We start from the raw sequence: 43,392 nt of genomic DNA, 5'->3' as shown, positions 1-43,392 counted from the left end.
AGGTACAACAGAGGTAACATATATCTACAAAAAAATCGAAGCCGAACCCGAAGAAAAATTCGGTAGTTTAGTGGTTCGTCACATAACAGAAGATGGCAAAGAGTTAGCGCCGATTGTAGGTACGACAGAAAAAGTCGGAACAGCTTACAGTACTGAAAACCAATCATTCGACGGCTATGAATTCGTCAAAGTATCAGATGATAGTGGAAAACCAGCTGGCGAGTATGTCGAAGGAACAACTAATGTGACTTATATTTACAAAAAAATAGAAGTAGAACCCGAAGAGAAATTCGGAAGTTTAGTGGTTCGTTACATAACAGAAAACGGCAAAGAGTTAGCACCGATTACTGGGACAACAGAGAAAGTCGGAACACGTTATGAAACGAAAGAAGAAAAATTCGACGGTTATGAATTCGTCAAACTATCAGACGATAGTGGAAAACCAACTGGGGAATATGTTGAAGGCACAACAGAGGTAACATATATCTACAAAGCAATTGAAGTAGAACCTGAAGAAAAATTCGGAAGCTTAGTGGTTCGTCACATAACAGAAGATGGCAAAGAATTAGCGCCGATTGTAGGTAAGACAGAAAAAGTCGGAACAGCTTACAGTACTGAAAACCAATCATTTGACGGCTATGAATTCGTCAAAGTATCAGATGATAGTGGAAAATCAGCTGGCGAATATGTAGAGGGCACAACAGAAGTAACATACATCTACAAAGCAATCGAAGCCGAACCTGAAGAGAAATTTGGTAGTTTAGTAGTTCGTCATATAACAGAAGATGGCAAAGAATTAGCGCCGATTGTCGGTACGACAGAAAAAGTTGGAACAGCTTACAGTACTGAAAACCAATCATTCGACGGTTATGAATTCGTAAAACTATCAGACGATAGTGGAAAACCAACTGGGGAATATGTTGAAGGCACAATAGAAGTTACTTATATCTACAAAAAAATCGAAGCCGAACCCGAAGAGAAATTCGGTAGTTTAGTGGTTCGTTACATAACAGAAGATGGTAAAGAATTAGCACCCATCGTGGGTACGACACAAAAAGTTGGAACAGCTTATGAAACGAAAGAAGAGAAATTTGATGGTTATAAATTTGTTAAACTATCAGATAATAGTGGGAAACCATCAGGCGAATATGTCGAAGGAACAACTAATGTGACTTATATTTACAAAAAAATAGAAGTAGAACCTGAAGAAAAATTCGGAAGCTTAGTGGTTCGTCACATAACAGAAGATGGCAAAGAATTAGCACCGATTGTCGGTACGACAGAAAAAGTCGGTACGACCTATGAAACGAAAGAAGAGAAATTCGACGGATATGAATTTGTCAAACTATCAGACGCTAGTGGAAAAGCAGCTGGTGAATATGCAGAAGGTACAACAAATGTGACTTACATCTATAAAGCACTTGAAGTAGAATCTGAAGAAAAATTCGGAAGCTTAGTGGTTCGTTACATAACAGAAGATGGCAAAGAATTAGCGCCGATTGTGGGTACAACAGAAAAAGTTGGAACAGCCTATGAAACGAAAGAAGAGAAATTTGATGGTTATAAATTCGTCAAACTATCAGAGGATAGCGCGAAAGTATCTGGTGAGTATGTCGAAGGAATAACTAAAGTAACCTATATTTATAAAGCGATTAATGACGTGTCTAAGGAAGAGCCAAAAGAAAAATACGGCAACTTAATCGTTCGTCACATAACAGAAGATGGCAAAGAGTTGGGCTTTATTAAAATCGAGAATAAAAAAATCGGAACGCCATATGAAACAGCTAAAAAAACGTTTAAAGATTATACATTCCTAAAACTAGATGAAAGCAGTTCGAAGATTAAAGGAGAATATAAAGAGGGAACAACAGAAGTTATCTATATTTATAAAAAAATAGCTGAAAAAGTACCTTCAAATAAGATTGGGTCTTTGGTTATTACTCATATGACAAAAGATGGAAAACTTTTAAAAGAATCAAGTAGTCAAAAAAATATAGAAGGAACACCTTATATTACGAATTTTGAAAAGATAAAAGGTTATAAATTCGTAGGACTTTCAGAAAAAAGTGCACCAAGAACTGGTAACTACTCAAGTGGTATTACTGAAGTTATCTTTGTATATGAACCAATTAAAAATATTAGATTACCTCATGACACCTTAGAGAAGGTTAATAAAAATAACACCAATTTAAAAGGATTAACTAACGTAACAACACCTTTATACAAAAAAAATTCTAGTTATGATAACTTAGACAAAAAACATGCAAAGGATAGTTCTATTAAACGTTTGCCTCAAACAAGCGAAGTCAGAACAAAAAACCATGTTTTTGTAGGAATAGCCCTATTAATGAGCGTTGTAAGTCTGGTTATATTCAGAAGGAATAAATAAATTGTTTGCAAAGCAATTATACTCATTTGATTGGGTATAATTGCTTTTTTGATTACTATTTATTTTTTTGCGTATGCATACGTAAATGTTGATTATGTTTATATTAATGAGGGTTATATGATAAAAAGGAATAAGTTGTCATATAGGGGGATTTTTAGCTATGAAAAAAGGCTCGAAAAAAATAATTGTTGGATTAATAGGTATTATGGTAGTGGGTATTATGATTATAGGTATCGAGTTGTCTCAACCAATTCATTCAAATGCACAAGAAAATCAATTTAAGACTAAAAAAACGAAAGCCATTTTAGATCCTAATGCAACAAAGGGAAAATTAAAAGTTAGCTATTTATCTGTAAATAAAAATGGGAAAGAATTAAAACCTAGTATGACAATAAAAAAAGAAATTGGTAGCCCATACCAAGTTAATAGGGAAGATATAAAAGGATATGAGTTTGTAGGGTTATCTGAAGGAAGTGCTCCTACAGCAGGTTTTTTTATTAATGGAACACAAAAAGTGACCTACATGTATAAGGCAAAAGAAAAGACAGCATCTAAAAAAGGGAATTTGAAAGTTCGTTATGTAGATACTAATGGAGTGGATATCATTGCTCCGAGAGCAACGACAGAAAAAATAAGCACACATTATAAAGTTAGCAAAGTTAAGTTTAGAGGCTACACATATAAAGGATTGTCGGAAAACAGTGCTCCTGCAACAGGAAAGTATAAAGAGCATGAGCAAGAGGTATGTTTTGAATACCAACAGGATGATTTTAATACCGTTTCGGAAAATGGATTAAGAAAATTAATTGTTCGTTATGTTGACATGAAAGGCAACGTGATAAGAAAAGAAACAGAATCAACAGGAGAGATAGGTTCTTCTTATGAAGTAAAACAGATTCCTGTCTATGGTTATGATTTTATCCAGCTAGCTGATTCAAGTGCGCCAATCACAGGGCAGTATTCTAAAGAAACAACAATTGTAACTTATGTGTACGATAAAAAAGTGTAAAGTAAAAAGGTAAGCCAATAAAATTGGCTTACCTTTTTTGTTAGTCTCAATACACATCAACTATTCACGCGTAAAAAAATTTTTGCTCTTTCGGTAGCTTCAATTTGAGATGAATCGAAAGTACCTATTTATCTCAAATTCCTAGTTACTCAGAGCAGAACGAATTTTTTTACAGCTCTAGAAATAGTCACTGAAGTAGGCGCTTTGGTTGGGGATGATGCGTTCTAGGGATCTTAGTGTTTTTCTGTCTGTTGTGAGTCTGTCGATTTGTGACAGGTAGGTTGGGCGTTTGTAGCTCATTAGCATGGTTGCTAGGGTTTGGATGTCTAATGTCACGGGTTGGCCGATGGCTTCGCGTGTGACGGTGACGTTTTCGTCTTCGTCCCATGTTAGGGAGAAGGTTCCGTTATTCCATTCGGCTACTGGGTCTTCGATAACAAAGTGGAAAGGTTCGACACTACTATCAAAAGGATAGTGAGTTAAGAAGTTTTCCACGTCTACGATACGTGCCATAAAGAATGGGGCAATCGTTTCTTTTATGTCGCTATCATCAAATAGGAACGCAATCGGTTCGTTTTTATAAGTTGACCCTTCGACGTAATTAATCATCGAGAAGTGGGCTGAGATAAAGTTCCACAAGCCTTTTCTTGCTTCTTGATTAAGGTAAATCATTTCTTTGATATGAAAGACTTCTTCGGCTATCCAGTAGAAACAAAAGCCAGTAGGGCGGTCGTTTTCGTCGTAATAAACGGCAGCTGTACGTTCGCCTTCGTTTTCCCAACGCCAGTATTCGTCCCAGTTTAGCTCGCTTCTAACCATAGCGCCGTGGGTTTGTTTAGCGAACTCGTCGTAAACTTTAATTACATCGGGATCGTCAAAAGCTAAGCGTTCAACTGATCCAGGTGTTGCGGCTTGTTTTGGCAGTTGGCTGTCTTTGATTTTAAAGGTCATGTGGTCAGACATGATTTCCCAGCCTTTACGACGGTAGTACGGAATATTGTAAGGGTACAGGTAAGAAATCCACTGTCCGCGTTCGCGCATATTCGTTAGGGCTAGTGTAATTAAATCTTTCATCAAGCCTAAGCTTGCGTATTCGGGATAAGTTCCCACACCTGTCACGCCACCCATATCGTAAATATTGCCGTGAATGTTGACTTGGCAAGGGTAGACAGCGATTTGTGACAGTAATTTATCATCTTCGTCAAACCAACCTAAAACATCGGCTGATTTTAAGACGGGACGTTTGGCTTTCGTAATCTCGCTTTCATCTTCATAGCCACCTTCTTCAATATCTGAGTCTGTGACTTGGAAAACGTAGCGTAATAATTCGTTAAATTGTTTTAAATGTTTTAGTTCAACGGGCTTGATCTCAAGTTTTTCCCGTATCTCTTCTCGATTCATGTTATAACCTCTCTCTAGTTGTTAGGTTCATTATACCAAATATTCTGAAATTCGGTTAAAAATGTGCTATTGTTAAGAAGAGTACGCTTTGACAAGCGAAAAGTCTTTTAATCCCTGTCCAAGCTTGCTATAATTAAGGGTGCTGAAGAAATAGAAAGTAGGAGTATATAGATGACGATAGAAGAGATGAAAAAACGCCAGGAAAAGATCCGTAACTTTTCGATTATCGCCCATATTGACCACGGAAAATCAACATTAGCTGACCGTATTTTACAACAAACGGAAACAGTATCAGACCGTGAAATGCAAAATCAATTACTAGATTCAATGGATCTAGAACGTGAACGTGGGATTACAATCAAACTAAACGCGGTTGAATTAACATACACGGCTAAAGATGGAGAAGATTACATCTTCCATTTGATTGATACACCGGGACACGTGGATTTCACTTATGAAGTATCACGTAGTTTGGCTGCCTGTGAAGGGGCTATCTTGGTTGTCGATGCAGCCCAAGGGATTGAAGCCCAAACATTAGCTAACGTGTATTTAGCGTTAGATAATGACTTAGAGATTTTACCTGTTATTAATAAAATTGACTTACCTGCGGCTGATCCAGAGCGCGTGCGTGGTGAGATTGAAGATGTAGTCGGTATTGATGCCAGTGAAGCAGTTCTTGCTAGTGCGAAAGCTGGTATCGGAATTGAAGAAATCTTAGAGCAAATCGTGGAATACGTGCCAGCGCCAACAGGTGACTTAAACGCACCACTTAAGGCCCTAATTTTTGACTCAGTTTACGACAGTTACCGTGGGGTTATCCTGAATGTCCGTGTAACGGATGGAATGGTTAAACCTGGCGACGAAATTATGCTGATGCAAAATGGTAAAAAGTTTGAAGTTATCGATGTTGGTATCTTCTCACCAAAACCAATTAGTCGTGATTTCTTAATGGTTGGAGATGTTGGGTATATTACTGCCGGTATCAAGACTGTTAAAGATACACAAGTAGGGGATACCGTTACCCTTGCTAACAATCCAGCTGAAGAAGCACTTGATGGTTACCGTAAGATGACACCGATGGTTTACTGTGGTCTTTACCCAATCGACACAGCCCGTTACAATGACTTACGTGAAGCATTAGAAAAATTACAATTAAACGATTCAGCCCTTGATTTTGAACCTGAAACATCACAAGCCCTAGGGTTTGGTTTCCGTTGTGGTTTCTTAGGGTTACTACACATGGACGTGGTTCAAGAACGTCTTGAGCGTGAATTTAACTTAGAATTAATCACAACAGCACCGTCAGTTATCTATCATGTTAACCAAACAGACGGCACGCAAATCGTGGTGGATAACCCATCAGATTTCCCAGAGCCTGTGAAGATTGATTCAGTAGAAGAACCTTATGTTAAAGCTTCTATCATGGTACCAAACGAATATGTTGGGGCTGTTATGGAATTATCACAACGTAAACGTGGCGACTTCTTAACAATGGATTACTTAGATGATTACCGTGTAAACGTGGTCTATGAGTTACCATTATCAGAAATCGTATTCGACTTCTTTGATAAATTAAAATCAAGTACAAAAGGCTATGCCTCTCTTGATTATGAGATTATCGGATACAAAACAAGCCGCCTAGTGAAGATGGATATCTTATTAAATGGTGAAAACGTCGATGCGTTAAGCTTCATCGTTCACAGAGACTTTGCTTTTGAACGTGGTAAAGCAATCGTTGAGAAACTGAAAAAACTAATTCCTCGTCAACAATTTGAGGTGCCAATCCAAGCTGCCATCGGTCAAAAAATCGTGGCGCGTAGTGACATCAAAGCCTTGCGTAAAAACGTATTGGCAAAATGTTACGGTGGCGATATTTCACGTAAACGTAAATTACTTGAGAAACAAAAAGATGGTAAAAAACGTATGAAACAAATCGGATCAGTAGAAGTCCCACAAGATGCCTTCATGGCCGTTCTGAAGATGGATGAAGACGAACCGAAGAAATAGAAAGATACAAAAAGCCTTACATAACATATGTGAGGCTTTTTGGTTATTTTAGACGTCAGATTAGGAGATGAAAAGTAATGTTTGATAAAAATATGAAAAAAATACTTCTTGGTTCATTAATTTTTGGGATAATTGGATTTCTTGGCTTTTTATCACCATATGGGGATGAGAAATGGAATTTTATTTTTGAAAATTTAATTTGGATTCCCATAGAAGTAATCGTTTTAGGAATTGTTGTGACAAAATTACTGACAAATTCTGAAGAGGTTCAAAATAAAAAAATTCAAGATAAGCGTTATAAAAAATTAGCAGGAAAAAGTCAAAAAGAGTGTATGAAAACAATATATTTTCAATTAATTGATTTGATGACTGGTATGCATACGATTGAAAATTATTCAGAAGTATATAAAAAAGAGTATTCAAAAATAAATGAATTATTTACTTCTGAGAAGTTAAAGCACGGGTATGACAAGCTATATGCAGGAGAAAATGTAATTAATGATTTTATGGATGGAAATCTGAAATTTATTAATGTGAGCCATTATCATGTTTCAGGACAAGTTGGATTCCATATAAAGAATAAGATTGAGATATTTATTGAACGATATAAGAATTATATTCCTGATGAAATAGCGCTTGAATTTTTTGAAATACTATATTTAATAGATAGTAGTATCTTATTTTCCACTAATGAAAATTTGGTATTTTCTAGAGAACAAATAATAAAACTATATTATGAAAAAAGTATTCCTGAAGAGGAAATAAAAAAAATGGCGAATTATTATATTGATTTTTTTAACAATATTAATTCAAAAATTGAACAATTAGAAAGATTAACTGAAAATATTGAATTAGATTAACTATGATTTTATTAAGTTATGGTAGGAGATGAATATCTATGGTGAGTGAAGATAAAGTACTTTTAATTATAGGAAATGGATTTGATATTGCCGCAGGGTTAAAATCAAGTTTTCAAGATTTTTTTAATCAAAGAATAACGACAGATTTTGTAGAAATAATGGAGAGACATAGTGGAGAGTTTAAACGTAAAAATAGGATATTTAGAATTGGAACGTTAGATTCAGATTATACAGTTTGGGATTTTTATTTTTATTCTAAACATTTAAATGCTAATGAGGTGAATTGGTGCGATGTTGAAGGAAATATAAAAAATGGTTTGGTTTCAAAGAATCGTAAGAATTTATTATATGATTTTATAAAAAGAAAAACAGGTTATGTATCTGAAGGTCAAAGTAATTTGCCAGCTTCACTTTTAGGTAGTTTGGCAAGAGCTTATATTTTTAAAGATGAAAAAATATTTAATAATGAACGAGAAGTCTATCAATTTTTAAAAGAAGAATTAAAAAAACTTGAGGAAGCATTTATTATTTATTTAAAAAAACAAGTTAGTGAAAACTCTAAGTATCAATATAATGCATTGAGACAGCTTAGGTATTTAGCGGGAAAAAAAGAGTATCATTTATTAAGTTTTAATTATACAAATCCTATAGAATATAAAAGTGATACTGTTGTAATAGAGCAAGTTCATGGTTCATTAATTGATAATGATATAATATTTGGAATTGATCAAGAACAAATTGATATTGAGGAAAATATCGAAATTTATAAATTTAGTAAAACATATCGAAAATTATCACAACTAAAAAAACATACTGAAATATTGAATCCTGACATAACGCATATAAAATTTTATGGTCATTCATTAAGTGAAATGGATTATTCATATTTTCAATCGATTTTTGATTACTATGATTTATATAATTCAAATGTGGAGTTGATATTTTATTATTCAGTTTATGACAAGAAAAAAGAGAGTGAGATTGTAGAAACACAATTTGAAGCTGTGAGTAAATTAATAGATACATATGGTAAGAGTATGACTAATATAAATCATGGGAAAAATTTAATGCATAAATTAATTTTAACGAATCGTTTAAGTATCTTACCATTCGATGTAGATAGAGAGGAAATTAGACAGACGTATGGTGACTAATCATATTTTTATTGACTATCCTTATGATATAGGATTATAATCACCGTAGATAGAAATAAATCAAAATAAAAAAGGCACTCACCAGTCGGACGGCAATCCTTCTGATGAGCCTTGAATTAGACAGACGTCAGACATACTGTCAATCAAGTTGCCATAGTTTATGCTACCACCATCTCTAAGGATTGTAAATATACTCGTGACTTTTTATAAAGTTTTTTTGAGTTATCCTTAGAGATGAGGTGTACCTTATTTAACTATGTCAAAGAGGTTGGACGATACTGTCCAGCCTCTTTTTTTATGCGTATTATCGTGTAAGCAAGTCGGATTTATTTCTATCATTGTTGTTGAAGTCAGTTGTTTGTTAATTAATAAGATGTAATCGTTTTCTTTAAAAGAAAGGATGATGTTGAGTGGAAAATACGAGTAATGAATTAGCAGCAATGACCTTGATTGCTAATGCAGGAGATGGACGAAGTTGTGCCTTTTTAGGATTGGCAAAGGCTAAAGAAGGTAAATTTGATGAAGCTGATTTATTATTAAAAAAATCTGATGATGCGATTAGGGTGGCTCATAATGCGCAAACGGAACTATTAGTCGCAGAGGCATCAGGAACAAAACAAGAAGTTGGGCTATTGATGGTTCATGCTCAAGATCATTTTATGACCAGTTTATTAGCAAATGAGTTAATTAAAGAGATGATTGTACTATACAAACACAGTTGGGAGCAAAAATAATGAAAATACTATTAGTCTGTGCAGGTGGAATGTCTACAAGTATCCTAATGCAAAAAATGGAAAAGTACTGGAAAGAACAAGGAATTGAGTTAAACATTAAAGCAGTTGGATTAGGAGAATATACTGAAGTATTTGAAGAATATGACATCGTTATGGTTGGACCACAAGTTTCTTATCGTTTGAAAGAGGTAAAGGAAAAAACTGGAAAACCGTGTGAAACGATTGGCTCATTTGAATATGCAATAGGGGATTGTCCAAAAATTATGGCATTGGCTGAGAGTTTATATAGTCAAGTTAATGAAGAAGGTTAGGAGCTCATATGGATAAATTATTTGAAAGTGCGTTTATGAAAAAACTTCAAACATTTGGACAAAAATTAGGTAGTAATTTATTTCTAACATCTTTACAAGCTGCGATGATGTCGCTAATGGGTATTATTATGGTCGGAGCGATTTTTCAAATTATGGTTTCAGTAATTGGTCCAGATATGTTTAATTTGATTGAAAGAGAGAGTATGATTTATAACTTACTCTATTTGCCCTATCAATTTACGATGAATAGCTTATCTTTGTGGGTAGTAATATTTTTTGCCTATAATTATTCTAAAAATTTAAAAATGAAGTCACCCCTGATGCATGCTGTAGATGCGTTAGTATGTTTCTTAGTTGTAGCTGGTTTACTTATCACAGCAGAAACGGGAGCAGTAAGTATTAGTATGTCATATTTAGGTGCACAAGGTATGTTTATTGGATTTATTGTAGTGTATATTTCAGTTCATATTGAGAAATATTGTATTGATCATAATATTAGAATTAAAATGCCGAGTGTTGTACCACCGTTCTTACAAGATGGTTTTTCAGCTATTGTGCCCTTATTTTTTAGCGTGACATTCTTTATTATTATTAATGGTCTTGTTTTAAGCGTTTCACATGGTGCTTTAAATGTTTGTTCTGGCTTTATGCTTTTACTGTCGGCACCATTAGGAGCATTGACATCTATTCCAGGTATGTTTATCTTAGGTATTTTTGCTACGTTATTATGGTGTTTTGGTATTCATGGAACAATGATTGTTGGGACAGTATTAACACCGATGTTATTACAATCGATTGCAGAAAATGGTGCGAATCATGCTGCAGGTGAACCGTTAGTTTTTTATCCTGTTATTCTATGGGGAGCTATAGCAGCTGTAGGTGGTACTGGAAATACATTACCGTTAGCTATATTGGGATTGCGATCAAAATCGAAACAAATTAATGCAATTGCAAAAGTTTCTGCAGGACCTGGTTGGTTTGGGATTAATGAACCGCTGGCATTTGGTATGCCAATTATGTATAACCCGATTTTATGTATTCCTTATGTATTAAGCGTTCCAATTATTATGATATTAATGTTAATAGCGTTTAAAGTAGGATTTTTACAACCGGGATGGATTGCTGTTATGGCATTATTGCCTATGGGATTTTCAGGTTATTTATCAACCCTAAGATGGCAAAATGCAATATGGGATTATTTAATGATTATTCCTGCATTTATTATTTACTATCCATTCTTCAAAATATACGAAAAACAGTTAATTGCAAAAGAAAAATCAGAAGAAGCAGCGAAAGAACTGGCTACTTCATAAATAAAGAAGGAGGAAACAGTAATGGTATTTCCAAAAACATTTTTATGGGGCGGTGCAACAGCTGCCAATCAATTTGAAGGTGGTTATTTAGACGGTGGTAAGGGATTAAGTACAGCTGATGTGATGACGTCTGGCTCACATACCGAACCTCGAAGAATAACATGGTTAAATCCTGAAACCAAAGAAACCGGTTCAGGCACGATGCAGTTTGGTTCAAACACAACGATTCCTGAAGGGACAATTCCAGCAGTATTAGAAGGAGAGTATTATCCAAGTCATCAAGCGACTGATTTTTATCATCATTATGAAGAGGATATCGCACTGATGGGTGAGATGGGTTTTAAAACCTTTCGCATGAGCTTGAACTGGGCTCGTATTTTTCCAAATGGTGATGATGCAGAACCAAATGAAGAAGGTCTTGCTTTTTATGACAAAGTGTTTGATGAGTGCTTAAAGTATGGGATCGAACCTTTAGTGACGCTATCTCATTATGAAACACCTTTAAATCTTGTGATTAAATACGGTGGGTGGACGAATCGTAAGTGTATTGACTTCTTTGAAACCTATGCCAAAACCGTCATTAAACGTTACGAAGGAAAAGTTAAGTATTGGCTAACATTTAATGAAATTAATTGTATGGAGTTCGGCCCCTTTATGGCAGGCGGGATTAGTAATGGGACACCTCAAAATAAAGCGCAAGGGGCACACAATCAATTTGTCGCAAGTGCTAAAGTTGTAAAATATGCCCATGAGTTATCTCAAGATATTCAAGTGGGTCAGATGTTAGCTTATCAACCAATGTATGCTTATAGTTGTGACCCTAAAGACCAACTGTTTGTTATGGAATCAATGCAAGCCATGTTATTTTATTCCGATGTTCAAACAGGTGGGAAGTATCCTGAATACAGAATAAAAAAATATGAACGTGAAGGTATCGTATTAGAAGATTGTCCTGAGGATTATGATTTATTGAAAAACTATTCAGCAGATTTTTTAAGTTTTTCATGCTATGGCTCAAGCACTCTCACAACACATGAAGATGTGCTAGAAGCGAGTGGTAATTTATTAATGGGAATTAAAAATCCTTACTTAAAAACAAATGCATGGGGCTGGGCGACAGATCCTGCTTGTTTACGCTTAGCAATGAATACCCTTTATGATCGTTATCATAAGCCACTTTGGGTTGTTGAAAATGGGATTGGCTGGGCAGATGAACTAACTAAAGAAGGAAAAGTTCATGATGATTATCGTATTGAGTATTTACGACAAAATTTTAAATCAATGGATGAAGGTATTAATCAAGATGGGATAGAGTTACTTGGCTATACGATGTGGGGCTGTATAGATTTGATTAGTGCAGGTACCGGTGAGATGAAGAAACGTTATGGCTTTGTCTACGTGGATAGAGATGACGAAGGAAACGGCTCGCTAAACCGTATCAGAAAAGATAGTTTCCATTGGTATAAAAAAGTAATAGAGACTGCAGGAGAAGAGTTAGGCGATTAGTATATTATTAAAAAACGTAAAAGTTATGTACGATTTAACATGACTTTTACGTTTTTTAGTTATACTTTTTATTGGAAAAATAAGAGTAAAATAAAGTAAGGAAAAACACTCATGTTCGCTTTTATATCTTACTTATTAAGACTACAATGAGCGAGTAAAGAAGTTGTGATGGTGGCTATCTGGAAGTGGAGGTGATGCTTATGAAAGTAAGTATCGAAATCTATGAAAGGAGAGGCCTTTTGTCTGTTGCGAGTTGCTTACAATTGATGTTGGCATTTGGAAGTTTTGTACTTCTGCTTGTTACCACGATTGTAGCGCTTATAAAAAAAGACGAAAAAAAAAATAACCCTCATAATCATTCACCGGATTAGGGTTACTTTTTAAATTTAAGAAGTCGCCATCATTCTGGCTTTACGACTAGAGAATCATGTTGACGCATGGTTCTCTTTTCAATTCGGATTATACGCTTAGTTTTAGTGTTTCGCAATAGGTAAGTTTTATTCTCTTATACTCGTTTAGTTTTAACTTGATGATTTAAAATAAACTTAGAAATATCTGTTGTGGTGAGTGTATCCGTTTCAATTTTAATACCAGGAATATCGTGACTTAGGGCTTTCACACAGTCGGCCATCATTTGACGTGCAAATGTTTCATCACTTTGTTCCTCACGTTCACGTTTCTTAAGACGATTTTCTATTGTTTCTGTGGAAGCGATTAGGATATAATGTTCGACTGGAATAGTTTGATGTATCATTTTACCAATAATCTCTTCATAGTAGTCCTTATTACAAAGAGTCATAGGAACGATAATCGTCCCTTTATAGAATTTATTTAGTGTGGCAAGTACGTGATAAGTCAAAAAACGCCAACTAGGTAGATCCTGAAAATTGCCAGTTTGAAAGTTCTTGGGAATGATAGTTGATAAGATGCCTCCGATTGTCTCAGGGTCAAAGAGGAAACTCTTTTTTATGTCAGCTTTAAGTTGAGTGGCTAAGGTTGTTTTCCCAGAGCCAAAAGTTCCATTAATCCAAATGATTTTCTGCATGGTTATCTCCTTCTAAATTACTCTGTCATAGTTGTTAATTATAGCGTGTCTCAATGATTTAGACAAAGTAATAACTAAAAAAGGTTTCTTATTTGGATTAACTTTAGAATGCGCTTTCATTTTAGTTATAGTATGTTATACTTTAATTGACAATTTACCGCATGTTTTTAATCACTTTTACAACAGTCAATAAGATTCATATGTATTTTCTTTTATAAAATGAAAGAGGGGTTTATATGAAAAAAGTTAAAAAAATAGGGGTATTGGTATCGGTAGTAGCAATGAGTATGATGGCTTTAACAGCGTGTGGAAAAGCTGAAAATAAGCCTGCTGAAAAGGCGAAAGGTTCAGAACCTGTTACGATTTATTTAACACGACATGGTGAAACATTGTTTAATTTAACGTCAAAAGTCCAAGGTTGGTCTGATACACCTCTGACTGAAAAAGGTGAAGAAGTCGCAGATGCTTTAGGTAAAGGCTTAAAAGCAGAAAAAATAACATTCGATTCAGCTTATTCTAGTGACTTGAAACGAGCTTACGATACAGCCTCTCACGTCTTAGCAAACACAGGTCAAAAAGACCTTAAAGTAACTTATGACGAGGGACTTAGAGAAGCGTCTTATGGTTCGTTTGAGGGCGATAGAATTGCCGAATCAAGTGTTAAACTAGCTGAAAAAAATGGCTATAAAGATGGCGAAGAGTTTGAAGCGAAAACAGGTAAAATGTATTGGAACAAATTAGCTGATACGTATAAAGAGCTAGATGAAATAGGGATTGCTGAAGATTCTAATATGATTATCGACCGAATGACAAAAACACTTGAAAAAATCGGTAAAACTGAAAGTGAAGCAGGCAATAAAAATGTGCTGGTTGTTAGTCATGGTATGGCAATTAATGTGATGTTATCAAGTTTGTCGGACAAGTATGAAGGCAAACCACTTAAAAATGTAAGTGTAACAAAAATTGTATATGACGATGGCAAGCTAACAGTAGAAACCATTGGTGATAATCATTACTTTGAAGAAGGTTTAAAGCTATAAAGGCTAACTAACAAAGGATGAGGTGTTAGACTGTTACTCGTAAAGGTGAGAAACTGTATAAAGGAAATTGTCAGATTAAATTCATTTAAAAGTTAGAGGTATATAGAGTAAAAAAATGCAAAAGTCATGTTAAATCAAACATGACTTTTGCATTTTTTTGTTTGAGATAGTTTTGGTACACTATATTTTTCGTAGAGTGATTTGGTTATACTAATCGTCATGCTAAGTAGGATTAAGCTGATGATAGTCCCTTCTCTAACATATATGTCAGATTGCGTCATTAGAGAGATGACAAGTGAGGTGCCAACCGAGAAGATGTCTACGCCATAACGTACTTTTGAAAATGGGATAGCTCGTTGACTAGAAATAATCTGACAGACACTTTCAATTGGAAAGGCAAGGACTTTTAGATTTAGAACCATACCTGTTCCGAAACCACCGATAAGTGAAGCAAGGATAAAAAGTAAAAGTCTCGTTGGGTAGTCTGTAAGTGTGATTGAACCTAAAAGCTGATAGGTGAAGAAGTTAATGACAAATCCCAAGCTAAAGACTGACAAGGCTTGTATCAGATAGGTTTTAAGTAACTTTCCTTTCGTTAAAATAATGTAGAGGATGAGGAACAAGCTGTTAACAAGTGCGGTAATTGTCCCTATTTTTAGAGAGAACAATTCTGCCAAACTTAAGTTCATTGCATTTAGGCTACTTACCCCAATCCCAGCGATAATCGTTAAGCTAATGCCAAATCCTGTTAACGTATAAAAGAGTAAAGAAAGCAGTAACGTGTTTATTTTTTTCATAGGTACACCGTCCTTTCACTTGTAATTTACAGTACTTAGACTGATAATAATATGAGATATCTCACATTAGGAGGTTAAGATGAAAAAGATAGTGTTAAGCCAAGATGAAAAACAGCTAAGAGTGTTGCAGTCCGTTCGTCAAATAACGTCTTTACCTTTAGAAAAAATAGCTCATCTAGAGCAGTTTGACAAAGGAGAAACGATTATTGCGTTTAATAGCCAAACTGAGATTTTATACGTGTTACTTGAAGGGACCGCAAAAATTTATTTTATCCATGAGGATGGCAAACGGTCGATAATTCATTTTGTTAAGCCTGGAGAAATGATCGGTGAACTGGGATTATTTGGTACAGAAGACTATACGAAAGATGTTATTGCTCAGTCGAGCTGCATGTGTTTGGCAATTTCTCTTAATGACCATAAAGAAACATTATTAAACGATGTGACTTTTTTACAAGAAATGAACAAGTATTTAGTTGAAAAATTATTAAATAGAACGGAGCGTTTTAGCGAAGGGCTGAACTATTCTTTAGTAAACCGATTAGCAGCGTTTATTTTGTATACGGAACAAGAGGGAATTTATCATGAAAAGCATACAGAGGTGGCAGAGTATTTGAGTATTAGTTATCGTCATTTATTGTATACGTTTGAGCAGCTACAAGAAGCAGGCTATATCCAAAAAGAGAAGCCGATTTACCGGATTACAGACCGACAAGCTTTAGAGACTTTAGCGAAAGACATTCACTCCTAAACCTTGATATAAAGCCAATGCCACAGATTGTGTCACGAGATTTTGTAGACTTTTTTTAGCTGTTTCCTTTATGATAGAGAAACACGCGTTACTTTTGAAAAGAGGTATCCGATAATACGATTCAGGGAGGACGTTAAAATGTCAGTGATTAATAAACGTATCAGTGCGGCACGAAAAGAGAGTAATATGAAACAGCAAGAGTTGGCAGATAAATTGAATGTGTCACGTTCGACGATTTCAAACTGGGAGGTAGGACGAAATTATCCTGACCTTGATATGATTGTGGAGTTAAGTGATATTTTTAATCTTTCCCTAGATTCGTTATTAAGAGAGGATACAGAGATGATTCAAGAAGTAAGTAAGGAGCAACGAAAAGGAAAGAAACGAAAATTGTGGATTGCAGGGTTAACAAGTGCGCTGATTATCAGCTTTGTTATTTTAGGAATGGTATTAAAAGAGTCGACTAATTTCTTTCATTATTTCTCACCTGTTCATATGGTGATGGTTAATAAGGAGGAGAATGAGTTGGACTGGCACACTGCTACTTTTTATAAAGAGAAATTCATTGGGCATTCTACAGGAGAAGATTACTTTGTTTTTAACAGTATCTTTTATGACAAGGAGATAATTAATGATTCTAATAGAGTTGATAAGGAATCATTAAAAGTAAAAATTAGTGACTATGAAACGGGTAAATCGGTAGCCGAATTTGACTTGAAGCCGAATGAAAGTAGATCCTTAAAGCAACTGAAACGTCATGTGAAGTATAAGTTGGAATTAAGAGGACGAGAGAAACAACTAATGGTTAATATTATATAGAAAAAAACTGAACAGCCTCGTGGCTGTTCAGTTTTTTTATTACCCTTCTTGTTTAGTTGCTGAGATATCAATTTCACGAATCGTCACATTTTGTGGCATATCGTAAATAAACTTAACAGTTTGAGCAACGTGAATGGGGTCTAATGTGATGCCGCCCATTGTTTGCTTCCAACTGTTGTAATCTGAAAGGGCCTGTTGATCAGTGGTGTGAGATAACAGTTCTGTTTCAGCTGCTCCTGGAGCGACAAGAGAGACACGAACATTATGAGCCGCAACTTCTTGTCGAACTGTTTCCGTCGCACCGTGAACACCGAATTTTGAAGCCACGTAAGCAGCATGGTTTGTAAATGCTTTGAAGCCAGCAATGGAAGACATATTAATAATAGTCCCTCTGTTATTTTGTTTCATAGTTTCTAGAACAATAGTCATACCGTTTAAAACACCCAATACGTTAGTTGTTAACATTGTTTCCCATTCTTTAGGGTCTTGGGTTTCTAAGTTACCTAACAGCATAACGCCTGCATTGTTAACAAGTAAATCAGTAGGGCCGTAAATTTTTTCTGCATCTTGAACCGCTTCTTTAAATAGGTTCAAATCTGTTACGTCTACTTTTTTTATCATAACGTTTTTAAAATCTAATGGTAAGGCTTCTATTTTATCGATACGACGTCCAAGTAAGAGCATTGGAAATCCCGATTGATTAAATAATTTAGCGATTTCTGCACCAAATCCAGAACTTGCTCCTGTGATAACGATTAATGGTTTTGTAGTCATTGTTGTTCCTCTTTTCTCTGTGATATACTGTAGCATATCACTTGGAGTAAACTCCAAGTCAAGGGGGAATTATGAAAAACTATACAATTGGTGAAATTGCCAAAAAATATGATGTATCGACAGATACTTTAAGATATTACGATAAAGAAGGACTTATTCCCTTTGTAAAAAAGGATAAAGCGAATAGACGTTATTTTTTAGAAAGTGATTTTCAATATTTAGATACAATTCTTTGTTTAAAACGCGCAGGGATTGAAGTGAAACAAATCGCATTATTTATAGAAATGTGTTTACAGGGGGATTGTACTTTAGAGGATCGCTATGATTTTATTAAGAAAAAAGAAAAAGAGTTAGAGGACAAGATAACGAGTTTATCAGAAAGTCTAGATTACTTAAGATGGAAAAAGTGGTATTATTCAGAAGCAACCAAAGCCGAAACAGAAAGTATCTTTTTTAAAGAAGGAACGACTCAGGTTGATCCTAAATTTCATGAGATGTATTTAAAAGAAAATAAGTAAGATAATTAAGAAGTCTTGACAATCATGAAAAGGCTTTATATAATAGCTTTATATTTCAGGCATGTGACTGGTAAAGCAGGCAGGACCTAAATACACAATTTCTCCAAGGGGAGGACTGTGTATTTAGGTCCTTTTTCGTTGGTCTAAAAGCCTAAAAAGGGGAGAAAAATATGGATTATAAACAGGTATCAAAAGAAATACTCATCCACATTGGTGGAAAAGAAAATATTAGTCATGTTGAACATTGTTCGACTCGTTTACGTTTATCTTTAAAGGATAATAGTAAGGTTGATAAAAAGGCGATTGAAGCTATACCAGGTGTTCTTGGTTTGGTGGTAGCAAGTCAATGTCAGGTCATTATTGGAAACGATGTTGTTGAAGTTTATGATGAGTTTATGAAAGAAGTAGGTGCATTATCAGCAGAGGCGTCAGATTCTAAAGAAAAGCAAAGTTTTGGGAATATCTTACTTGATTTCATTGTAAGTGTATTTCAACCGTTAGTACCAGCGATTGCTGGTGCAGGAATTTTGAAATCATTAGTCTTACTAGTCTCAATGTTTGGCTGGTTAAGTGATAAGGGAGATACCTTTAAAGTATTAAGTGCGATTGGAGATGCTCCGATTTACTTCTTACCTATTTTAGTAGCAATCACAACAGCTAATAAATTAAAGGTTAATACATTGGTTGCAACATCAGCAGTGAGTATCTTATTATTACCTGCTATGACTGCAAGTATGGCTGAAGGATTGACACTTTTCGGAATGACAATTCCAAATATTGCCTATGCCTCACAAGTATTTCCAGCTATTTTATGTGTGTTATTTTATGCAGTAATGGAACGCTTCTTTAAGAAGTATACGCCGAAAGCAACACGAATATTTGTTGTGCCATTACTGTCATTACTTGTAACAATTCCAGTGACATTATTAATTTTAGGACCAATTGGTTTCTATATTGGTTCGGCTTTAAGTGCGGTTATTGTAGGGTTGTACGCAAAAGTAGGTTGGATTGCCGTAGCGTTATTGGCAGCAATTTCGCCATTTATGGTTGCCACAGGTATGCATAAAGCAATGGGACCGTATGCAGTTTCATCAATGACTGAATTAGGAAAAGAACTGTTATATTTACCTGCTTCATTAGCTCACAATCTTGCAGAAGCAGGCGCTTGTTTTGCTGTATTTTTCAAGAGTAAAGAAGCAGATAAGAAATCAACAGCCTTATCAGCTGGGATTTCAGCAGTATTTGGTATCACAGAACCCGCATTATATGGGATTACTATTTTAAATAAAAAAGTATTAGGTTCAGTTGTGTTCGGTGGGTTAGTAGGGGGAGCTTATGTTGGCTTAACAGCGATTGCTGCTTATGTACCCGTAGGGCCAGGTCTAGCAAGTATGACAATGTTTGTGTCAAAAGAAGCCCCATCAAATATTATTAACGCTTTTATTGCCTTTGCGATTTCATTTGCAGTAGCTTTTGTTTCAGCTTTTATTTTGTACAAAGATGATAATAGTAACGCAACGGATGAATTAAACGTTGAGAAAACTAACCAATTTAAGACGACGGAAACAGTAATGGTACCAGCTCCTGTTTCAGGTGATACTATTAATTTAAGTCAAGTCCCTGATCAAGTATTCTCAGCTAAAATTATGGGTGAAGGTTTAGCGGTTATCCCTTCAGATGATTGTCTAAAAGCACCAGTGAGTGGGACAATTAAAATGGTTTTTGATACCAACCATGCTTTAGGGATGGAATTAGAGAATGGTGCAGAGTTGCTATTTCATATAGGACTTGATACTGTACAGTTAAAAGGGAAGTATTTTGAATCTCTAGTAAAAGTAGATGAGCATGTAGAAGCAGGTCAAGACTTAATAAGATTTGATAGAAAGAAAATAGAAGAAGCTGGCTATAACATGGAAACGATGATGATTGTAACTAACTCAGAAGAATATGATGTTAAAATAATTGGAACAGATAATTTGATGTTAGAAGTATCTAAAAAGGAGCGAGTGTAATGGTTGAAAAATTCCCAAAAGAGTTTCTATGGGGGGGGGCGATTGCAGCCAACCAAGTGGAGGGTGCGTGGAATGTTGGAGGTAAAGGGTTATCTGTAGCAGATATGGCCAGCTATAAATCAAATTTAAGTGTTTCAGACTATGCTGGTCATAATAAAGTGACACTCGAAAGTATTGAAAAAGCGAGTTTCGATAACTCTGATGATATCTATCCAAAGCGCAGAGGAATTGATTTCTACCATCATTATCAAGAAGATATCGCACTGTTTGCAGAGCTTGGTTTTAAAACACTACGTTTATCCATTGCTTGGACACGCCTTTTTCCAACAGGTGAAGAATTAGAGCCTAATCAAGCGGGGCTTGATTTTTATACTAAGGTTTTTGAGGAACTAAAAAAATATGAAATTGAACCAATCGTGACATTGTCGCATTATGAAATGCCACTACACTTGAGTTTGAAATATGATGGTTGGTACGGAAGAGAAGTGGTGACTCATTTTGTCCGTTTTAGTGAAGCCTGTTTCACTCATTTTGGTAGCTATGTTAAGTACTGGTTAACCTTCAATGAGATTGATAGTATTACGAGACACCCATTTACAACGGCTGGAATTATACCAGAACGTTTTGCTGATGATAAATTGGAAGAAGCGATTTACCAGGCATTGCATCATCAATTTGTTGCGTCAGCTTTAGCAACTAAATCATGTCATGCAATTATTCCTAATAGTCAAGTGGGATGTATGATTACCAAGTTAACAACCTATCCACATACGTGTAATCCATCAGATGTAGAAAAAGCATTGTATCAAAATTTAAACTTTAATTTTTATTCAGATGTTCAAGTGTTTGGTGAATATCCTGTGATGATTGAAAAATTATTTGAGCGTAAAGGTATAATGATAAAGATGGAAGAACAAGATAGAGAGATTTTAAAAGAGTCACCAGTTGATTTTATTTCATTTAGTTATTATATGACACTAACAGAATCGACAGACCCTACGCTAGAGCGTGTTGCAGCAAATACAGCAATGGGCGTACGCAACCCTCATTTATCAGAGACGGAGTGGGGCTGGCAAATTGATCCCAAAGGTCTGAAAATTTCTTTAATGGAATTATATGATCGCTATAAAAAACCGTTATTTATTGTTGAAAATGGAATGGGAGCAAGAGATACGGTCGAAGAAGATGGTTCGATCCAAGATCCTTACCGTATTGCGTATTTTAGAGAACATTTCAAAGCAATGGCAGAAGCGATTGAAATGGGTGTGGATTTAATTGGCTTTACAAGTTGGGCACCGATTGATTTAGTGAGTGCCTCTACTTCACAGATGTCTAAACGTTATGGTTTTATTTACGTGGACCAAGATGATGACGGTAATGGCACGTTAGAACGGAAGAAAAAAGCATCTTTTGATTGGTATCAAAATGTGATTAAAACAAACGGAAATGAGTTAGACTAAACTCCAAATGAGGTGAGAGTTTGATTATTATTAAAAAGGTTTTAAACTCTAGCGTTATATTAGGTGAGGAAGAGGGAAAAGAAAAAATACTTTTGGGTAAAGGGATTGGGTATGGTAAGAAACAGGGGGAAACGATTTTAGAATCAGATGTGGATCAAGTCTTCTTACCTGTCGAGTCTGCCCAAGCGCAACAAATTGTTGAACTGTTAGTTTCAATTCCAGAAGAATTTTTAGAAATCACGCAAAAAACAATTAAGCATGCGGAAGACGTATTAGATATTGAAGTTAATTCTAGTATTTATTTTACGCTGATGGATCACTTGAATTTTGCTGTTGAGCGTTTTAAAAAAGGAATCACGATTACTAATAGAGTGTACTGGGAAATATCGAGTTACTATCCTAAAGAATTAGAAGTCAGTCATTATTGTTTAGATTTGATAGAAGACTATTTTGATTGTAGGCTACCTTTCGAGGAGGCTGGAAATATTGCGTTTCATCTGATCAATGCTCAGTCAGGTGAAGAAAGTACAGGCAATGCGTTAAAATCTGCAAAAATGATTGGAAGTATTGTTAACCTGGTGCGTTATTCTTTAGGTATGAATATAGACACGGAAAGTATTCACTATTCACGTTTTATAACACATGTTAAATTTTTTGTTGAGCGTTTCTTTTCGGATGAGCTCATGACTCAAGAAGATAATATGCTCTATAATCAGATTGCAACCCTGTACCCTCAAGCTATGAACGGAGCTTTAAAAGTACGAGACTATATTGAAAAAGTGTATGGAAAAACGATGGCCAATGAAGAAGTAGCCTACTTAGCTGTACACATCAATAGGCTTATTTCATATAGTGAAATTGAGGATAATAAGAATAAGTAAGTTTGAAAGCCTCCATACATATGGAGGCTTTTTCTATCTAGTGAACTAGTTTAAAAATGATGAAGAATGAGTTTGGCTACTTACTATGTGTTGAGGCTAGTGGTAGCAGCGGATGTTTTTAAGATGACATATAAAAACTAGCCTATTTTGAAATTCTTACTTTGCAAGAGCACTTTTATTCGTTAATATAGTAACAGAGAAAGAAAATAGTGAGTGTTATGAAAGGAAGTCGTGTTATGTATAAATTTCCAGAAAATTTTTTATGGGGAGCTGCAACATCAGCACCGCAATCAGAAGGTCATGGTAGTAAAAATGGTAAAACACCTACAACTTGGGATAAATGGTATGAGTTGAGTCCTGATAAATTTACGCCAAATCAAGGTCCTGAAACAACATCAAATATGTACAATATGTATAAAGAGGATGCTAAATTAATGTCTGATATTAGTATGAACTCATTCAGAACATCAATTTCATGGGCACGTCTATTGCCTGATGGTAAAACAGTTAATGAAGAAGCTGTTACATTTTACCGTGAGTACTTTGCTGAGTTATTAAAAAATAACGTTAAGCCTGTTATTAATTTATTCCATTTTGATATGCCGTGGTGGTTAATGGAAAAAGGCGGTTGGGAAGCTCGTGAGTCAGTTGATGCTTTTGCTTTTTATGCTAAAACAGCCTTTGAGTTATTTGGCGATCAAGTGGATACATGGGCAACGTTCAATGAGCCAATCGTTCATGTGGAATGTGGGTATTTATATGGCTATCATTATCCAGCTATCCACGATTTCAAAAAAGCAATCCAAGTGGGTTACAATACAATTATGGCACACACTAAAGCAGTTGCTGCGTACAAAGAACTTAAACAAGAAGGTAAAATTGGTATCATCCTAAACGTGTCACCCTGTTATTCTCGTGGTGAAACAGAGGGCGATGCATTAGCTGCGAAGCAAGCTGATTTGTTAAATACGAAGAGCTTCTTAGACCCAGTTGTGTTAGGTGAGTTCCCAGTTGAATTAAAAGAATTATTAGCGGCTAATGATTTATTACCAGAAACAGTTGCAGGCGATAAAGAATTAATTGCTGAAAATAAAGTTGATTTTATTGGATTAAACTATTACCAACCAAGACGTGTGCAAGAGCCTAAAGAGAAATTAGTAGGGAACGCAACAGATCCGTCTGATTTTTATATTCCTTACATCTGGCCAGAGCGTAAAATGAATGAGTACCGTGGTTGGGAGATTTACCCAGAAGCTCTTTATGATGTTGCCATCATGATGAAAGAAGATTACGGAAATATTCCGTGGTTTGTATCTGAAAATGGAATGGGCGTCGCACAAGAAGAACGTTTCATGGACGAATCAGGACAAATTCAAGATGATTACCGTATTGAATTTATGATGGATCATTTGAAAGAATTACATAAAGGAATTGAAGCAGGAAGTAACTGTTTCGGTTACCATACATGGACATTTATCGATTGTTGGTCATGGTTAAATGGCTACACAAATCGTTATGGTTTCTACCGTATGGACTTAGATAATAACTTTGAGCGTACACTTAAGAAGAGTGGGATTTGGTTCAAAGAATTATCAGAAAATAACGGTTTTAACTAATTTAATAACGTAAAGAAGCAGACTTATTATTAAGTCTGCTTCTTATTTTTTTATAAGTCGATAGCCAATTGAGACAATTAAATTAATCCCAAATGGCATAAAACAATAAAGCCAAGCCAGTAGAGAACGTTCCTGATAGTATCCAATAAACAGCATCACAAGTATGCAGGTAATTCCTATACCAGCGAGTGGAAGTGACCTAGTAAAGTACGTTTCGAATTTTTTCATGGTTCGTTCTCCTTTTATGGTATTCTATAAGGGATACGGGTGACTATAAAAGGGCTATACAGTTTGAATTATACACCGTATTTTTAATGCTTCAAGGGAACAAGGCTGAGCTTAATAATTATAGAAGAGTAGCAGTAAATCTAAAGTAGAGGTAACAATGAGATGGAAGAAAAGATGAAAGAGATAAGAAAACGAAATAAAGAAGCATTGACTTTAGTTGGAGATGTCCAACCTCTTTTAGAAGAAAATTTAGACTGTGTCCGTAACAGTTTGACCCTAACTAATTTAGCGGCTTTTCTAGTAGAAGATAATCTTCAGTTTGTAACAGAAATTGATGAGATGTTAGATGCGATAGCGCTATTAAAAGAAGCACTAAATCTTGATCCTACTAATGCTAATGGCTATGCGTTATTAGTGATTATTTACTTACATTTTGAAGAGTATGATGCTGCTAGAAAATACCATACCTTTTATCAAGAATACTTAAAAGGAACCGATAAACTGGCCGGTTTGGTTGAAATACTTTTAAAAGAAAAATCGAAAGAAGCACCTGATTTATCGATACTGTTCAATGAGCTATCTCATGAAAGTAAGGGAACTGATTTTATCAATTATAAAGTTGGGTTACAGTTACTTATGGAACGTGGAGATAAAGAGAATTTTAAATACTACCTAGATGCTGTCCCTAAAAATTGTCTGTATGGTACAGACCACAGTCTAGACTATCTGTTTCATACTTTAGATGAGGTTGCTGATTTTTATGCAGGCTTAGGTGATGAGGAAAAAGCTTTATTTTATTATGATCAACAACTAAAAGAAGATGACAATGTTCTAGATTTCCTATGCGAATCAGATAGGATTCGTGTGAAAAATCACCTGTATTTAATGAAGAACATAAAGGGTGAGGATGCATTTTGGTCTCTTGCAGAAAAAATATTTGATAAATTAAAAGAAGATAGCAAACAACTTTATTTTACTTTTGATGATTTATACACAGATAGAGCAGGTATAAAAGAAGAGTTAGAAGAACATTATGAACGATTAATGAAGCTGGGAGCATTTAATGACTGGCTGGATGCATTGATGAAAGAGACAAATTATACTTACCAAATGACCCTAAGACCTTGTGAGAGCTATGTTTTAGCGTATGACTGTTTTTACCTAGAGTGTCCGATTCATTGATATGTTAAAAAAGGACTTGTTTTTGTAAAAAAAGTTTGTTAAGATTAAGAAAATAAATTTTGAAGGAGTTGGCGCATTTGAACACTGTATTATTTAAAAGAAAAATAATTCTTATAAATAAACAGGGTCAGTGTGTCTACAAATAGATAAAAGAGAACTAGGGAATTTTTCTTGTATTTTTTAAAACACCTCTGTTTAGGCAGAGGTGTTTTTTTGTGCGCAAGGAGGCGTTTTTAGTGTTAAAAGTTTAAATAAATCCAGCCTAAAAAATGAAAAGTAGGTGATACGTATGATGATGTTAAGAAAACTAACCATACAAGAAAGAAAAACAGGTCGAACATTAATAGGAAATTTAGATTTGACCGTCAACAAAGGAGATAAGTTAGCTATCATTGGAGAAGAGGGAAATGGAAAATCAACGTTACTCCAAGTGATGAGGGGGAAAGAATTTGTACCTGATTATATAGAAGTGTCAGGTGAGGTAAGCAGTCAAGCTTCCGTTATGGGGTATCTCAAACAGCAGGTAAATGAGAATGACTCTGTGAGGGTAATGGATTTATTTCAAGAAGTGGATTGGAATGAAACGTTGCTAAAAGCGATGAAAGAGTTTGGTATTGATAATTTATATAGTGAGCAATTATTTAATACCTTATCTGGTGGCGAAAAAGTGAGATACCAACTTTTAGCGATGCTAGCAGTTGAACCAGATTTGATTTTATTAGATGAGCCGACTAATGATATTGATATTGAGGCGATTGAGTGGTTAGAACGCTTTGTTAAAGACACAATGATTCCTGTTATTTATGTCTCTCATGATGAAGTATTCATTCAGAAAACAGCGACAGCTATTCTTCATGTAGAACTAGCCGGACGTAAGGACATTCCACTTCATACTCTTGATAAAGAAGGTTATGAGAGTTATAGGAAAAGAAGACAGGAGAGGATTGAAAAGGAAGAGCATCAGATAAAAAGTCAGAATCGTGATATGGCAGAGAGAGAAGCAGCATTGCGTCAAGTCTGGCAAAAAGCTGAGCATCAGCATCAACATGTGAACAGAGCAGATCCCCGTCTACAAAAGAAAGTGGCTAATTTAAAAAATCAGCGAACACGTTTAGAAAAAGAAAAATCAAGTATTAAAGGCTTTACAGCCTATGAAAAAGAAAGTTATTTTAGTTTTTCCTATGCAGAGCCGATTATTGCAGGAAAGAAATTAGCAACTATTAATGTTCCAATACTTAAAAATGACAGTGGAGTCCTATCGAGTGGCATTGAGTTGAAGATTCTGACGGGTCAAAAAATCGTGATTACTGGAAAGAATGGCTGTGGTAAATCAACACTATTAAAAGAGATTTACAATCAACTACCTAAGGCTAAGATAGGTTACATGCCACAAAATTACCAAGAGGTGTTACCAATGGATCAATCGGCTAGTGAGTTTTTGGTTCGTACAGGAGAGGCAGAGGAAAAGACAGCCATTTATACGATGTTAGGTAACGTTAATTTCACTCGAGAAGAAATGCTAGCACCAATGAGCGGGTTGAGTGGGGGTCAGCAAGCTAAAATTTTACTACTTTCGATGATTCATAGCCAAGCAGAGGTATTGGTTTTGGATGAGCCGACACGTAATTTAAGTCCAATCACTAATCCTCAGTTATATCAAGAGTTATCAGAGTTTAAAGGAACGATTGTCAGTGTGTCTCATGATAGAAAATATATAGAGTCGCTTGGCGGTACCTGTTATCTGCTAACAGATGAAGGTCTCAAGATTAGGGATTAAGTCATCGTAAGGAATGATTCAAACTGCATGGTCATGGAATATAACTTGAATGTGAGGCTTATTAAACAGTAATAGTTTTATTAATGTTTTAAAACAGTCTAAAAAATAATAATGAGTTAGCTAAAAAAGTTGTTTCGTTATAGATACTCTTCGTGATAAAATGAACATATTGATTTAGAAGGAGTGACAGAATGAAATTTCCAGAAAATACATATGAACCATTAAATTTATTTAGCAACTTTAAAGAGGCAAGTGAAAAGTTTCCTACTGTAACGATTCAGTCTGATTCAGACTTACCAGCTTTCCCGGAGTTTGGTCGTGAGGTTACTTACGAAAAAGCAACAGAAGCTATCGTGAAGCGTGCCAATCAATTGATAAAGTTAGGTGTGAAAAAAGAAGATAAAGTCATTATCTTCAAAAGCAGCCGATTTGATACTTATTTATTAGCCGTTGCGGTGTCTTATATCGGAGCAGTTCCTGCGATGATTTCACATCATCTACCAACAGAAATCATGAGTGTTTTAAGTGATCGTTTAGAAAAACCATGGTTGATTTTTGATGAAGCGACAGAGCCAGTTGCCACAGAATTAAAAGCAAGTGACCGTATTCATGCTATTAAATTAGCAGATTTAGTAGGGGCACCAATCGAAGAAAGCGACTATGTTGAGCAAGCTTTCTTAGACCGTGACCAAATTTCTTATATTACCCATACATCTGGGACGACAGGTATTCCTAAATTAATTGCTCATTCAGCAAATTCAATGGGATGGCGCACGACTTGGCAACGTAATGTCTTTGATTTAATTCCAGAGAAAAAATTAATGGCGTTCCATATTTCACCTGTTCACTCACGTTTTAATATTGGGATTAGTTCAGCAATGTCTAAAGGCTTCCCGTTATTAAACATCTCAAACCTTGCAGAAGAGCAAGTAAAAGCAACCTTAATTCAGTACCAACCGTATACATTAGAAACACATCCAAACAACTTTGTACGTTGGTCTCGTTTGGCTAAGAAAGCCCCTGAAGCATTTAGCTCAGTGTCTTACTTCCATTCAACATTCGATGCGATTAACAAAGGTACAATGGCTGATTTCTTAAACGCGTCAAATGACCCTAATGCGTGTTTCATGCAAGTGTATGGTCAAAGTGAATGTGGTCCGATGATTTTCAAATTCCACAAAAAAGAAACGGTTATGTCAGTTGATTCCCGTGATATGGGGATTGGGATGCCAGGTTTAACGGAAGTTAAAATCGTGGATGCTGAGGGGAACGAACAACCTGCTAATACACCAGGGAATATTTTAATGTTATCAAAAGGCCGTGCGTTAACGTATTATAAAGAAGACCAACGTTTTGCTGACAATGTTTATGATGCGTGGTGGGACAGTGGTGATTTCGGTATTAAAAATGAAGCGGGCGAATTATTCTTATATGACCGCCAAGTTGATTTAATTGAGACAGTGGATAGTAACTTAGCTCTTGAAGATATTTTACTTGATCAACTAGAATTTTTAGATGAAGTCGTTATTGTTAGAGGGATTGATGATAAACCACAACCGATTATTTCTGTAGCAGAAGGCTGTGAGATAGACTGGTCACGTTGGTGGAGTTTAGTAGCAGAGATGCCAACGTTGAATGAACCGATTATTATGTCATTCGATGCTATTCCACGCACCGCAACAATGAAAGTTCAACGTTTAGTATTAGAAAAAGAAATTAAAGAAGGCCGTTTAGTTTAATTTAAATAAAAAGACTCTGATTAGTCAGAGTCTTTTTTTAGTGTTATATTAAATAAAGATAAACAAATGAGGGGATGGAAGAGATGGGATTTATTTCTATTTTTGGGAACAGTAAATATATTAATATTTGTACAGACAGCTTAGTTTGTGGGGAGGATAATCAAAGATTTGACGATTATTCTCAAATTTACCGTTTAGATGATGCGCATGTTATGACTTATACAGGGAATGCTTCTGATATGGAAAAGGTAAAGAAAGATGCAAGTGAACAGTTACAAGTAGCCTCTTCTTATGAAGACTGGTTAAAAGAAGTGACAGATGGTGTTGCCAAGATACCTTATAAAAATGAGCGCGAAAAAATAATGGTATGTTTGATTGGGAAGATGCCGAATGGTTTACGTATGAGCTCATTTTCAAATAATCCAGACGATCAATTGGATGATTTAAAATTAACAGATAAAGGGCTTAAATACATGTTACTCGCTAATTTCGATGACGAGTCAGGTGTAGTAGTGGGACAACTGTCAGAAAGTATTAAAAAATACACAGATAAAAGTATGAAGTCGCGTGATGTCATGCTCGCTCAAAAAGAATTGGCTCAATTTGTAGCAGAGACTAAACCAGAGTATGCCACTACCAACTTGCAAACTTTAACATTTAAGTAAGAAAAACGACCTCAAGTTGTTACACTAGTGAGGTCGTTTTTTGACGTATTTTTTTGTAGCAGTTGTTTTAGCGAAACTATTAGTTGGTGTTTTTTGAGAATGGCGTTTGCCAGATGTGGCTTCTTCACCAGGTAATGTTTTGCCTTGCTTCATAGCAATTAGGCGTTTGGCCTTTTCTTGTTGGCTTTCGTTCATCGTGTCACTCCTAAATGTGATAGTTAGCTTATTATAACATCTATTATCAAAAGTAGTGAGTAGTTTGAATGGTGAAAGCGCTTGTTTTATTAGGAGCGTTTTGTTATGATTGAATTAATTAGAATACAAATGGATTGTTACTGATTGTATCAGGCATTACCTACTAAAGTTGGACAGCGCTATGTCCTATTTTAGTAGGTTTTTTGTTAGACTTTATTAATTAAAAGGGAAGAGGAGAATGAAAATGAAGAAAGCAATTTTTATTGATATTGATGGAACATTAGTAGACCTTTCGAGTGAGGTGCCAGAATCGGCGAGTAATGCGATTAAAGAAGCACGTAAAAATGGGCATCAAGTCTTTATTTGTACAGGACGTTCTAATCCAGAAATTTTACCAGAGATACGAGCAGTTGGATTTGATGGTATTATCGGAGCGGGTGGTGCGTATATTGAGTATCAAAATGAGGTGATATTTCATAAAACATTACCTAAAGAAGAGGTCCTTAGACTGATTGATTTATTTGAGCAGGAAAAGATAGGCTGTTATTTTGAAACGAACGACGGACTATATTCAAATCGTTATTGTGTGCCTACGATGGAACGTAATGTGACGAAAGGTTTACCAGATATACCAGAGATCAAAGCGAAGGCGTTAAAACAGATGAGTTGGTTTACTGACTTACTTAAAGATGTTTCAAAGTATGAGCTAGATTATAGTAAAATTAATAAAATTTGTTTTTTAAACGACACTTATCCCTACGAGAAAATAGAAGAGGATTTTGGACAAGACTTTGAACTTCACCGGATAACAATTGCTCAATACGGGGAAAATAGCGGGGAAGCTGGAGTAAAAGGGTGTGATAAAAAGGCAGCGGTAGAACGGATGTTAAAAATAATTGGGTTACCCAAATCATCAGCAGTTGCTTTTGGAGATGGTGATAATGACATTGCAATGTTTGAGGCAGTTGCTTTAAAAATTGCGATGGAAAATGGAACGGATGCTTTAAAAGCATTGGCAGATGATATTACGGCAACACCAGAAAATGATGGTTTAGCTAAAGCCTTTAAAAAGCATCACTTAATTTAATGGGACCAAAAAAGTACCTCTTGTTGAATTCAACAAGAGGTACTTTTTTGGATAAATATAGACACCTTATTTTTTTGTCAAGTTAATAGTATCTTCTCTAATGTTTAAATCAAAAAAAATTGACATCACTATGTAAGCGCTTTATAATATTGTTGATTAACTCACAATGGATAAGGAGAAGAATATGAGAATTAATAAACTTTTGTTTAAAAATAATAAAATAAAATATTTGAAAAGTATTATTATATTTCCATTGTGTATGGCTTTTATGAAAATTTCATTAATATATTTTTATAGCTATTTAGTATCTTTAAACAATTATAAAAGCATTACCTTACTGTCTATATTTTTTTTACTTATATTTACGTTTGTATATTTTATGAATACTTATTTAGATATCTCATTTACGACTGATAATGAATTTTTTTTTAAAAGGATATTAGTAGATACTATAATTAATGGGTCGGATGATACCTTGACTTTCAATAAAGGGGAGGTTACTGAAGTTTATAAAAAAATTTCTGATTTATCAAATTTTCCCAAGATCTATTTTTCCGTAATAGTGTCAACTATAGAAATAATTACCCTAGTATTAAGTATATGGTATTTTTTTGGTTTGAAGGTATTAATTTCAAATCTAATTATTGTTCCAGTATTTCTTTTATTTAATAGGCAAATCAATAAATTAATTTCTAGAAATAAAGAAGTTATAGAAAGTAACGCGCTATCTAATAATTTTTCACAAGAAGTTATTTTGAATCTTGAGGTGATTAAAAGTTTTAATGTAAAAGATAATGTTATGCAGAAGCTTTTAAAGTTAAATAAGAATTTCGTGAATAAGACATCATTATATAAGACCTCAGATTCTTTTCTAATAATAGTATCAAGATTTCTATACGTGATAGTTGCTTGTTTATCCATGATATCTGTAATACTTTTTACTAAACAAGATTCAATGATTATTTCCGCCTCTTTCATATCTGCTGCACTAGCTCAATCTGTTGTTGAGCTATTCGATAGTCTTAAAAATAAAAGAAATACAATGAGCATACTTGAAAAATATTCTCTATTAAATTTTTTGATAAATGATAGTCGTGTAAGAAGAATTGAGAAGAATTTTTTAAATAATCATGTGATAATCTCTACTAAAAATTTAAGTTATAAATACTCTAATAGTGAAAATCAAATAGTTGAGGATAAAAACTTAAATTTCATAAATAATGAATTATATACTATTATCGGTGAGTCTGGGGCGGGGAAGACAACTCTATTAAAGTGCTTAGCAGGACTACTCCAAAATTATGAAGGACAAATACAGTATTCAACAGATAATATTATATATGTTTCACAATTTCCAGTCTTTCTACAACTTTCAATTAAGGAGAATATTCTGATAGGGAGTGATAATAAAGAAATTGATTTTTTTAACAATACTGTACTAGAAGAATATTTGAATTATGATGTTTCTATAAATAGTGTATCTGGTGGACAGTTACAAATTATTAATATATTAAGAGCTTTGAATTCATATCCCGATATTCTTATTTTAGATGAACCATTTTCTTCATTACATGAAGAGTTGAGAGCAGAACTATTCTCTGTTTTGGAAGAATATGCAAAGAGTCATTTAGTCATTATGGCAACACATGATAGGGATATTATTTTGAAATCTAAAAATAAAATGATAATAAGTTCTAATGTGAGTGGGTGTTCTATGTGAAAAAAGAAAAGTACTATATTTCTTTAGTTATCGAGTTTATGTGTTTAAATATTATGTTTTTGTATCTTGCTGATACACAAAAGAGATTAATTGATGGGGTTTCAAGTAACGGCAATCTTTCATTTTTGAAAGAGAATATTATTTTAATAGTAATACTATCTGTTGGATTTATTTTTTTTAATAGACGATCAACGCAACTGTCTTCTAAGATAATTAACGAAAAAAGATCAGAAATTATAGAAAATTTAATTGATTATGACATTGAACAAAAAAACAAATCAAACATTATTGCTAAAATAAATCAACATCTCAATACATTTCAAATTTTTTTTGAAAATGATATTCCAAATGCATTCAAAGTGTTTATTAATATCATTATTATGAGTTTTGGAATATTCTCAATTCGCCCGGTTTTTCTTATTATTTCTATTTTAACTTCAGTTTTGTTTAGCTTGACTCTTTTATTTTTAGATAAATTAAAAAAAATTGAAGAAGAATTAGCAGTAAATGGTGAGAAAGAATGGAAATATTTTAATGATATTTATGTTAATAAATATATATTTATTTTTTATCATGGAGCATATAAATATATAGAAAAATATTTACATTTAACTGAAACGACGAAAGTTAAGGTCGATAAAAAGGCTAAGGTTATAGCATGTGTACAATCAATAGGCTTAATTTCAAATATAATTCGTGAAGTGTTGATACTCATTATTGCGATTAAGTTTTTTCATATGACAATGGGTGGTGTCATATCTTTATTTATGCTTACAAGTTTCTTAAATGCTGCAATAGTATCAATTATTGACACTGTTAATAAAATTCAAAAAGCGACTATTTCTTTGAATGAACTAAAGTTGGAGGAATTTTTAATAGCTCATGAGAAGAATTACGAGGAGCACCCAGTATTAGAATTTGATAAGGTCAAAGAAATTCAGATAGACAATGTATTATTTGAATCTGATAATATCAAAATTTATTATCCCAACAGTAGATTTTTAAGCGAAGAAATAAATATAGTGTCAGGTAGTGTGGGGAGTGGAAAAACGACTCTAATTAAGATGATAAGTGGTCTAACAAATCCAACAGTTGGAGAAATCTATTTTAACGAAATAGAAGCTGATATGTACACTCGTAGAACATATGTAAAATTAGTCGAGCAAGAAAATCGGATTTTCTCTGGTACAATTGTAGAAAATATTACACTTTTTAGCCCATCGTATAACATTTCTCTTGATCGAGTAAGAGAAGTCCTATCTTTATGTGAGTTGATCGAATGGGTAGATAGCTTACCAGAGGGGATTAATACAATAATTACAGATAATATTTCTGGAGGACAAAAACAGCGGATGTGCATATGTCGAGCATTATATTTTGAACCCAAAGTATTAATTTTAGATGAACCTTTTTCATCTTTAGATATAGAGACTTCAAAAAAAATAGCGACTCGTTTAGAAAATATGTCAAATAAAGATACCCTCGTAATCCTAATTGACCATAAAGGGTTAATGAGTGGTAATAGAGTTAAATTAAAAGGAGCGAATGTAATTGCAGCGCAAACTACAAATTAAACTAAATCCTTTTTTAGTTGTTTCGCTTATGAAGCATTTATGCTTAATGAATTTTAGAAAATCTGAATTGATAGAAATTAAAGTTAAAATAAAATTTATAAGAGCATTTTTAAAATTGTTAGATGAGCAGATAATAAATTATATAAAAAAGCACGTCTTGTTGTATTCAACAAGACGTGCTTTTTTACTTGTGTCCCACTAAGTGAGGGAAATACCAATTTTGAGACGGATCTTTTTTTATTTAGCAGAATGACGTAGATGGTGTGAAGGCGTATAACCATAATGCTGTTTAAATAGTTTTGAAAAGGAATTAAGTGAGTGAAAGCCAAGTGATTCAGAAATATCACTTAGCGAATAATGTTGTTGTTCAATCAACTCACAAGCTAGGTTTAATTTTTCATGTTTGATGTAGCGGGCTATAGAGTTATCCAAGTCTGCTTTAAAAACTTTATCTAGATGGTTTGGACTAATCATAAGAAAATCAGCTACATCTTCTCTTGTTATTGGCTCATAAAGATGATTGCTGATATATTCTCTAGCTTTATTAGTAATAGGGCTAAAGTTTAACTGCTTCTCTTGGGATACTTTACGAGTAAGCTCAACAAGAGCTTCGGTCATTAATTTACTAATATCTGAAATAAATTGTGTCTCTTCGAGTGCCTGTATGTAACGATCACTTAGGGTATAGGCAATTTCTGGAAATAACCCACCTTGGATGGCGGCACGGGTTGCTAAGGTAACCGTTGTAATGCTGATATTTCGGTAGTGACGGATTAAACTTTTTTTAGACAGCACACCTATAGAGTCATTTTCTTTATTAATAGGATTTAAAAGAAGCAGTTCTTTAACTTTGGCAATTTGTCCCTCTCTAATAGCTGTTAACATCAAGTTTTCTAATTCTTGTTGGTGAAGAGGAGTATCTGGTGTTAAGGGAGAGCGAGTTAAAGGAAGAGGAGAACTTGCCTCTAAGTCTTCTGAAAATAATAGTTTAGCCCCTTGTTTTTCAAAAATTAGATAATAGAGCAATTCTGCTAATGATCGTAGGGATGCTCTTTTTAGATAAGGAAGTGAGCGGTGGTTGGCTTCTAGTGTGAACGGACCAACTAGATAATAACAATCAGAATCGGGAAACATAATAAAGTGACAGTCACTGTTTGTTTCGACAAAAAGAGGATCCAAATCATTCTGATGTGCCTCGTAAAGTGTGGTGATGAGCTGTTGATTATCTGACTCTAACTTTCCTTGGGATAGTAATTTTTTTAAATCCTCTGTGGTGTGTATAACGTGTAATTCGACAGAGTGAATATCTTTTATTAGTTTTTGTATATGTTTGAATTCCATTTGTGTACCTCCTTAATCGCTTTTATTCATCCTAACTCATGATGAATAAAAACGCAATTTTTGGATATTATTATCCTATTCTACTCATTAGTTGAAAAAAAAGGGTGGAATCATCTATTTATAACAAATTATCAGCCGTATACTGTGTCTTGTCAGTCAGACAAATTAAAAGAAATGAGGAAGATATGATGAGAACAGAAAAAGAAAAAATGATTGCTGGTGATTTTTATTTATCAGGAAATGACGTGGAAATTAATGCAGGTCTAAGTCGTGCCCGTTCACTTCTTTATAAATTTAATCAATCGCATCCACATGATGAGGAGTTACGCTACGGCATCATCAAAGAATTATTTGGTAAATCGCCGGATTTATTTTTAGTTGAAACACCATTCAAATGTGACCATGGATTTAACATTTCAGTAGGGGATTATTTCTTTGCTAATTTTGATTGTACGATGCTAGATGTGGCACCTATTACAATTGGTGACCGTGCTTATTTAGGGCCAAAAGTTGGGTTGTATACAGCAAATCATCCGATTGATAAAGACATTCGCCATGAATTTTACGAGTTTGGGTCACCTATCACAATAGGAGATGACGTATGGTTGGGTGCAAATACAATCGTAACACCTGGTGTCACAATTGGAAGTAATGTGGTTATTGGAGCAGGATCAGTTGTGACAAAAGATATTCCAGATAATGTAATCGCAGTGGGAAATCCGTGCAAAGTGTTACGTCCAATTACAGATGAAGATAAAGCGTATTGGCAAGCGCGTAAAGAAGAGTATCAAGCTGAACTTGCTGAAGGAAATCAAATAGAAGAAAAATAAAAGTGCGGATACTCGAGTGAGCTAAATTTAGCTAAAAGGAGGGTTGAAGCGATTTTATTAAGGAGGAAATGGAGTTGAATGAAACAGTAGCAACAGAATCAGGTCAGGAAGTAAGAGGGCTTAATAAAGTAATTGCGATAATTTCAGCTATCTTTACGCCCTATATTGGGATTTTAGCTGGAGCAGGAATTTTGATGGCACTCAATACACTTTTACAAAAAATGACACTAATTTCAGCAGAATCATTAATTAGTGTGATTTTAACGGCAGTATCATCAGGGGTGTTTACCTTATTACCAGTTTTTATAGGGATAACAACAGCCAAAGTATTTAAAAGTAATGTATATATTGGTGTTGCATTAGCGACGGCGTTACTATTCCCATTAACAGCAGCAGATATGCCTGATGTTATTCATTTATTTGGGTTAAGTTTAGGGGTTAAAGGATATGGCGGCGCAGTTATTCCGACAATATTAGCAGTTTGGGTTGCAGGCTATATCGAACGATTTTTCAAGAAAATAGTACCGGATGTAGCAGAAATAGTTGTAGTGCCAGCATTAACATTGTTAGTTGCAGGATTTGTGACTTTCCTAGTAATCGGTCCTTTAGGCATGGCACTGGGGAGTGGTATTTCATGGGTATACGGTCAAGCGTATGGCTTTAGTCCATTGGTTGCAGGCTTATTATTGGGCGCCTTGTTCCCATTTACCTTTGTATTTGGTATTCATTGGAGTATTTTACCAGTGGCAATGATTAACATTCAGTCACTAGGATATGACACGATTTTACCGATTATGATGATGGCTGTTTTTGGTCAATTCGGAGCAGCTGCAGGAATGATCCGTCACGTTCCAAAAGAGGATCGGGCCTTAACTGTTTCGACTTTAATACCAGCATTCTTTGGTATAACAGAACCAGCTATCTACGGAGTGAATTTGAAACATGGGAAACCATTTATTATTGGGGCAGTTGCATCAGCACTAGGCGGAGGTTTAATTAGCTTCCTAGGTGTTAAAATTTTCCAATTTACACCGATTTTAAGTGCGTTATATTATCCGCTATTTATTGGACCAGATTCTAGTATGAGATTAGGTATTTTATCATCGGTTGTTACCTTTGTAATAGCTTTTGTAGGAACATTTATATTTGGAAAAATCAAACAAAAAACTAATTAAGAAAAGAGAGAGTAACTATGACAAATAATTATCAAGCATTATTAAGTGAATTAACATTAGAAGAAAAAGCAGGACTATGCTCAGGAGGAACATTCTGGGATTTAAGAGGAGTTGATCGTTTAGGTATTCCAGAAATTGCTTTGACAGATGGACCACATGGGTTAAGAAAACAACGCCGTGACCAATCGGATCATTTAGGATTTATGGATAGTGAGCCGGCGATTTGTTTCCCTCCTGCTGTAGGATTAGCGTCATCATGGGACCGTGAATTAGTGTACCAAGTAGGGGAGGCTCTTGGTGAAGAGTGTCTATCTCATGACGTTAGCGTGTTATTAGGACCTGGTATTAATATCAAGCGCTCACCTTTATGTGGTCGTAACTTTGAGTATTTTTCAGAAGATCCTTATTTAACAGGACAAATGGGAGCTGAACAAGTTAAAGGAACACAGTCGATGGGTGTTGGGACATCATTAAAACATTTCGCAGTGAACAACCAAGAAACACGTCGTATGACAATTGATGCTAAAGTGAGTGAACGTGCCCTTAGAGAAATCTATTTATCAGCTTTTGAACACATTGTAAAAGAAGCGCAACCGACAACTATTATGACGTCTTACAATAAAGTGAACGGTGAGTATGTAAATGAAAGCAAACGTTTGTTACAAGATGTCTTACGTGACGAGTGGGGATTTGAAGGTGTACTTGTATCAGATTGGTTAGCTGTTGATAATTGTATTAATGGCATTAAAGCGAGTCATGATGTTGAAATGCCAACAACGGGCGACTATTCACCTAAAAAAATTGTGAATGCTGTTAAAAGCGGTGAATTGTTAGAAAGCGATTTGGATAAAGTAGTATTACGTATTTTAGCGTTAATTGAAAAAACTGAGATTACTAAAAAGCATGAGATGTATGATCAAGAGGCGCACCATCAGTTTGCTCGCCAAGTTGCTGCGGAAACAATGGTCTTGTTAAAAAATGAAGAGAATACCTTACCACTAAAACAAACGGATAAAGTTTTATTAGTTGGTGATCTAGCCCAAAAACCACGTTATCAAGGCAGTGGAAGTTCTCATATTATTCCAACAAAAATTGAGAATTTACGTGAAGAATTAACAAAACTTATGCCAGAAGGAAATGTAATCTTTGCAAGAGGGTATGAAGCAGATCTGGATGTTGCCGATTCTAAAAAATGGCTAGATGAAGCATGTGAGCTAGCACGTAAAGTAGATAAAGTTATCTTGCACTTAGGTTTACCAGCTCGTTACGAGGCGGAAGGGTTGGATAGAAGTCATCTAAACTTACCAGAGAATCAATTGGAGTTATTATCAGCAGTATCTTCTTTTAATTCAAATGTGATTGTTGTGTTATCCAATGGTTCAGCTATTGATTTATCTTGGGATGGCAAAGCGAAGAGTATTTTAGAAGCATACTTAGGAGGCCAAGCAAGTGGAGGAGCGATTGCCGATATCTTAGTCGGTAAAGTAAATCCAAGTGCGAAATTAGCGGAAAGTTTCCCTGAGAAATTAAATGATGTATCATGCTACCATGATTTCCCAGGCGTAAGAGATGAAACAGTTTATTCGGATGATATTTTCGTAGGTTACCGTCACTATGATAAAGTAGGGATTAAAACACGTTATCCATTTGGACATGGGTTGAGCTATACAGACTTTACTTATAGCGGTTTAACAATCAATTCTAAAAAAATATCAGCAGATGAAAAAGTGGAAGTGACTGTTACCATAACGAATACTGGAAATGTCAAAGGAAAAGAAATTGTTCAACTCTATGTTTTACCGTTAGGTGCAACAGTACCTCGTCCTATTAAAGAATTAAAAGGTTTCGATAAGGTAGAATTGGAGCCAAATGCATCTACTGAAGTTACTTTTGTTGTTGATAAAGAAGCTCTAAAATACTTTGATTCAGTTGCAAATGAATGGTATGTTGCGTCAGGTGAGTACCAAGTGGCAATCGGGAAATCAGCGGATCAACTTGTGTTAAAAACAAGTATTACTGTTGAAAATAATACCCCAATAGCAACAGTCGTGACTCGAAATACACCGGTTAGAGATGTTGCGGCAGATCCTAAAAAATATGAAATTGCTCGTGAGTTATTTGAAACGTGGTATGGTCTGATTGTTAGAGAAAAGACTAGCGATAATGACAAAGTAGATACTGAGTTAGGTATTGCAACGTACAACAATATGCCATTACGTGGTTTGATTAATTTTTCTCAAGGTCAGTTAATTGATGATGAAAAATTAGATAAGTTGATTACAAAATTAAATGCAGTGAAGTAAATAAAACAGGAAAAAAATAAGAGGGCATAAGCTCTCTTATTTTTTTGTTTTAAATTCTGAATGGATTTTTTATTTTTAGGATAATTGTGTTCATTAATTGATCTAAATAGGATTTTTATGCATAAAAATAAGCTGAAATAAAAAAAGTTCAAAACTGAGCACATAAATATTATACATTTTTGACAATTAATGTTATTTTAATTATATAATAAAAAAACAAGAGAAGATGTTGGATAAGTCATTGTATATAGACGTTTCGTAACCAAGTGTCTAAATATGGTTTATTTAGTAAGCGCAGACATTGGTGAATATTTTATCTAACTTCCTGTATTATAAAAAAAGATGCATAAAAAGTATCGATATAGTCACAGTACTCATTCCTTGTTTTAGAAAGGTTGGTTTTGTATGAAAAAATGGAGTTTTTTATTTATTGCAACAACATTAATGGTATCACCTTTAATAGGAGTGAGTGCGGAGATAGCTAATGAGCAACAAGTTAAAACAATTACAGAGCCAAAAGTAGCATCACCACTGGCAAAGATTGAAAAACAGCTAGCAAGTATCACGAAAGGGAAAAATCCAGAAAAGAGTAAGGGCAAAACTGAAAATAGAAAAATTGCAAAAAGTAGTGGCGAAGTAAGCTCGAAAGGAACTTGGGGGACGTCGAAGTGGAAGTTTTCCAATGGTGTGCTTACATTAGGAGCAGGTCAACTAGGAGAGAGCAGTGAAGCCCCTTGGATTTCTATTTTAGAAGATGGAGTAGATGCTCGTTCTATTGATGAAGTAGTTTTTTCTGGGAAAGTGAAAGCACCAGCCAATAGTGCTCGCCTTTTTGGCTCATTAATTAGTGTTAAAAAATATAAAAATATTTCAAATTTAGATACAACATCGGTAGTGGATATGAGTGAAATGTTTGCAAACAATTATGAATTAACTGAATTAGATGTCTCACATTTTGATACATCTAAAGTGACAACATTAGAAGGGACGTTTCAAAATACAGCCAAGTTAAAAAAATTAGATGTTAGCACATGGCAAACATCAAATGTGAAGACTATGCTTTACTTATTTTCTAATGCAGGTATGGATAGTTTAAATGTAAAAGATTGGGATACTTCCAGTGTTGAAAATATGTCAGCTACATTTTCTGGAACTAAGTTCAAGACACTTGATGTAGGGAGATGGGATACAAGTAAAGTTACAGAAATGGTTGCGACATTTTCAAGTTCAAGACTTAAAGAATTAAATTTTGAGAACTGGAGCACAGAAAGTGTTACAGAATCATACGATATGTTTAATGTGGGTAGTTCAATGGATAAACGACTAAATGGCTTAGCTAAATTTACTATAGGTGACAAATTCCAATTCGTTTCATCGAATCGTCATTTTTCACCTTCAGAAAGCTTGCCAACAACAGGAAATTGGGTGAAAGAAGACGGAACTGGTCAAGCGTATACTCCTTATCATTTTGTACAGTATTATGGGACGAATTCTACTAGTACGAATAAACCTGAACCAGGAACATATGTTGCGGAAGTTGATAAAGATGCTGATTTATCAAAACCGGTAACAGTGGAATACTTAGACGCGTCAACTCATATTCCAATAAGTGACGAACGCATTGTTAAAGGTTCTATCGGAGAAAAAATTTCAATTAGAGTGCGAGAGATTGATAACTATAAATTTAAAGAAGCTGATGCAGATTTAGATATCGTGATTACTGATAAAGAGCAAACCCTTAAATTATATTATGATTTTGCTAGTGATGTTACATCTGGAACTTGGGGGAGTGCTCCTTGGGAATTTAAAGATGGTATTTTGACAGTCAAAGCAGGGGAATTAGATAGACATCCAACTGCACCTTGGAGAGGACATTCTAGAAATCTTCCGGAAATTAATGCAAGTGAAATTAAAGAAATTGTTTTTGAGGATAAGGTAAAAGCACCAGTAGATTCACAATTTTTATTTTCAGGACTAGAACAAAATGAAGGGGGAAGTCAGCGATTAGCAAATTTAGAAAAAATAACAAATTTAGAAAATTTTGATACATCTGAGGTGACCAACCTTTCACGGATGTTTGTCGGAGCAGTCAAATTAAAAGAGTTAGATTTAACGAGTTGGAACACAGAGAATGTCACGAACATGAGTGAAATGTTCATGAATACACCAAGTCTGGAGAAATTATCTATCGACACGTTTAAGATGTCTAAGGTGACGACTATTGATAGAATGTTTAGTGGATGTGGCGCTAAGAGTCTTGACATAGCAAATTGGAATACCTCAAGTTTAACAACGATGGACAATGCTTTTTATCACGCAAAAATGACTAATTTAGACCTAAGTGGATGGGATACTTCTAGCGTAACTAGTATGAGGCAAACTTTTATGCAAAGTACAATTCGTGATTTAAATCTAGAAAATTGGGATACGAGACAAGTTTCTAATAGCGGGATGACTCGTATGTTTAATCCAGATCCTGTGAGAGATCTTCATAGTGGTTTAACACGTATTACATTAGGTGAAAATTTTGTATTTAAAGGATACGATATGTTCTATACTAATCCAGCTTTGAATCCTTGGTTAGGGATGGGGATTGGAGAATGGATTAAAGAAGATGGATCAACAGCGTCTTATTTACCAGAAGACTTTATGGAACAATACGGGAGTGGTGAACTTATTCCTGGAACTTATGTGGTTAGACCGGCTAAATCGTTAGTTGAAAGACCTATTACAGTGTATTACGAAGACGAAGATGGGAATGAAATTAAATCACCAGACAAACTTACTGGAGAATACGGGGATAAGAAAAAAATAGAAGTTCCTGAAATTGAGGGGTATAAATACATAAAAGCGGATAAATCACTAGATATGTCAATAAACTGGGATCAACAATCGATTACATTGACTTATAAAGATATGGATGAATCTAGTATCAACGTAAAAAATACAACTATTGCACAGGGAAGTAAATGGTTGCCAGAAGACAATTTCATTGGTGGAACAGATGAAAAAGGAAATGAATTGAGTTTTAAAGATGTTGAGGTCGAAGGAGAGGTTGATACATCTGTTTTAAGTCATTATTTTGTTGAATATAAATACGGGAAAGTAAGAGAGATGGCTGTTATAACAGTTGTAGAAAAACCAGAACGTCCAGAAGTATGGCCAGGTGTTGGCATTAA

At 34.7% G+C, this 43,392-nt stretch carries 36 protein-coding genes; 29 read left to right on the top strand and 7 right to left on the bottom strand.

Annotated elements, in window-relative coordinates; genetic code table 11:
- On the top strand, positions 1–2,389 hold a 2,389-nt coding region (locus tag OL233_RS11015; RefSeq protein ID WP_275472358.1), incomplete at its 5' end, for a MucBP domain-containing protein.
- 160 nt (positions 2,390–2,549) lie between these two features.
- Positions 2,550–3,398, top strand: coding sequence for a MucBP domain-containing protein (locus OL233_RS11010; RefSeq protein WP_275472357.1), 849 nt, complete (start codon positions 2,550–2,552; stop codon positions 3,396–3,398).
- Between the two features lie 177 nt (positions 3,399–3,575).
- Here the strand turns inward: OL233_RS11010 and OL233_RS11005 are convergent, their stop codons facing one another.
- Positions 3,576–4,799 (bottom strand): GNAT family N-acetyltransferase, encoded by a 1,224-nt coding sequence (locus OL233_RS11005; RefSeq protein WP_275472356.1) that lies wholly within the window; start codon positions 4,797–4,799, stop codon positions 3,576–3,578.
- Between the two features lie 171 nt (positions 4,800–4,970).
- Here OL233_RS11005 and lepA point away from each other — a divergent pair, with 171 nt between their 5' ends.
- The 8 genes from lepA to OL233_RS10965 all read left to right on the top strand — a co-directional run bounded on the left by lepA (position 4,971) and on the right by OL233_RS10965 (position 13,055).
- Positions 4,971–6,806 (top strand): translation elongation factor 4, encoded by a 1,836-nt coding sequence (gene lepA / locus OL233_RS11000; protein WP_275472355.1) that lies wholly within the window; start codon positions 4,971–4,973, stop codon positions 6,804–6,806.
- 77 nt (positions 6,807–6,883) lie between these two features.
- A complete protein-coding gene (locus OL233_RS10995; RefSeq protein ID WP_275472354.1) occupies positions 6,884–7,666 on the top strand; it encodes a hypothetical protein in 783 nt (260 codons plus the stop codon).
- A gap of 38 nt (positions 7,667–7,704) precedes the next feature.
- On the top strand, positions 7,705–8,820 hold the full coding sequence (locus OL233_RS10990) for an AbiH family protein (protein WP_275472353.1): 1,116 nt from the start codon (positions 7,705–7,707) through the stop codon (positions 8,818–8,820).
- Between the two features lie 440 nt (positions 8,821–9,260).
- A complete protein-coding gene (locus OL233_RS10985) occupies positions 9,261–9,554 on the top strand; it encodes a PTS lactose/cellobiose transporter subunit IIA (protein WP_302470603.1) in 294 nt (97 codons plus the stop codon).
- The gene (locus OL233_RS10980; RefSeq protein ID WP_275472351.1) at positions 9,554–9,865 is read left to right on the top strand and encodes a PTS sugar transporter subunit IIB; all 312 of its coding nucleotides are present in this window, start codon (positions 9,554–9,556) and stop codon (positions 9,863–9,865) included. The genes OL233_RS10985 and OL233_RS10980 overlap by 1 nt, the downstream gene beginning before the upstream one ends.
- 8 nt (positions 9,866–9,873) lie before the next feature.
- A complete protein-coding gene (locus tag OL233_RS10975; protein WP_275472350.1) occupies positions 9,874–11,178 on the top strand; it encodes a PTS sugar transporter subunit IIC in 1,305 nt (434 codons plus the stop codon).
- Positions 11,179–11,199: 21 nt separating this feature from the next.
- Positions 11,200–12,684, top strand: coding sequence for a family 1 glycosylhydrolase (locus tag OL233_RS10970; RefSeq protein ID WP_275472349.1), 1,485 nt, complete (start codon positions 11,200–11,202; stop codon positions 12,682–12,684).
- 200 nt (positions 12,685–12,884) lie between these two features.
- Positions 12,885–13,055 carry a putative holin-like toxin gene (locus tag OL233_RS10965; protein WP_275472348.1) on the top strand — a complete coding sequence of 57 codons (171 nt, stop codon included), beginning with the start codon at positions 12,885–12,887 and terminating at the stop codon, positions 13,053–13,055.
- Between the two features lie 134 nt (positions 13,056–13,189).
- On the opposite strand, the gene OL233_RS10960 is transcribed toward OL233_RS10965, so the two are convergent.
- Positions 13,190–13,729, bottom strand: a complete 540-nt coding sequence (locus OL233_RS10960) for an AAA family ATPase (protein ID WP_275472347.1) — start codon at positions 13,727–13,729, stop codon at positions 13,190–13,192.
- A gap of 236 nt (positions 13,730–13,965) precedes the next feature.
- Between OL233_RS10960 and OL233_RS10955 the strand changes: the two genes are divergently transcribed.
- Positions 13,966–14,769 carry a histidine phosphatase family protein gene (locus OL233_RS10955; protein WP_275472346.1) on the top strand — a complete coding sequence of 268 codons (804 nt, stop codon included), beginning with the start codon at positions 13,966–13,968 and terminating at the stop codon, positions 14,767–14,769.
- A gap of 134 nt (positions 14,770–14,903) precedes the next feature.
- Here OL233_RS10955 and OL233_RS10950 read toward each other — a convergent pair whose 3' ends face one another.
- Positions 14,904–15,566, bottom strand: coding sequence for a YczE/YyaS/YitT family protein (locus OL233_RS10950; RefSeq protein WP_275472345.1), 663 nt, complete (start codon positions 15,564–15,566; stop codon positions 14,904–14,906).
- Positions 15,567–15,645: 79 nt separating this feature from the next.
- Between OL233_RS10950 and yeiL the strand changes: the two genes are divergently transcribed.
- Together yeiL and OL233_RS10940 are read left to right on the top strand one after the other, a co-directional pair.
- Positions 15,646–16,317 carry a transcriptional regulator YeiL gene (yeiL, locus tag OL233_RS10945; RefSeq protein WP_275472344.1) on the top strand — a complete coding sequence of 224 codons (672 nt, stop codon included), beginning with the start codon at positions 15,646–15,648 and terminating at the stop codon, positions 16,315–16,317.
- A gap of 138 nt (positions 16,318–16,455) precedes the next feature.
- The gene (locus OL233_RS10940; RefSeq protein ID WP_275472343.1) at positions 16,456–17,136 is read left to right on the top strand and encodes a helix-turn-helix domain-containing protein; all 681 of its coding nucleotides are present in this window, start codon (positions 16,456–16,458) and stop codon (positions 17,134–17,136) included.
- 39 nt (positions 17,137–17,175) lie between these two features.
- Here the strand turns inward: OL233_RS10940 and OL233_RS10935 are convergent, their stop codons facing one another.
- Positions 17,176–17,910, bottom strand: a complete 735-nt coding sequence (locus OL233_RS10935; RefSeq protein WP_275472342.1) for an SDR family oxidoreductase — start codon at positions 17,908–17,910, stop codon at positions 17,176–17,178.
- A 71-nt stretch (positions 17,911–17,981) separates the two neighbouring features.
- Here OL233_RS10935 and OL233_RS10930 point away from each other — a divergent pair, with 71 nt between their 5' ends.
- The 5 genes from OL233_RS10930 (at position 17,982) to OL233_RS10910 (ending at position 24,397) form a co-directional block, all read left to right on the top strand.
- Positions 17,982–18,428 (top strand): MerR family transcriptional regulator, encoded by a 447-nt coding sequence (locus tag OL233_RS10930; protein WP_275472341.1) that lies wholly within the window; start codon positions 17,982–17,984, stop codon positions 18,426–18,428.
- A gap of 170 nt (positions 18,429–18,598) precedes the next feature.
- Positions 18,599–20,440 carry a beta-glucoside-specific PTS transporter subunit IIABC gene (locus tag OL233_RS10925; protein ID WP_275472340.1) on the top strand — a complete coding sequence of 614 codons (1,842 nt, stop codon included), beginning with the start codon at positions 18,599–18,601 and terminating at the stop codon, positions 20,438–20,440.
- Positions 20,440–21,900 carry a glycoside hydrolase family 1 protein gene (locus tag OL233_RS10920; RefSeq protein ID WP_275472339.1) on the top strand — a complete coding sequence of 487 codons (1,461 nt, stop codon included), beginning with the start codon at positions 20,440–20,442 and terminating at the stop codon, positions 21,898–21,900. Before OL233_RS10925 ends, OL233_RS10920 begins: the two co-directional genes overlap by 1 nt.
- A 20-nt stretch (positions 21,901–21,920) precedes the next feature.
- Complete coding sequence (locus OL233_RS10915) at positions 21,921–22,781, top strand: PRD domain-containing protein (RefSeq protein WP_275472338.1); 861 nt, start codon at positions 21,921–21,923, stop codon at positions 22,779–22,781.
- Positions 22,782–23,017: 236 nt separating this feature from the next.
- Complete coding sequence (locus tag OL233_RS10910) at positions 23,018–24,397, top strand: glycoside hydrolase family 1 protein (RefSeq protein ID WP_275472337.1); 1,380 nt, start codon at positions 23,018–23,020, stop codon at positions 24,395–24,397.
- A gap of 42 nt (positions 24,398–24,439) precedes the next feature.
- Here OL233_RS10910 and OL233_RS10905 read toward each other — a convergent pair whose 3' ends face one another.
- Positions 24,440–24,625 carry a hypothetical protein gene (locus OL233_RS10905; protein ID WP_275472336.1) on the bottom strand — a complete coding sequence of 62 codons (186 nt, stop codon included), beginning with the start codon at positions 24,623–24,625 and terminating at the stop codon, positions 24,440–24,442.
- Positions 24,626–24,787: 162 nt separating this feature from the next.
- Between OL233_RS10905 and OL233_RS10900 the strand changes: the two genes are divergently transcribed.
- The 4 genes from OL233_RS10900 (at position 24,788) to OL233_RS10885 (ending at position 29,988) form a co-directional block, all read left to right on the top strand.
- Complete coding sequence (locus OL233_RS10900; RefSeq protein WP_275472335.1) at positions 24,788–25,807, top strand: tetratricopeptide repeat protein; 1,020 nt, start codon at positions 24,788–24,790, stop codon at positions 25,805–25,807.
- Between the two features lie 289 nt (positions 25,808–26,096).
- Positions 26,097–27,584 carry an ATP-binding cassette domain-containing protein gene (locus OL233_RS10895; RefSeq protein WP_275472334.1) on the top strand — a complete coding sequence of 496 codons (1,488 nt, stop codon included), beginning with the start codon at positions 26,097–26,099 and terminating at the stop codon, positions 27,582–27,584.
- A 191-nt stretch (positions 27,585–27,775) separates the two neighbouring features.
- Positions 27,776–29,323 (top strand): AMP-binding protein, encoded by a 1,548-nt coding sequence (locus tag OL233_RS10890; protein WP_275472333.1) that lies wholly within the window; start codon positions 27,776–27,778, stop codon positions 29,321–29,323.
- A gap of 83 nt (positions 29,324–29,406) precedes the next feature.
- A complete protein-coding gene (locus tag OL233_RS10885; protein WP_275472332.1) occupies positions 29,407–29,988 on the top strand; it encodes a hypothetical protein in 582 nt (193 codons plus the stop codon).
- 24 nt (positions 29,989–30,012) lie between these two features.
- Here the strand turns inward: OL233_RS10885 and OL233_RS10880 are convergent, their stop codons facing one another.
- A complete protein-coding gene (locus OL233_RS10880; RefSeq protein ID WP_275472331.1) occupies positions 30,013–30,183 on the bottom strand; it encodes a hypothetical protein in 171 nt (56 codons plus the stop codon).
- A 244-nt stretch (positions 30,184–30,427) separates the two neighbouring features.
- Here OL233_RS10880 and OL233_RS10875 point away from each other — a divergent pair, with 244 nt between their 5' ends.
- The 3 genes from OL233_RS10875 (at position 30,428) to OL233_RS11455 (ending at position 34,564) form a co-directional block, all read left to right on the top strand.
- Positions 30,428–31,270, top strand: a complete 843-nt coding sequence (locus tag OL233_RS10875) for an HAD family hydrolase (protein WP_275472330.1) — start codon at positions 30,428–30,430, stop codon at positions 31,268–31,270.
- A gap of 184 nt (positions 31,271–31,454) precedes the next feature.
- Positions 31,455–32,990: an ATP-binding cassette domain-containing protein gene (locus tag OL233_RS10870; RefSeq protein ID WP_275472329.1), complete on the top strand. Its 1,536-nt coding sequence runs from the start codon at positions 31,455–31,457 to the stop codon at positions 32,988–32,990.
- Positions 32,987–34,564, top strand: a complete 1,578-nt coding sequence (locus tag OL233_RS11455; RefSeq protein WP_275472328.1) for an ATP-binding cassette domain-containing protein — start codon at positions 32,987–32,989, stop codon at positions 34,562–34,564. The genes OL233_RS10870 and OL233_RS11455 overlap by 4 nt, the downstream gene beginning before the upstream one ends.
- Positions 34,565–34,801: 237 nt before the next feature.
- On the opposite strand, the gene OL233_RS10860 is transcribed toward OL233_RS11455, so the two are convergent.
- A complete protein-coding gene (locus OL233_RS10860) occupies positions 34,802–35,905 on the bottom strand; it encodes a helix-turn-helix domain-containing protein (protein WP_275472327.1) in 1,104 nt (367 codons plus the stop codon).
- A 188-nt stretch (positions 35,906–36,093) separates the two neighbouring features.
- Between OL233_RS10860 and OL233_RS10855 the strand changes: the two genes are divergently transcribed.
- The 4 genes from OL233_RS10855 to OL233_RS10840 all read left to right on the top strand — a co-directional run.
- The gene (locus OL233_RS10855) at positions 36,094–36,735 is read left to right on the top strand and encodes a sugar O-acetyltransferase (RefSeq protein ID WP_275472359.1); all 642 of its coding nucleotides are present in this window, start codon (positions 36,094–36,096) and stop codon (positions 36,733–36,735) included.
- 74 nt (positions 36,736–36,809) lie between these two features.
- Positions 36,810–37,910: a PTS transporter subunit EIIC gene (locus OL233_RS10850; RefSeq protein ID WP_275472326.1), complete on the top strand. Its 1,101-nt coding sequence runs from the start codon at positions 36,810–36,812 to the stop codon at positions 37,908–37,910.
- Between the two features lie 17 nt (positions 37,911–37,927).
- Positions 37,928–40,213 carry a beta-glucosidase gene (locus OL233_RS10845; protein WP_275472325.1) on the top strand — a complete coding sequence of 762 codons (2,286 nt, stop codon included), beginning with the start codon at positions 37,928–37,930 and terminating at the stop codon, positions 40,211–40,213.
- A gap of 405 nt (positions 40,214–40,618) precedes the next feature.
- On the top strand, positions 40,619–43,392 hold a 2,774-nt coding region (locus tag OL233_RS10840), incomplete at its 3' end, for a BspA family leucine-rich repeat surface protein (protein ID WP_275472324.1).

Source organism: Vagococcus proximus (genome assembly GCF_029143285.1).
Classification (GTDB): domain Bacteria; phylum Bacillota; class Bacilli; order Lactobacillales; family Vagococcaceae; genus Vagococcus_D; species Vagococcus_D proximus.
Note: the sequence above shows the minus strand (reverse complement) of the source record. Positions and strands in the feature narration are given on the sequence as shown.

Bases quoted from the DNA above. Each gene is read 5' to 3' on its own strand.
- OL233_RS11010 (WP_275472357.1), top strand. From the start codon at position 2,550: ATGAAAAAAGGCTCGAAAAAAATAATTGTTGGATTAATAGGTATTATG.
- OL233_RS11005 (WP_275472356.1), bottom strand. From the start codon at position 4,799: ATGAATCGAGAAGAGATACGGGAAAAACTTGAGATCAAGCCCGTTGAA.
- lepA (WP_275472355.1), top strand. From the start codon at position 4,971: ATGACGATAGAAGAGATGAAAAAACGCCAGGAAAAGATCCGTAACTTT.
- OL233_RS10995 (WP_275472354.1), top strand. From the start codon at position 6,884: ATGTTTGATAAAAATATGAAAAAAATACTTCTTGGTTCATTAATTTTT.
- OL233_RS10990 (WP_275472353.1), top strand. From the start codon at position 7,705: ATGGTGAGTGAAGATAAAGTACTTTTAATTATAGGAAATGGATTTGAT.
- OL233_RS10985 (WP_302470603.1), top strand. From the start codon at position 9,261: ATGACCTTGATTGCTAATGCAGGAGATGGACGAAGTTGTGCCTTTTTA.
- OL233_RS10980 (WP_275472351.1), top strand. From the start codon at position 9,554: ATGAAAATACTATTAGTCTGTGCAGGTGGAATGTCTACAAGTATCCTA.
- OL233_RS10975 (WP_275472350.1), top strand. From the start codon at position 9,874: ATGGATAAATTATTTGAAAGTGCGTTTATGAAAAAACTTCAAACATTT.
- OL233_RS10970 (WP_275472349.1), top strand. From the start codon at position 11,200: ATGGTATTTCCAAAAACATTTTTATGGGGCGGTGCAACAGCTGCCAAT.
- OL233_RS10965 (WP_275472348.1), top strand. From the start codon at position 12,885: ATGAAAGTAAGTATCGAAATCTATGAAAGGAGAGGCCTTTTGTCTGTT.
- OL233_RS10960 (WP_275472347.1), bottom strand. From the start codon at position 13,729: ATGCAGAAAATCATTTGGATTAATGGAACTTTTGGCTCTGGGAAAACA.
- OL233_RS10955 (WP_275472346.1), top strand. From the start codon at position 13,966: ATGAAAAAAGTTAAAAAAATAGGGGTATTGGTATCGGTAGTAGCAATG.
- OL233_RS10950 (WP_275472345.1), bottom strand. From the start codon at position 15,566: ATGAAAAAAATAAACACGTTACTGCTTTCTTTACTCTTTTATACGTTA.
- yeiL (WP_275472344.1), top strand. From the start codon at position 15,646: ATGAAAAAGATAGTGTTAAGCCAAGATGAAAAACAGCTAAGAGTGTTG.
- OL233_RS10940 (WP_275472343.1), top strand. From the start codon at position 16,456: ATGTCAGTGATTAATAAACGTATCAGTGCGGCACGAAAAGAGAGTAAT.
- OL233_RS10935 (WP_275472342.1), bottom strand. From the start codon at position 17,910: ATGACTACAAAACCATTAATCGTTATCACAGGAGCAAGTTCTGGATTT.
- OL233_RS10930 (WP_275472341.1), top strand. From the start codon at position 17,982: ATGAAAAACTATACAATTGGTGAAATTGCCAAAAAATATGATGTATCG.
- OL233_RS10925 (WP_275472340.1), top strand. From the start codon at position 18,599: ATGGATTATAAACAGGTATCAAAAGAAATACTCATCCACATTGGTGGA.
- OL233_RS10920 (WP_275472339.1), top strand. From the start codon at position 20,440: ATGGTTGAAAAATTCCCAAAAGAGTTTCTATGGGGGGGGGCGATTGCA.
- OL233_RS10910 (WP_275472337.1), top strand. From the start codon at position 23,018: ATGTATAAATTTCCAGAAAATTTTTTATGGGGAGCTGCAACATCAGCA.
- OL233_RS10905 (WP_275472336.1), bottom strand. From the start codon at position 24,625: ATGAAAAAATTCGAAACGTACTTTACTAGGTCACTTCCACTCGCTGGT.
- OL233_RS10900 (WP_275472335.1), top strand. From the start codon at position 24,788: ATGGAAGAAAAGATGAAAGAGATAAGAAAACGAAATAAAGAAGCATTG.
- OL233_RS10895 (WP_275472334.1), top strand. From the start codon at position 26,097: ATGATGATGTTAAGAAAACTAACCATACAAGAAAGAAAAACAGGTCGA.
- OL233_RS10890 (WP_275472333.1), top strand. From the start codon at position 27,776: ATGAAATTTCCAGAAAATACATATGAACCATTAAATTTATTTAGCAAC.
- OL233_RS10885 (WP_275472332.1), top strand. From the start codon at position 29,407: ATGGGATTTATTTCTATTTTTGGGAACAGTAAATATATTAATATTTGT.
- OL233_RS10880 (WP_275472331.1), bottom strand. From the start codon at position 30,183: ATGAACGAAAGCCAACAAGAAAAGGCCAAACGCCTAATTGCTATGAAG.
- OL233_RS10875 (WP_275472330.1), top strand. From the start codon at position 30,428: ATGAAGAAAGCAATTTTTATTGATATTGATGGAACATTAGTAGACCTT.
- OL233_RS10870 (WP_275472329.1), top strand. From the start codon at position 31,455: ATGAGAATTAATAAACTTTTGTTTAAAAATAATAAAATAAAATATTTG.
- OL233_RS10860 (WP_275472327.1), bottom strand. From the start codon at position 35,905: ATGGAATTCAAACATATACAAAAACTAATAAAAGATATTCACTCTGTC.
- OL233_RS10855 (WP_275472359.1), top strand. From the start codon at position 36,094: ATGAGAACAGAAAAAGAAAAAATGATTGCTGGTGATTTTTATTTATCA.
- OL233_RS10845 (WP_275472325.1), top strand. From the start codon at position 37,928: ATGACAAATAATTATCAAGCATTATTAAGTGAATTAACATTAGAAGAA.